Origin of the sequence: Solimonas marina (assembly GCF_012241385.1) — a bacterium.
Lineage (GTDB): Bacteria > Pseudomonadota > Gammaproteobacteria > Nevskiales > Nevskiaceae > Solimonas > Solimonas marina.
Genome location: NZ_JAAVXB010000014.1, coordinates 1 through 56,699, shown reverse-complemented (window position 1 = coordinate 56,699; position 56,699 = coordinate 1). Strand labels below are relative to the sequence as shown.

The following is a 56,699-nucleotide window of genomic DNA, read 5'->3' as shown; positions in this document are numbered from 1 at the left end:
TCACTCGTCGATGCCCGGCATGAGCCCGGAAGCGATGCAGGGGATGGACCACAGCGGCATGGCCGGTATGGATCACGGCGCGATGCCGAAGAAGGATCAAGGCGACATGACCGGCATGGGTGCGATGCCGGGCATGACGATGGGCCCGATGCAGGGCGGGAGTCCGCCAGCGAATGCGCGCAGCTCCGACTACTCCGACGGCGTCGGCTACGGCTCCATGAAAGGCATGGACATGGCCGACAACGCACCGCTGGGCAGGCTGTTGATCGACCAGTTGGAAGCCTTCCACGGCCGCGATGCCAACGGCCAGAGTTGGGAAGCCGAAGGCTGGTACGGCAACGACGAGAACAAGCTGTGGGTACGCACTGAAGGCGAGCGCAGCCGCGGCAAGCTGGAAGACGGCGACCTCGAAGCGTTTTGGAACCACAACATCGCCACGTTCTGGAGCACTCAGCTGGGTGGCCGCCAAGACTTGGGCGAAGGCCCCAAGCGCACGTGGGCGGCCTTTGGCGTGCAGGGCCTGGCACCGTACTGGTTCGAGGTGGAAGCGACGGGTTACGTCGGGGCTTCCGGTCGTACAGCCGCGCGTCTGCGCGCCGAATACGAAATGCTCTTCACCCAGCGCCTGATCCTGCAGCCGGAAGCGGAGATCAACCTGTACGGCAAGAACGATCCGCAACGCCGGATCGGTAGCGGCGTGTCCGACATTCAGTTCGGCTTGCGTCTGCGCTACGAGATCCGTCGTCAGTTCGCGCCGTACATCGGCGTGAACTGGGTGCGTCGCATCGGCACCACCGCCGACTACGCGCGGCAGGATCATCAACCCGTTCTCGACCGGCAGATCGTGGCCGGCGTTCGCATCTGGTTTTAAGGGGAAACATCATGAAACAGCACATCAAGCATCACAGCATCACCGTCGCCGTTGTTCTTGGCGTCCTTGCCATCGGTGCAGGCGTGTTCGTGTACTCCGGCCTCTACAACATCGGGGCCGACGATCACCACACCAAGCCGGTCTTCGCGGTCATGCAGACCCTGCGCGAGCGCTCCATTCATGTCCGCTCGGAAGACCTCACGGTTCCGGATCTCAACGATCCCCAGCTGATCCTGAAAGGGGCCGGCCAGTACGCGGCTATGTGTACCCAGTGCCACCTCAAGCCGGGCATGAAGGACTCGGAGCTTCGCCCCGGACTGTACCCGCAGCCACCGAATCTGTCACAGACGCGGGTCGATCCGAAGGACGCGTTCTGGATCATCAAGCACGGCATCAAGATGAGCGCGATGCCGGCATGGGGTGGCAGTCACGACGATCCCACCATCTGGAGCATGGTCGCGTTCCTGCAGAAGCTGCCGGCCATGACGCCGGAGCAATACAAGGACATGGTGGCGAAGGCGCCGCCGGATGAAGACATGGACATGGGCGACGAAGGCGGCCATAGCCACGGTGGGGCTGCTGACGAGGACGCTCACGGTGCTGCCGACATGAAAGACATGGTCATGTCCGGCGAGGCCGGTCACAGCCATGGCGCCGCTCCAGAGGATAGCCATGATCATGCGTCGACCACCGCGCCTGCAGCCGAAACCCCGCTGTCGCTGGATGGAATGAAGCCAAAGGCGGCACCAGAGGCCGAAGCTGTGGCACAGGCGTTCCACACGGCCTTGCAGCATGGCGATCGAACGGCGGTGCTTGCCCTGCTGGCACCTGATGTCACCATCAGCGAAGGCGGGCATACCCAGACGCGTGACGACTACGCGAACGGCCATCTCGGCGAGGACATCGCGTTCCTGAAGAGCGCGAGGATCACACCCGTCTCGCTCGGTTCGATGCCGATGGGCGACACCGCGATGGTCGGCAGCGAGAGCGACATCCAAGCCATGGTCAAGGGCAAGCCGACCATGTTGCGCAGCCGCGAACTGCTCAATCTCAAGAAGGACGGCAAAGACTGGAAGATCGTCTCGATCCAGTGGCAATCCGCACCGGTATCGGGAGAATGACCGTGAAGCGAATGAGCATCTCAGCCATGAATGCAAGAAACGTTTTGTTCGCAGCCATCTCCGTTGTTTCCTTCAGCGCGCTTGGTGCCTGCACCTACCCCGTCGATGCGCAGTCCAGCCAGCCATCCTCCGCGACAATCCATGCCGCAACAGCAAGCTCACCGGCCGCATCGCTTCCAGTCATGCTGGTGCACAAAAGCGCTACGTGTGGATGTTGCGGCGCGTGGGTCGACCATATGCGTGCCGCGGGCTTCAACGTCGACGTGCGCGATGTCGACGACCTCGATTCGGTGAAGAGTCAGGTCGGCATTCCGTTCGGCAAAGGGTCATGCCATACCGCCGAAGTGGGCGGCTATTTTGTCGAAGGCCATGTGCCGGCGCCGGACATCAAGCGGCTCCTGGCTGAAAAGCCCGATGCCAAGGGCCTCGTCGTGCCGGGCATGCCGGCCGGTTCGCCGGGCATGGAGATGCCCGATGGCCGCGTCCAGCCTTACGTGGTTGAGCTGGTCGGCCGCGACGGCACGACGTCCGACTTCGCCCGCCACGGACAGTGACACGTCGATCAACGTCAAGCCATTGCCATCGTCATGGGAGGATGCATGAACACCCATCATCACCACACGGGCGCCGACAACCACGGACGTCACACCCAACCCGGCGCAGTGACAACCGCGATCGATCCGGTTTGTGGCATGCAGGTCGATCCACACCAGACCGCCCATCACGCCGAACATGATGGAGTAACGCATCATTTTTGTTCGGCGCGCTGCCTGGAAAGTTTCACGAGGGATCCGGCCAAATATCTGACCCGGCGACCCGATGGTGCCCCCGTGCAGGCACCGACGGGAACGATGTATGTCTGTCCGATGCATCCGCAAGTGCGCCAGGACGGTCCCGGCATCTGCCCGATCTGCGGCATGGCACTGGAGCCGGAAATGCCAGGACTGAACGATGAGGACCATCCCGAACTGCGTGATTTCAGCCACCGCTTCTGGTGGACCTTGCCGGCAACGCTGGTGGTGCTCGTACTGGCGATGTTCGGCCACCACTTCCCCCGATTGCCGGTGGACGCCCGGACCTGGATCGAGCTGGTACTGACCACGCCGGTGGTGTTGTGGGCAGGCTGGCCCTTCTTCGTTCGATGCGTGCAGTCGGTCCGCAACCTCAGTCCCAACATGTGGACCCTGATCGGCATCGGCGTCGGCGCGGCGTTCGGCTACAGCATCGTCGCCACCCTTGTACCGGACCTGTTCCCGGAGTCATTCCACGAACACGGCCGCGTGGGCGTCTACTTCGAAGCCGCCGCGGTGATCGTCTCGCTGACCTTGCTCGGCCAGCTACTCGAACTGCGTGCCCGCTCGAAGACCTCGACTGCCCTGAAAGCCCTGCTAGGGCTGGCCCCCAAGACCGCACGCCGCCTGCGCGACGATGGCGGCGAGGAGGATGTCGAACTCAGCCGCGTTCACGTCGGTGATCGCCTGCGCGTACGCCCCGGCGAAAAGGTGCCGGTGGACGGCGAAGTCATCGAGGGACACTCCCATGTCGACGAGTCGATGCTGACCGGGGAGCCCGTCCCGGTCGAAAAGGCCATCGGCTCCAGCGTGATCGGCGCGACCCTCAACGGCACCGGCAGCCTGGTGATCCGGGCGGAGAAAGTCGGCTCGGCGACCGTGCTGTCGCAGATCGTGCAACTGGTCGCACAGGCGCAACGCTCGCGCGCACCGATGCAGCGCATGGCCGACAAGGTAGCTTTCTGGTTCGTGCTCGCGGTCCTCGCGATCGCCGTCGCGACCTTCTTCGTGTGGGGACTGTTCGGCCCGGACCCGTCGTGGACGTTCGCAGTGCTCAACGCGATCTCGGTCTTGATCATCGCCTGCCCCTGCGCGCTGGGCTTGGCCACGCCGATGTCGATCATGGTGGCGACCGGCCGTGCTGCCGGGGAAGGCGTGTTGTTCCGCGATGCCGAAGCAATCGAGAACCTGCGCAAGATCGATACCCTGATCGTGGACAAGACGGGAACCTTGACCGAGGGACGTCCGGCGTTCCACACCGCGCTCGCGGCCGAAGGGTTCACCGAGCCGGAGGTGCTGCGCCTGGCGGCCAGCCTCGATCAGGGCAGCGAGCACCCACTGGCCGACGCTATCGTCGCGGAAGCCCGCCGTCGTGGCCTGACGCTGGAAACACCGGCGAGCTTCGAGTCGTCCACCGGTATTGGGGTACGCGGCCAGGTGGGAGGCGCCGCCCTGGCGATCGGCAATACCGCGCTAATGCACGAGGTCGGGGTCGATGCCTCGGTTCTTTCCATCCCGGCCGAGGAGCTGCGCCGGGCCGGCGCCAGCGTGATGTACCTGGCGGTCGATGGCGCCCTGGCCGGCCTGCTCGCGGTGGCCGACCCGATCAAGACCACCACCGCAGGAGCCATCGCATCGCTGCACGATGCGGGCCTGAAAATCGTGATGGCCACCGGCGACGGCGTCACCACGGCCCATGCGGTCGCCCGCACCCTAGACATCGACGAAGTCCATGGCGAGGTCCGTCCAAAGGACAAGATCGACCTCGTGCGACAGCTGCAAGCCAAGGGGCACCGGGTGGCGATGGCTGGCGACGGGATCAACGACGCCCCCGCGCTTGCCGGCGCCGATGTCGGCATCGCCATGGGTACCGGTACTGACGTGGCGATGTCGAGCGCGCAGGTGACGCTGGTGAAAGGCGACTTGCGCGGCATCGTGCGGGCACGCTCGATCTCCAACGACACCGTTGCCAACATGAAGCAGAACCTGGGCTTTGCGTTCCTCTACAACGCGCTGGGCGTACCGATCGCGGCCGGCGTGCTGTACCCCCTGACGGGCCTGTTGCTCAGCCCCATGATCGCCGCTTTGGCGATGAGTTTGAGCTCCGTGTCGGTGGTTGCCAACGCATTGCGGCTGGGCCAAAAGCGGCATGGCTAAGATGACCAACGTTGGCGACGCGAGTGAAGACCGCGGTGATCAAGATACCGCCGCGGAACGCGCTCGTTGCAGGGTCATGCCGAGAAATTGCCGCGGCTGTCGTGACCGGAAATGGCGGCGTGTACCCCACGTTCATTTGACCGGAATCAATTGAACCCGACGGGGGCCTCTGCTAAGATGCCCATGTGAAGCGATTCATGCGACCAACTCGACGTATCCGCTTGCGGCTCGTGCTGCTGGCGGTGCTGTCGCTGCTGTTCCAGCAGGTTGCCTTGGCGTCGTATGCCTGTTCGGCCGTGGATATGCCGGTCTCGAACGTGGGCATGGCGATGCATTGCGACGGCATGCCGATGGCGCATGGCCAGCAGAATCAGGCGCTATGTCCGGCACACTGCGCGCAGCAGGCGGTGGCAACCCAGGACGCGCACGCGCCTACGGTGCCGCCCTTGGTGATGCCCGCGCTGCTCCCGGCCCCGATCGTGCTTGCGACATCGCCGGCCATCTATGCAGCGCGTGAGCACACCGCAGCGTGGCGACTATCGGGCATCCCGCCCGCGCTGCGTTTCCGCGTCCTGCTGATTTAGACCTCCCGACGTTCCACCGCGGCGGCATGGGCCACCGCGGACGATCGTTTGCGGAGGTTTTATGCGTTTTCTTCCCGCTTGGCGGCGCCTGCGCGCGTCGCGGCTTCTGGTTGTCATTTCGTTCGCGCTGATCGCGCTGCCGCTGCACGCGGCAAGCGACGACACACCTTTGAGTCTCGCTGCGGCAACGCAAATCGCAGCCGTACGCGCGCCACAAGTGCAAGCGCAGTTGCTGCGCGAACAGGCCGCACGACATGACGCTGCGCGCGCCGGGCGTTTGCCCGATCCGCAACTGACAGCGGGTATCAGCAACCTCACCGCGACCGGCCCGCAGGCTTTCAGTGCCTCGGCCGACAGCATGACCATGCGCACCATCGGTCTGATGCAGGAAATTCCCTCGCATCCCAAGCGCGAAGCCGAGAAGGCAGTCGCGAATGCCGGTGTGCAGCTTTCGGCTGCCGATGTCCTCACGGTGCGGCTCGCCGTCAAGCAGGCGACCGCCGGTGCGTGGGTACGTCTGTGGGCGGCGCAAACCGAGTGGAAACAGCTCCAGGATTTGCATGAGCAGTTCGCTCTTGCAGTCCAGCTCGCCAAAGCGAGGCTCCGTGGCGGCCCCGGCAACGCGACCGATGTGCTGGCGGCACGTGCCGCCGTCGTCGAACTCGACAACCGGATCACCGCGGTGGATGCGGAGATCGCCGCTGCGCGCGCCGCGTTGCAGCGATGGCTCGGCGACGACGCCGGTGGCGCACTGGCGGAGGCGCCTGATTTCTCGACGCTGCCTGCCCCTCCGGCGCAACTACTGCACGACCTGGATCGACAAGGCCCGCTGCTGGGCTGGGGCGCACGCGAGGACCAAGCACAAGCGCAGCTCGACTTGGCCAAGGCCGGCAAACGCCCGAACTGGAGCGTTGGCGTGGTGTACGGCAGTCGTATCCACCTTCCCGACATGATCGGCATCGAGGTCGGCGTCAGCCTACCGCTGTTCCCCGGCAACCGGCAGGACCAGGACATCAGCGCGCGCTACGCAGAGCGCGACGCGGTGAAAGACGAGCACGAGGATGCACGCCGCGCGCAGCGCGAGGCGGTTGCAGCGGGCCTTGCCGCGTGGCAAGGCTATGACAAGCAGGTCAACACCTATCGCGACCAGCTGCTGCCGTTGGCCACGGACCGTTCACGCACTGCGCTCGCGGCGTATCGCGGCGGCGGCTCGCTGCAGCCGTGGCTGGAAGCGCGTCGCGATGAAATCGACACGCGCGTGGCCTATGCGCAGGCGCTCGCCGCCTGGGGCACGGCCTGGGCGCAACTGGCTTATCTGCTCCCGGAGCAGAACCTGCCAAGCGTCATCAATTTGCCGGAGCAACTGCCATGAACCGAACCATTACCAACCGTGTTGTGGCGGCGGTTGCCGCGTTGATCCTGCTGGTCGTAGCCGGCGGCATTGGCTACTTGATTGCGCGACAGTCCACGCCCACTGCGCCGAGCAGTACCGCCGCGACGTCGCCATCGTCGGGCAAGAAAGTCTTGTACTGGTACGACACGATGGTGCCGCAGCAGCATTTCGACAAGCCGGGCCTGTCGCCGATGGGCATGCAGATGGTGCCCAAGTATGCCGATGATGGTGGACCCAAGGATGTCATCCAAATCGATCCCACCACCGTGCAAAACCTCGGCGTGCGCACGGCACTAGTCGAGCGGCGGGTGCTGGCTTCGGCCATCAGGGTGCCCGGTACGATCACCTGGGACTTGCGCCAGGCCAGCACGATCAGCGCGCGGGTTGATGCGGTAATCAGCAAGCTTGATGTGCGCGCGCCGTATACCGTGGTCGCTGCCGGCGCACCGCTGGCGCAGTTGCTGGCGCCGCAATGGAACAGTGCGTTGGCGGAATATCGCGCGCTGGAGCAGGCGCGGTCCGCCGACGCGCGCGAGCTGCGCTCCGCAGCGCGGCAACGGCTGCAGGTGTTGGGGCTGACAGCGGCGGATATTCAGTCGTCGCGTCATGGCGCGGATGCGGCGATCACACTGCACGCCCCGCAAGCGGGCGTCGTCACGACACTGGATGTGCGTGAAGGCCAGCGCGTCACTGCAGGCCAGACCCTGATGACCTTGAACGGTCTGTCCACCGTGTGGGTCGAGGCGGCACTCCCGCAGGCGGTGGCCGGCACGGTGCGCAGCGGCACGCCGGTGGGGGTCACGGTCGATGCCCTGCCGGGTCGGTCGTTCCACGGCACCGTGGAAACCTTGCTGTCGGACGTGGATGCGGTGACGCGCACCCAGCGCGCCCGCATCGTGCTCGACAATCCCGACGGTGCCTTGAGTCCGGGCATGTTCGCTACCGTGCAACTCAACCCGACTCCGGACGTGGCCGTACCGGTGGTACCGGACGACGCGCTGATCGCGACGGGCACCCACACGCGAGTCATTCTCGCCGAGGGAGATGGCCACTTTCGTGCCGTATCGGTGCGCATCGGGCGGGCGGCCGGCGGCTATACGGAAATTCTCGATGGCCTCGCGGGTGGTGAGAAAGTCGTGGTCTCCGGCCAGTTTCTGATCGATTCCGAAGCGAGCCTGTCCGGTGCGCTGGAGCGTCTGAATGACGCCCCCACCAAACCGGCGCCGGCCACGAGCGTGCCCATGCCGGGCATGCCGATGGGAGACCGACCATGATCGCCGCCCTGATTCGCGCGGCGATTGCGCATCGCGTGTTCGTGCTGTTGGCTGCACTGGCCTTGGCCCTGATGGGCATGTTCTCGGTGACGCGCACGCCGGTCGACGCGCTGCCCGACCTGTCTGACACCCAGGTGATCATCCGCACCAGTTACCCGGGCCAATCGCCGCAGGTGGTCGAGGATCAGGTCACCTATCCATTGGCCACCACCATGCTCTCGGTACCTGGCGCGACGACGGTGCGCGCCTTTTCGTTCTTCGGCGACTCCTACGTCGATGTGTTGTTCGATGACAGCACTGACTTGTACTGGGCACGTTCGCGTGTGCTGGAGTACCTGAGCCAGGCGCGGGATCGCCTGCCGGCCGGAGTCACGCCTGCCCTCGGCCCTGATGCCACGGGACTCGGCTGGATCTACGAATACGCGCTGGTGGATCGTACCGGTCAGCACGATCTTGGCCAGTTGCGTGCGCTACAGGACTGGTTCCTGCGCTATCAGCTCAAAACCGTGCCGAATGTCGCCGAGGTCGCCACTTTGGGCGGCATGGAGCGCGCCTGGCAGATCGTGCCCGATCCGCAGGCGCTGGCGGCGCGCGGCGTCACCGTGGCGCAGCTGGTCGATGCGGTACGCAGCGCGAACGGCGCCAACGGTGGCTCGGTGATCGAACAGGGCGAAGCGGAACTGATGGTACGCAGCGAAGGCTATCTGAAGAGCCGCGCGGACTTCGAGAACGTGCCGATCACCACCAACGCCGGCGGTGTGCCGGTGCTGCTGCGCGATGTGGCGACGGTGCGGCGGGGCCCGACGTTTCGCCGTGGCATTGCCGAGCTGGACGGGCAAGGTGAAGTGGTCGGCGGCATTATCGTGATGCGCACGGGCAAGAACGCGAAGGCCACCATTGCCGCCGTGAAAGCACGGCTAGCGGAACTGCAGCGCAGCCTGCCGGCCGGCGTCGAGATCGTGCCTACCTACGACCGCTCGCAGCTGATCGACGCCGCGGTGGAGAACCTGTGGAGCAAGTTGTTCGAAGAATTCCTGGTGGTGACGCTGGTCTGCGTGTTGTTTCTGGGGCACCTGCGCTCGGCGCTGGTGGCCGTGATCACGCTGCCGCTGGGCGTGTTGGTCGCCTTCATTGCACTGCATCTGCAAGGCGTCACGGCGAACCTGATGTCGCTCAGCGGTATCGCCATTGCGATCGGCGCGATGGTGGATGCGGCGATCGTGATGATCGAGAACGCGCACAAACATCTGGAACATTGGCGTGACGCGAACGACGGACGTGAACCGCAAGGTGCGCAGCGGTGGTCGCTGATTGCCGAGGCCGCCGCCGAGGTGGGGCCCGCGTTGTTCGTCAGCCTGTTGATCATCGCGCTGTCGTTCGTGCCGGTCTTCGCGCTGCAGGGGCAAGAAGGCAAGCTGTTCAAGCCGCTGGCCTTCACCAAGACCTACGCGATGGCGGCAGCGGCTGGGCTGGCGGTGACGCTGGTGCCGGTGCTGATGGGTTATTTGATCCGCGGGCGCATCCGTGCCGAGCGCGACAATCCGCTCAACCGGGGTTTGATCCATGGCTATCGGCCTCTCCTCGAAGCCGTGCTGCGCTATCCGAAAGCAACCCTGGTGCTGGCCGGTGTGCTGCTGCTCACCGCGGTCATTCCGATGACCAAGCTCGGCAGCGAGTTCATGCCCGCGATGGACGAAGGCACATTGCTGTACATGCCCACTGCACTGCCGGGGCTGTCCGCCGGCAAGGCCTCGCAGTTGCTGCAGTTGACCGATCGCATGATCAAGACCGTGCCCGAGGTTGATCATGTGTTTGGCAAGGCCGGGCGCGCCGAAACGGCCACCGATCCGGCGCCGCTGGAAATGTTCGAGACCGCGATCACCTTCAAGCCGAAGGACCAGTGGCGGCCCGGCATGACGATGGACAAGATCAAGGCGGAACTGGACAAGGCGGTGCACGTGCCGGGGCTGACCAACCTGTTCGTGCCGCCGATCCGCAACCGCATCGACATGCTCTCCACCGGCATCAAGAGCCCAATCGGCATCAAGGTGCTGGGTACCGACCTGGCTACGCTGCAGACTGTGGCCGATCGGATCGAGACGGTGGCGAAGACCGTGCCCGGTGTCAGCTCAGCGATTGCCGAGCGCCCGACCAGCGGCCGCTACGTCGACGTGCACATCCGCCGTGATGTCGCCGCGCGCTACGGGTTGACCCAGGAGCGCGTGCAGCAACTGATCGCAACCGTGGTCGGTGGCGATCCAATCGGTCAGACCGTCGAAGGGCGCGAACGTTATCCCATCGTGGTGCGCTACCCGCGTGCCGAGCGCGATTCCATTGGAGCGCTGCGGCAGTTGCCGATCGTCGCAGCCAACGGTGCGCAGATTACACTTGGCCAGATCGCTGACATTGCCGTTGAAGCAGGACCGTCCATGCTGAAAAGCGAGGGCGGGCAGCTGGCCACGTATGTCTACGTCGATACGGCCGGCAGCGATTTGGGCACGGTGGTGGCCAACCTGCAACGCGCGGTGGCGCAGCAAGTCAAATTGCCGCCGGGTACGACCGTGGCGTGGTCCGGTCAGTTCGAATACCTGGCCAGTGCCATGGAAAGACTCAAGGTGGTGGTGCCGATTGCGCTGGTGATCATTTTTCTATTGATCTATGCCGTTTTCCGACGCGTGAGCGAAGCGGCGCTGATCATGGCCAGCGTGCCGCTGGCACTGGTCGGCGGTCTGTGGTTGATCTGGTTGCTTGGTCATGCGGTGTCGGTGGCCACGATCATCGGCTTCATCGCGCTGGCCGGAGTCGCCGCTGAATTCGGCGTGGTGATGCTGCTGTATCTGCACCATGCCTGGGAGCACCAACTTGCGCTCGATCCCCACGCCGGCCCAGAAGCGCTGGACGAAGCGATTCGCGAGGGTGCCGTGCAGCGCGTGCGCCCGAAGGCAATGACTGTCGCGGTCATTCTCGCCGGTCTGTTTCCCATCCTGCTCGGCCATGGCGCCGGCTCGGAAGTGATGCAGCGCATAGCCGCCCCGATGATCGGCGGCATGGTCACGGCACCCTTGCTATCCATGCTCGTTATACCCGCGGCGTACCGCCTGCTGGTTCGTTATCGGCTGCGTAAAGCCAGCAAGACAAACGCCACACTTCACTCCAACCCACAAGGAAACTGACCCATGAAAAAGCCATGCATTACCCTCGCGATCACCGCTGCGCTGTTCACGGCTCCGGTGTTTGCCAACCCTCAGCAGATGGATCCCAACATGCCGGGCATGGCTGGGATGCATGAAGCCACACCCGCCGATGTGCAGGGCGTGGGCGTGGTCAAGGCGGTCGACACCACCAAGGGCACCCTCACGCTGCAGCATGAGGCGATTGCCGCCATCGGCTGGCCGGCCATGACGATGCCGTTCAAGGTGGCTTCGCCGGAGCTGCTGACGCACGTGAAGGTGGGCGATAAGGTGCAATTCACTTTCCATCAGGCCAGCACGGGTAGCACGGTGACGGCGATCCGTCCGGCACGTTGACAGACCACGTCGCCGGCTGGCCCCAACTGTCGAGGGTCAGCCGGCGGTCGTGAAAGCAGTACCGCCACGCACGTTATGCGTGCGCCTGGCGGTGTTTGTTGTGGTTGTCATTTTTGGAGAACGACCATGAAATCGTTTACTGCTTGTCTCAGCCTCCCGCTGCTGCTCGCGGGCCTTACCATTGGCCGCATCGCGTACGCGACCGATTCCTACACTGATGGCTGGGTTGGCCATGTGGATGGCCCGCGTTTGGATGTCTGTTATCGAGTCACGCCACTGCCAGCGGTTGGTGCGCGACTGGAGGTCCTGCGGACATCCTTCGTGGTTCCAAACAAAGGGCAGCCCCGCCAACAGTTCGCGGTGGCGGGGTATGCCACGGTAACGTCGATCATCGACGCGCATTGCGTACGTGCCGAGCTGACCCAGGGCACGGCGAAGCGGACCGATCACGCGCGGCGCGCGGACTGAGCGGACGCGACGACAAGGCCGCCAAGGCATGCTCCGCGACGGCCCAAAGCGGAGCGGCCAGGGCGTGGATACAACATCCAGCCGATGCGCTTCACCGGCGCGTCATGCCTGTCCGTCCTGCCTGCCGCCATTTCAGCAGGCATGCAACGAGGCGATCAACGGGCAGGACACGCTCACTAAGGGAAAACCCTATTACAGCGAAAGGAGAAGCGGATCCGTTCGGATCGATGAAATTCTCTCCGCGCATAAGGCACGGGCCACGCTTGAAGACAGTTTAGCTTCGATGGGCGAGTTGGTGGAATTTCGCCAGGAGCCGTAGGCCCTATCGCGCATCGTTCGGAGAGTGCCTTCCGCCATCGATGCGTGGAGCCCGCCTATCACTCAGAAGAACGTTTAGGTGTGTCTGTGGGCGCGTTGTAGTGGGTCCAGAGAAGTGATGGTACCTACGGCAGGAGCATCCAATAAAACCTCTTGACTCTGGGGTTAACTTGAAGGTTTAGCCTGTGACTATCGCGATATGGCCCGACAGCGGTTCGCCCCGCTGCCGCGCCGAGAGAGTCGAGGGCGATAGCCATTCAAGGAGCAAACCATGAACACGAAGCGCAAAGTGGAAGTATTCAGTGCCGGCTGCGCAGTCTGCGATGAGGCAGTTGCGCTGGTCGAGCGTGTGGCCTGTTCGTCCTGCGAGGTCACCGTGCACGACATGAAGGACATCAACGCCGCCAAACGGGCAAAGACCCTTGGCATTCGATCGGTGCCAGCCGTGGTCATCGATGGCAAGCTCGCGGCCTGCTGTGAAGGACGCGGGATCGACGAAGCGATCCTGCGCGTTGCGGGTCTGGGTCGGTCCTTATAACCGGTGGGTGACCAGCCGGAGCGTCGCCGAAAGGCTCCTCGGCCGGTCACCCCTTATTTCTTTGAATTGCCCATCACTATCGAGATCATCATGTTCACGATCGGCAAACTGGCCGGCCTCGCCACCATCAGCACCGAGGCCTTGCGCTACTACGAGCAGGAAGGGTTGATCGTGCCGGATGCGAAGAGCGACGCCGGCTACCGGCTCTACCGCCCGGAGTCCTTGCAACGCGTCGGCTTCATTCGTCAGGCGCAGCAATGTGGTTTCACGCTGGCCGAAATTCGCGAGCTGCTGGCATTTGCGAACCGCCATGTTGTTGCGCACTGAACACCAACGAAATTGCGCAGCAACGCCGTAGGAGTTGAGCAGGTGGTGCCACGACGTTGAGCGTTGCGCAGTGGGCTGGCGTCGGCCATCAAGCCGGGTCTAGTGCCGAAGGAACCTTCGGTGGATAGCACAATAGCCCGAGTAAAGGTGTCTCCACTAGCGCAATTTGTGCCATCTCCGGTCGTCTGCGAGCGGCCGCTTCGGGAAGCCTTCTCGACCTGTTGGTCGGTCGCATACTTCTCGAAGACTGCACACCGTCGCCGCTGAAGAGCGACCTGCCCGCCATAGAAGACCTCCCGCTTCACGAACTCGTGGCGCTGCGGCAGTTCCTGTACGGCTGGTACTACTCCTCCAGAACTACGAACGTGGACTGCAGCACCTCGTCGCGCAGCGGCACCAGCGCTTGGTATTCGGGCGAGTCGTACCACTCCTTGGCCTTCGCTGCCGTTTCGAACTTCACGATCAGCGCCGTGTCGGCGTCGAAGCTGCCGGCCAAAGTCATCTTCAATGCAGTTCGGGCGATCGGTTGGCCGCCGTACTTTGCGAACGTCTGTGCCGCGGGCCCGCTGTACTCGGCGATGCGCGTCTTGTCCTTGAACTTCGCGAAGCCGATGAAATAGGCGGCCATGATTTCTCCTCGTCCGTGGTCATTTGTTCGGGCACGGATGATGGCGGGTGTGCAGGTAGCGACGCGATTCTGGTTCGCCCTTCTTGCGGAGGCGATCGCGCAGGTCAGCTCGAACTGGCTGACTCGACTTTCGCTTGCGTGCGAAAGCCGAGTGCTCGGTAACGCCGGCTTGCGGAAACCTATCGCCCCGCATCGACGTTCGGCCGACGGCCCTCAGCCCGTAGTGGCGTCGCCAGGGCTCGCTCGATCTTCGAGATACCGCCGAAGGTAGACCGCCGTGCGGCTGTGGTCCGACCGTGCAAGCGCCTCGGGCGTGCCCGTCGCGACGATGGTGCCGCCCGCCTCGCCCGCCCCCGGCCCCACGTCGATGACCCAGTCGGCGCGCGCGATCACGCGCAGGTCGTGCTCGACGACGACGACGGTATTGCCCCTCTCGACCAGCGCGTCGAGCTGGGCGAAGAGCCGGTCGGCATCGACCGGGTGCAGGCCGGTGGTGGGTTCGTCGAGCACGTAGAGCGCGTCGCCGCGCTGCGCGCGCTGCAGCTCGCTCGCAAGCTTGATGCGCTGCGCCTCGCCGCCGGAGAACTCGGTCGCCGGCTGGCCGAGGCGCAGGTAGCCCAGGCCCAGGTCGTGCAGCAGCGCCAACGGCCGGTGCACCGCCGGCTCTTCGGCGAACACCGGCATCGCCTCGTCCACGCTCAGGCGCAGCACGTCCGCGATGGAGCGATCCCGCCAGCGCACCGACAGCGTGGCCTCGTTGTAGCGCGCGCCCTTGCAGGTCGGACAGGGCGCGAAGACGGACGGCATGAACATCATCTCCACACTGACGAAGCCCTCGCCCTCGCAGGTCGCGCAGCGTCCCTTGCCGACGTTGAACGAGAAGCGCCCGGCGTCGAAGCGCTTGGCGCGCGCCGCCGGCGTGGCCGCGAACAGGCGCCGCACCGGGTCGAGCAGGCCGGTATACGTCGCCAGGTTCGAGCGCGGCGTGCGGCCGATCGGCTTCTGGTCGACCACGACGAGGCGGCGGATGCGGTCGACGTCGCCGTCCAGGCGGCCGCGCGTGCGCTGCGCCGCCAGCGCAGGGCCCTCGTCGGGGTCCGTCTCTTCCGGCACATCCTCGTGGCCGAGGTGATCGCGCACCAGGTCCACCAGCGCGCGGCTGACCAGGCTCGACTTGCCGGAGCCGGACAGGCCGGTGACCACCGTGAAGACACCGAGCGGCACGTCGACGTCCACTTCGTGCAGGTTGTGGCGGGACACGCCGCGCAGTCCGAGGTGACGGGTCGCGCGACGCCGCCGGCCCGCCAGGGCCGGTTGCGTATCGAACAGCACGCGCGCGGTCTGCGAGTCGGCCACGGCGCGCAGTCCCTCCGGCGGCCCGCTGTACAGCACGCGACCGCCGGTGTCGCCGGCGCCGGGCCCGACGTCGACGATCCAGTCGGCGCGCCGCATCGTCTCGAGGTCGTGCTCGACCACGAAGACCGAGTTGCCGCGCCCGCGCAACTGCTGCAGCGCTTCGATCAGTGCCTCGCCGTCGGCGGGGTGCAGTCCGGCGGACGGCTCGTCGAGCACGTAGACGACACCGAAGAGCTGCGACTGGATTTGCGTGGCCAGGCGCAGGCGCTGCAGTTCTCCGCTCGAGAGGCTGGGCGTGCTGCGGTCCATCGACAGGTAACCAAGCCCCAGGCGTTCGAGCACCGCGATGCGGTCCACGACGTTGCGCGCCAGGCGCTGCGCCGCGACGCGCTTTTCCTCGGACAAGGCCGGCGTGCGGTTCGAATCGAAGGCCTTCGCATGCGCTGCATGCCCGCCGGCGGCGCGACGCTCGCGATCCCGGCGGGTGGCGGCGCGATCAACCTGCGAGCCACGCCCGCTCGCAGCATCCGCGAAGCGGCCCTCGGCCGCCGGCGTCAGCAGCCTCCCGATCTCGTGCAGCGAGCGCTCGCTCAGCTCGCCGATATCGAGGCCCGCGAATCGCACCGACAGCGCCTCGGGCTTGAGACGCTTGCCCTCGCAGGTCGCGCAGCGCGTGCCGCGTAGGAAGCGCGCGACGCGCCGCTTCATCAGCGCGCTCTGCGTGGTGGCGAAGGTGTGCAGCACGTAAGCGCGCGCGCCAGTGAACGTACCCTGGTAGCTGGGCTCGGTCTTGTGGCGGCGCGCGGCTTGCACCTTGGCGAGCGTGAACCCCGCCCACACCGGCACGGTGGGCTGCTCGTCGGTATACAAAATCCAGTCTCGGGTCTTTTGCGGCAGTTGCTGCCAGGGAACCTCGATGTCGATGCCCAGCGAGGTCAGGATGTCGCGCAGGTTGCCGCCGTGCCAGCCGGGCGGCCAGGCGGCGACCGCGCCTTCCCCGATCGAGCGCGAGGGGTCCGGCACCAGCAGGTCCTCGGTGGTTTCGTACACGTGGCCCAGGCCGTGGCAGGCCGGGCACGCGCCCTGCGGCGTGTTGGGCGAGAAGTCTTCCGCATAGAGCATCGGCTGCTGAGGCGGATAGGTTCCGGCACGCGAGTACAGCATGCGGATCAGGCTCGACAGCGTCGTCACGCTGCCCACCGACGAGCGCACGCTCGGCGCGCCGCGCTGCTGCTGCAGCGCGACGGCGGGCGGCAGGCCCGTGATCGCGTCGACGTCGGGGACACCGACCTGGTGGATCAGGCGGCGCGCGTACGGCGACACCGAGTCGAAGTAGCGGCGCTGCGCCTCGGCGTAGATCGTCGAGAAGGCCAGCGAGGATTTTCCCGAGCCCGAGACCCCGGAGAATACGACCAGCGCATCGCGCGGGATGTCGACGTCGACATCGCGCAGGTTGTGCTCGCGCGCACCGCGAACCCGGACGAAGCGGTCGTTGCCGTGGGTGGAGTCCGACCGTGATTCCTCGCTGGCCATTTCCTCAGAACGCCGCAGCGCCCGCCTGGGCGACCGTCTGATCCTGCTCGCCCGAACCGCCGCTGACACCGACGGCCCCGACCACGTGGCCGTTCTTCTTCAGCGGAATGCCGCCGGCGAAGATCATGATGCGGCCGTGATTCGAGCCGTGGATGCCGAAGAACTGCTGGCCCGGCTGCGAGTTCTCCGCCAGGTCCTTGGTCGCGATATTGAAGGCGCGCGCAGTGAAGGCCTTGTTGATCGAGATGTCGACGCTGCCGATCCACGCGCCGTCCATGCGCTCGTGCGCGACGAGGTTGCCGCCGGCATCGACGACCGCGATGTTCATCGGCTGGCCGATTTCCGCCGCGCGCTTTTCCGCGGCGGCCAGGATGTTCCGGGCGTCCTTCAGGGTGACCAGAGAGATTTCCATGGGATGAGACTCCGTGTTGGGGTCGTGGGATTCAAGCGGGCAGCTTGGACGCGAGCACGTCGAGCTTCTCGATGCTCGGCGGCTGCGAGAACAGCTCGGGCGCCTTGGCCATCAGCGCCGCAGCGACTTTTCCGGACAGGTGCGCCTGGCGGCCCGCGTCGTTGGGAAAGACGTCGAAGATGGCGTAGCTCGACGGCCCGAGCTTCACGCCGAACCAGGCGATGGTCGCCGGCTCTTCCATCACGAGGGGACGGCCTGCGAGCAGAAACGCCTCGACGTCCTTTTCCTTGCCGGGCTTGGCTTCCATGCGAACCCACAGTGCGGTAGTGACCATGATTGAACTCCTGTTGCGAGAGAGGGGATGAAACGTTTTTGAATCGCGCCGCGAGCGCGTCGTCGGCAGTCGAGTGATTGCAGCGGGTGGCAGTGACTGCGGGGCGGAGTATTGGCCCGACCGACCCCGCCGCAGCGGTGGCAATCTGGACAATGAACCGGCAAAATCGGCCAAACAGCCCGCAGGTCCGAAAACCCATGCACATCGTGCTGCTCGCCTTGGACGGCAACCTGCCTTCAGGCCTGGTGGGTCTCGCCGATGTGTTCTGGCTGGCCGGCAAGGCCAGCGCACTCCAACCCGATGCCCCGAGCTGGCCGTGCGAGGTGATCCTCGCCAGCCTCGACGGCCGCGCCGTGACCGATGGCCGGGGCCGCCCCTTGCGGGTGGATGCAGCGCTCAAGGACATCCCTCACGCCGACGCCGTGCTCGTTCCCGGCCTGATGCCCGCCGGCGATGGACTACCGCCGCGGAACGCCCAGACCGCCGAGGCCGCGACCTGGCTGCGTCAACAGCACGCACACGGCGCCTGGGTCCTGGGCAGCTGCTCCGGCGTGTTCGTGCTGGGCGAGGCGGGCCTGCTCAACGGCCGCCGCTGCACCACTACTTGGTGGCTGAACGACGAGCTCAAGCATCGCTTCCCCCGCTGCGATGCGGCCTGGGGCAGCGCGCTGATCGAGGACGGCCGCGTGGTCACGGCGGGCGGGCCTCTGTCCTGGATTGACCTCGCGCTGCACACCATCCGCGTGCTGGTGGGGCCACAGGCGGCACGCACCGCCGCCGACTTCGCCGTGATCGATACCGCGCCGCTGGCGCAGAGCGTGTATGTGCCGCCGGGCCATGTGCAGGCGCGCGATCCTTTTCTGGTTGCGGCAGAAATTGCCGTGCGTAGCCACCGAGCGGCCGTGCCGCTCACCCCCTGCGCGCTGGCCGCACAGCTCGCCACCAGCGAGCGCACCTTGCATCGGCGGCTGAAGCGTCTTGGGCAGGCGGCGCCCAAGGGTTTCATCGCCCGTGTGCAATTGGAGACCGCCCGCACCCTGCTGGAAACCAGCCGCACCGCAGTCAAAGCCGTCGCGCAGAATTGCGGTTGGCGTGACGAGGGCAGTTTCCGCCGCGCCTTTGTGCGACACACGGGGATGACGCCCACGGCTTATCGTGCATGGATAGGGAAACGAGCGGGTATTGACAGGTAGAGACGTACGCTCGACGTCTGCTTTGGGCTGAAACCGGTCGAGGGTGGAGCGATCTGAGGGGCGGCCAAGGTAGCTTATGTACCGGGCCGGGCTTGCTACTCATCGCCGCCTCGCTCGCGCTCCTTACGCCGCCGAAGCAACCACGGCTTCACGTAGAACCAGTAAAGCGTGTAGCAAAAGCAGAGCAAGGCAATGAGTGCCAGCACCGGCTTGAGCGCCGTCGTTGATCCCGACCTCACCGCCGGCAATGCCGCGCCCAGCAGCACCACGAACAAGAGGCAGAACACCGCGAGCTGCGCGCCACCCCACAGCGCGACCCAGGGACTCGTGTTGAGGCGAACTCCGAATACCGAGCGATGCAGATTCCCGGTGTAGTGGAACAGCTTGATCTCGGGATCAGTCAGGTCGTACCGCTTCTTGAGCGCGATCAGGCCGATCCGGTCGCGTCGATTCCAGCGAAAGCCGGGTCCGAATCGCTTGCGGAACTTCCCCTCGTCGGCGATCACCTCCGCGTCGGAGTAAGTCCCGTCGAGTGGCTCGGACTGCGCAAGGATGCGTCGCATCTCCTCCAGGCGCGGATCGAGACGCTCCGGCGGCTCTGACTTCTCGGGATGCAGCGGAACGATCTTGGCGCGAAAGTCGGCCGGCGCTTCCTGCAGAGCGCGGCGCTGCCGATCGTGGCGGCCTTTCATCGGATCAGGCCGCAACTGACAGCATTTCGCGCAGGTGCGTCGCGTCGATCTTACCCTTGGCCATGCAGTGCTCGTACCCGAGGCGGATGACACGCGCCTTCTTGTCGGGTTTCAAGGTGCGGCGGTGCTTGGTCAGCCAGTCCTCGATGAGGCGAATCACGCCTTCCAACAGGTCCATGTCGAGTACGCGCTTGCCCAGCAGCACCGGCTCGTCGCCGGGGCCGGTGAGCTGCCATAGCGGGTCGATCCGAAAGGTTTCGCACAGCGACCGGAACAGGGCGGTGGGCATCTCCCGCTCGCCGCGCTCGTAATTGGCGTAGGCGCGCAGTGACAGGCCCAGCTTGTCGGCGAAGTCTGCTTGGGTCAGTCCGCTGGCAACCCGGATCGCCATTAGGCGGCGACCCATGACGAGATTGTCGTCTTCGTTTGACAACTTACTCATAACTGCCTATTGTGAGTCTCAGGACTTCCCCTGACGATACCACGCATGAGGCCCGAACTGGAATTGCATGAGCGGATCAAGATGCGCCTGCGGCTGGCTGGCAGCTCGCTGGCGGACGTGGCGCGCGAACTGGGTGTGGCGGGAACGACGGTGACGAGCGTGAGCCAAGGCTATCGGCGCTCGCGCCGCATCGAGGCGGCCATCGCGGCGAAGCTCGACGTGCGACCCCGCGATCTGTGGCCTGAACGCTACCCGGACGGTGGAGGTGGTGATGACCGATCCACCCTGCCAGGGGCTTTGGATTGCATCGGAGGTGGCCCGCCCAGTCCGATTTTCTGCTGACGACGTAGCGGTACGTTTCGGGCAGCGGAAATGAGAAACCCACGCCTGCCAGGGCGTGGGTCTTGTGCAGCTTTCAACAGAACCTTGAGCCTGCATTCTCGTTTCTGCCTTCCGGGGTGTCAAGACCGGCAGCCGGAATTCCGGCTTCCCGTGGGGCTTTTCGGCCCGACGCCGGGGTGGGATTTCCCACGCCCTTGTTTGTTTTCCGAGGGATTGATCGAGAACGCAGGATGAACCTCAGAGAGGTGTGTCGCCTGTTGCTCACCACCGACTTCTCCAACCGGGAAGTCGCACGAGCGGCGGAAATTGCCCCCAACACGGCGGGGCGCTATCGAACCCGTCTGGCCGAGGAAGGGCTGGACTGGAACGGCGTGGCGGCGCTGACCGACCGCGCGATCGAGGAACGGCTGAACAACGGCCGGCAGCTCGCCCGCAAGGCCTTCGTCGAGCCCGACTTCGCGCATGTCCATGCCGAACTGCGCCGGCCCGGCGTGACGGTGCTGCTCCTGCATGAGGAGTACGCCGGAGTTTCGGGTGAAGGCGCGATGTCGGAAACGGAATTCCGGCGCCGCTATGACCGCTACCAGCGCTCGCTGGGCATCGTCATGCGCCAGCCGCATGCGCCGGGCTACCGGCTGTTTCTGGACTACTCTGGCAAGCGCCCGAGCATCCTTGATCCGAGGACGGGAGAGCGGACGCCGGTCGAGCTGTTTGTGTCGGTGATGGGCGCCAGCCGCAAGACCTTCGCCTACGCGAGCCGGACCCAGCGTCTGCCCGATTGGTGCGAAGCGAACGTCCGCGCGCTGGAGTTCTACCGGGGCGTGCCCAATCTGCTGGTGCCGGACAATCTCAAGTCCGCGGTGGACCGGGTGACGGTGGCCGAGGGCCACATCATCAACTACACCTACGCCAAGCTCGCGCAGCACTACGACTGCATCGTGATGCCGACGCGCGCACGCAAGCCCAAGGACAAGGCCGCGGTGGAGGTGGGCGTACGCTTCGCCCAGCGCTGGATTCTGGCGCGGCTGCGCAACCGGGTCTTCACGTCGATCGAGGAACTCAATGCCGCGATTGCCGAGCTGCTGGTGCGCATGAACGACAAGCCGATGCGCGGCCATGGCGGCAAGAGCCGCAACCAGCTCTTCGACGAGCTGGACCGGCCGGCGCTGAAGGCGCTGCCCGAATTGCCCTTCGAATACGCCGACTGGAAGCTCAATGTCACCGTGGCGCAGGACTACCACGTCCTGTGGGACGGCCATCACTACTCGGTGCCTTACACCTACATCGGGTCGAAGGTCCGTATTCGCGCCACCGCGCGGCAGATCGAGGTCTACGCCAAGGACGATCACTTTCCGATTGCCACGCACCTGTGCAGCCCACACAAGGGCGGCTGTACAACGCTGCCGGAACATCAGCCTGCGTCTCATCGGGCCTACGCGCAGGATCAGGGCGCTGAGCTGATCGCATGGGCCGAACGCTCTGGGCCGTGGATCACCGCCTTCGTGAAGAAGCACATCGACACCCACCGCCGGCCGGCGCTGTCGATGCAGGCGATGCGTGGCCTGCGGGGCATGGCCAAGGAGTACGGCACGGAACGCCTCGATGCCGCCTGCCATCGCGCCATGCGGATTTCCACCACGTCGGTGTCGTCCGTGCGCTCGATGCTGGAACGCCGGATGGAAAGCGCTCCGCTGCGTGGAGCCAATGACGATGCCCCCATGCCCGGCCACGACAACGTGCGCGGCGCCCAGAACTACGACTCCTGAGGAATCCCGAAATGACCATCATGAATCTCGCCCATCAGCTCCGTGAACTCCGCCTTCTGGGTATGGCCGAAGGCCTCGATCAGCAGATGTCGCATTCTGCTTTCCTCGGCGTGGCCTTCGAGCAGCGCTTGCAGATGCTCGTGAACGCGGAGGTGAGTCATCGCGACACCCTGCGTTTCAAGCGCATCCTCCGTTACGCGAAACTGAAATTCCTGGCGGCGCCGGAAGACGTCGACTACCGGCCCGGACGCGGCATCGACAAACCGACCTTCGCCGATCTGCTCACCTGCGCCTGGATCTACAAGCAGATGAACCTGCTGATGACGGGCCCGACCGGCACCGGCAAGACGTGGCTGGCCTGCGCGCTGGCCGTCCAGGCAGCGCGCAAGGGAATCACCGTGGCATATCGGCGTCTCGGGAGGCTGCTGGAGGAGATGGCGATCGGGCACGAGGACGGATCGATCGTCAAGCTGCGCAAGGATGTGGCAAAGGTGCAGCTCCTGATCCTCGATGACTTCGGGCTGACGGGACTCACCAATCGCGGTCGCGCCGATCTGCTGGAACTGCTGGACGATCGGGTCGGTACGCACTCGACCATCGTGCTCGGCCAGATGCCGGTGAAGGAATGGCACGGCTTCATCAACGACCCGGCACTCGCCGACGCTCTGCTGGATCGTCTCGTGCATTCCAGCCTGAAGATCGCGCTTAAGGGCGAGTCGATGCGCAAGCTGAAATCCGGAGAGGCGCAGTAGCGTGGTACCGGTGCGCAGTGACGTGGCGCCAGTGCGCAGTAAGCTGGCGCAGCTGCGCAGCGACTTGGTGGCGGTGTGCAGATCGCCGGTGCCAGTGAGCAGGCCCGTGGTGCTATTGCGCAGCTTCTACGGCGCGGCCGTGCAAGTCGGCTGGCGTCAGTCGATCAACATCTGTGGTGTTGCCGCGCAGGTGCGCGCCGTTTTGTACATTGCGATCTGAGCAGGCCGCATGCTGCGGGGACGTGCGCCGACTTGCCGTCGAAAAAAAGTTGCAGATCGAAGGCAAGATACGGCTCATGAAATCAATGTCGAAAGCACTCGACAAACTGATCAACGATTGCAGCGAGGAAAGTCATCCCGTCGTCGAGTGCCCGATCCTCGCTGGGCTGGAAAAAGCCAACATTGCAACGACGGCCGGCCGATGACTGCATGAAGCTCGAACTTTTCTACTCGCCTGGCTGCGCCCGCTGTGCCGAGGCGCGCGCTGGCCTCAAGGTCGCTGCATTTGAGATCGTCGCGGACTTGGACTGGCGGGAACTCAATGTGCTCGATGAGCTGGACTACGCTGTGGAATTGGGCGTTCTGACGCTGCCGGCGGTCGCCATCGACGGCGAGCTTGTCTTCACATCGTTGCCCACCCGACGGCAGCTCTGTGCAGCGCTTTCCGAACGCTGCAAGGAAGTGAATTGACGTGGACGTCGACTCGCTTCGCCTCGCTCTTGAACATGCGGGTATAGCTGCCGTCGTGACCAGTTTTCTTGCGGGCCTAGTTTTCAGTTTCAACCCGGTGGCGATGGCTGCCATCCCGGTCTCGCTGGCCTATGTGACCAAAGCCCGCACGAGCCGGCAGGCGTTCGTCTTCGCCGCCATGTTCATTCTCGGGATGATCGTGATCCATGTCGTGCTCGGCCTCGTCGCCGGGTTCGGCGGCTTGGGCGTGCAGAAGCTGCTGGATCGCAAGTGGGGCGTGCTGATCGGTCCGGTGCTGATCGTACTCGGACTGATGTGGCCGGGATGGCTACGCATTCCGCTGCCTGCATTCACCTTCAAAGTGAAGCGCCCGAACAGTTCCTTCGGCGCGTTCCTTCTGGGCATCCCTTTTTCAATCGCGATCTGCCCGATATGCACGCCGGCGTTGGCCGTGCTGTTGGGGGTGGTAGCAAGTCTCGGATCGCCCTGGTTTGGCGCACTGCTGTTGCTGGCCTTTGCATTGGGGCGTGCCGTACCGCTGGCCGTGGGTGCGTGGTCGCTGGGCTGGCTGGAGAACCTCCGGTTCGTCTCGGCCTACCGTCGTGTCTTCGAAATTGCCGGTGCGGCGACCCTCATCGCTACGGGGCTGTACATGCTCAATGCGTACTTCTTCTGGTTACCGGCTTTGGCGAGCTGAATTGACGTCAAGGACACGAGCTTCCCGTAGAGCGAACCAGACAGCCCATCTCGAATGATTTGATTGCGCACATAGGCGAAACCTGATGCTGACCACAAGCGACGAACGCGAACGCCTGCTCAGGGCGCTTGCGCTGGCAACCTTTATCATCTTTTTTCAGGCTTACATGGTGGCGCCGATCATTCCGGTGCTGTCGACGAGCTTTGGAACGTCCATCCAAGCGATTGGCGTGATTGTTCCCGCTTACCTCATCCCTTACGGCGTGGCGACGCTGGTCTTTGGTCTCCTTGCGGATCGAATCGGCATTCAGCGTCTCATCTTTGCGTCGCTGGCTATGTTCGCGGTGCTTACGGCACTCACCGCAGGCGCGCAATCGATCGCGCAGCTGACCCTGTGGCGTACCCTGACCGGCCTGGGTGCCAGTGGCGTCGTGCCGCTCGCCGTGGTGCTCATCGGCAGCCTGTATCCGTACGAACAACGTGGACGGCCCCTCGGCTGGCTGTTCGGAGCAATGGCCGGTGGCATGGCTTTCGGCTCGACTTTCGGTGCCGTGCTGGAGCCTCTGCTTGGTTGGCGCGGCCTCTTTGTTTTGGTCGCCTTGGCCGCCGTGGGTGTGTTCGTGGTGCTGCTGCTCCGCCGTTCACTTATTTCGTCGAGGAGGAAGGCTGTTCCCGAGACGATGGGAGAGCTATTCCTCGGATATCGCGATCTCATCGGCACTCCGCGGGGGCAGCGCACTTATGGCTATGTTTTCGTCAATTCGATTTTTCACTCTGGCGTCTTCACGTGGCTCGGTGTCTATTTCGAGCAGCGTTACGGTCTTGGCCCGGTAGGGATTGGTGTAGCCCTGCTCGGCTACGGGATTCCTGGTTTCTTGTTCGGCCCGCTGATCGGCCGGGCCGCCGACCGCTGGGGGCGCGCCAGGTTGTTGCCCATCGGGCTTGGGTTGGGTGCCCTAGGTGCAGCTACCCTGATTTTCAACGGTCCCCTGATACTCGCGATTGTGGCCGTGACCGTCCTTTCTCTCGGCTACGACATGACGCAGCCCCTCTTCGGGGGCATCGTCACCGCGCTTGGAGGAAAGCGCCCGGGACAGGCGATGGGCTTGAACGTCTTCGCACTATTCGCTGGATTCGGCGTGGGTAGCCTCCTGTTCGGCGAGGCGCTTCGGCTTGGGTTCGGGATGGCGCTTGGCATCTTCGTCATGGTTCAAGCGCTGGCGACCGCGCTGTCCATCGGATGGTTCAGCGCGGAGGTTCCAGTCAACAGAGTCAACAGCTAGCCCGCCAGCGCAAAACCCACGGATATGGATCGAATACATATCCTTGATCACTGGTCTGTTGGCGGGGCCGCGTCGCTTAAACGGCTGCTCCAGCGGGGGAGTAGAGATTGGGAAGCCACGGTTCGGTGCCATCTGGCTCGTAACAGAGTGCCAAGATACTTTCTTCTTCGCTTTTCTATTCCTCATCGGCCCACTGGCACGTGTCCGAAGTTTCATTTCAGAGGTTCGCACCACGCCGTACGCAGACGTCACAGGCCGATAAGCGCTACGTCTGATGCAAAAAATTCGGGTATCCGGAATACAGTGTGGGTTCGATGACAACTCCGCGTGTGACATGTAATCTGTAAAATAGAATGGTATGTGGGCAATCCCTGTGTGAGTGTCGGGTCGTAAACTGGAACACAGCGTGACGTTCAATTCTCCGTCACGGACACTTAAGAAACAGACCACAGTGTCTGAAAAGGACACCCATATCCCTAGCGAACAAGATACAGTCCCGACTTTATGCAAGAAGTCGTTGAGTTGTCCCGTCACGCAGATAGTAATGTGGCCCAGGCCGGATGGGATATCGGCATGCACCTCGATTTACTCAGCCGATGCCGTCGAGAGAGCGATGCACAGGACAAGCTCCGCCTTGAATAGAAGGTAATACCCGACTCTCCGCTGCCATGCCGCGGGAGGGCTCCAGGTTCACGGACGGCAGTCTCGGCATGCGTCAGACCAAAGACTTCAATTCGATATCGGGATCACTCAATGCCTCGGCATCGACGTCTCTGTGCTGGTAGACGAGCTTCTTCCCCACCATAAAAGCGATGGGCAGGTTTACCGCATCCACAGCGACAAGATGGCCTTCGCGCATATAGAACACCGCAAACGCCCCGTCCCTGGGGTTGCCCCGCACCACCCGCTCATCATGATCTTTGGACAGACCCACCATCTGCAGGCGTACGTCGTACTGGTTTGACCAGAACCATGGGACGGCATCGTAGGGCTTGTCGTCCCCCATCAGGGTGGCCGCCGCGGTACGGGCTTGATCGACCGCGTTGGCGACTGACTCCATCCGCTGGGGCTGCTCGAAGAAAACATTCCTGTGGCGGGTGCAGTCGCCAATCGCCAGGATGGCGGGATCGCCGCTGCGCACATACTCGTCGACGAGAATGCCGTCATCACAGGGCAGACCGGCGGATTCAGCCAGGGCGGTTTCCGGCGTGATGCCGACCGCGACGAGCACCACGTCGACCGGCACGGTGCTGCCGTCCGCCACCGCCACGCCGGCCACATGGCCGTCGTCGTCGGCTTCGAAGCCGATTACCGAGGTGTCCAGGCGCACTTCCTCGCCGGCATCACGGTGCTTGGCGAGAAAGAATGCCGAGATTTCAGGGCCTGTGACACGTTGCATGACGCGCCCGGCGGCTTCCAGCACCGTGACCTTGAGGCCACCCTTGACGGCGATGGCGGCCACCTCCAGGCCGATGTAGCCGCCGCCTACGATGACCAAGCGTTGCCCCGGGCTCAATTGACTACGCAGGGCATCCGTGTCTGCTATGTCGCGCAGATAATGAATGCCCTCCAAGTCGGCGCCGGGTGCGTTTAGGCGTCGAACGCGTGCGCCAGTGGCCAAGACAAGTCGATCGTACCCCAGGGTGCTCTGGTCCGACAGCTCAACGGTCTTGTTGACCCGGTCTATGCGCTCGACGCGCTCGCCGAGCCGCAGTCGGTGGCCTGCGTTCTCGTACATCGAGTGCGGCCTCAGGTACAGTGACTCACGTGCCGTTTTGCCCGCCAGGTAGTCCTTGGACAGGGGCGGACGCTGGTACGGCGGAAGGGGCTCGTCGCTTATGAGGACCGCCTCATGCGGCCATTGCTTCTGAATGAGGGTCGTCAGAAGCGTGCCTGCCGCCAACGATGACCGTCGCATCCTTCCCTTTGTTCGCCATGGCCTCTCTCTATTAACCGTGCCTGCGGTTGGCGGACGATCGCGCAGACACTTTCGCCGTGCTGGCGACGACCTCGCATTTACCCCGAAGGGTCATGCAGTAGCCACAATGGCCGCGAAACCCCGTTCGGATGGATCGATCAAGCAACTCTGCAAAACTACTGCGCTCGGCGATGTGCCGGCGGTTTGACGCTTACCCGGCCTACTGCGGATTCGCCGTTAGTTTCACCATCAACCTCGAATAGCCCCGCACGAAGTTGGACTGCACCCGCTCGGGCTCGTCGACGACCTCGATGTTCTCGAAGCGCTTGAGCAGCTCCTCCCAGAGGATGCGCAGTTGCAATTCGGCCAGGCGGTTGCCCATGCAGCGGTGGATGCCGTAGCCGAAGGAGAGATGGTTGCGTGCCCCCTTGCGATCGATGATCAATCGATCGGGATCCTCGAACTTGCGTTCGTCGCGATTGCCGGATGCGAACCACATCGCGACCTTGTCGCCCTTCCTGATGGTCTGGCCGCCCAGTTCCACATCCTGCGTGGCGACCCGTCGCATGTGTGCCAGCGGGGTCTGCCAGCGAATGATTTCCGAGACCATGCTCGGAATCAGCGCCGGGTTCGCCTTCAGCTTGGCGAATTCCTCCGGGAACTCGTTCAGGGCCAGCACTCCGCCACTCATGGAGTTGCGCGTGGTGTCATTGCCACCGACGATGAGCAGCGCCAGATTGCCGATGAATTCCATCGGACGATTGATCATGTCCTTCGTGTCGTCGCTGCTCTGCAGCAGGCTGATCAGATCGAAGCTGGCCGGCTCCCCCGCCGCGCGACGGGCCTCCTTGTCGCGCCACAGCCGGGAGAAAGCCCAGGCCATCTCGGCGGCGGCTTCGAACATGTTCTCTTCATCATCGAATTCACCGCCGGTCGCCGCTGTCGTGCCGGCCATTCGATCGGACCAGTCGATCAGCTTGTGCCGTTCCTCATACGGGAAATCCAGCAGTGTTGCCAGCATGCGGCCCGTCAGCTCCTTCGATACCACCGGCACCCAGTTGAAGGGCTCATCCAGGGGCAGGTTGTCGAGCACATCCCCGGTGCGCCTGCGGATCAGCCCTTCCATTTCCTTGAGGTTCTGCGGCGCCACCACGCCCTGGACCGAGCGGCGCTGCACGTCATGCTTGGGCGGATCCATCGCGATGAACATCTCCACGGGCATCCCTTCCGGGAAGTCCCCCAGCACGATGATCGGCTCGGAGGAAAACAGCTCGTGATGCTTGTCCACGAACAGGATGTCCTCATAGCGCGTCACCGACCAGAACGGCCCGAAGGGGCTGTTCTTCTGGTAGTGCACAGGCGCCTCGTCACGCAGCCGCTTGAAATAGGCGCGCCACTGGTCTTGTCGGTACAGGAAGGGGTTGCTGAGGTCGATGTCCTCGAGCGCCAGCGTGCCGACATCGGGAACGGGCGCTTCAACGAAGTGGACCGGGGGCCTGCGCGGGCCGAAGATCCTCTTCTTCGCCCTCACCAGCAACTTCAGTGCCTGGATCTGCAAATGCATCGGCACCACTCTGGATGTGGCGTTGACCAGCCGGGTCTGGGCTACATCGATTGCTTGCAATTGTGTTGACATGGCGTTCTCCACGCTTACATCTGGAACTCGGGCAGCCGAACGGTCATGCCGTCCATCGCCTCGGTGGTTTGAACCTGGCAGCCCAGCCGCGAGCTTTCTGCACGCTCCGGTGTCATGGACAGCATCTGCTCTTCGTCCGGACCGGGCGTGCCGGTCTTTGCGAACCACTCCTGCGCGAGGATGACGTGGCAGGTGCCACAGGCACACTCGCCCCCACAGTCCGCGTCGATGCCGGGAACGGCGTTATTCACGGCGACTTGCATCAGCGAGGCGCCCGCCTCGAATTCAACAACGTGTTCGGTGCCGTCGTGCTCGATAAAGGTGATCTTGCCCAATGCCCTTCTCCTGCAGTCCTGTCTACTTTGGATGATGGTTGCGTCACGGCATCCCGGCGAGGTCATTTTTTGACAATGCAGGGTCATTTGAAGACACTTGCCGCCAACGTGGAGGAACGCCCATGGCAACGACGCAGCCCGCGGCGGATTCGCAAACCGCCGAACCCGATATTCCGTCGAATTACTCTCGGCTGATCGCTCGTGAACTTGGCCTGTCGGCGCGCCAACTCCCCGAACTGTTGCGCGGCACCGGACTCGACGTTGCACAGTTGCTGAGCCAAGACAGCCTACTAACCGCGACCCAGCAGATCCGGATTCTGCGCAACGCGCTGGAACTGTCGGGCGAGCCGGAGTTCGGATTACGGCTGGGCGCGCGCCTGACGCCGGCAACCCATGGTGCGATGGGCTTTGTCGCCTATAGCAGCCCCGACCTGCTTACCGCGCTACAAGCGTTTCACGAATTCATGCCCACGCGCGCCAGCTTCATCCAGTTGCACCTGCAACAGGTTGAGGATCGCCTGGAATGCCTGGCGAATTTCCAGGTCCCGCTCGATGAGGCTATTGCGCGTTGCCTGGCGGATACAGTGGTGAAGGCATTTCTTGAAATTGGCGAATTCATCGTCGGTCGGCCGATGCATGAGGCCGAGGTCTGTTTCCCTCATTCGGCCCCTATCTACGAGGCTATCTACCCGGATTATTTACCGGGGCCATTTTACTTCTCCTGCGAGCAGTTGAAGGTCACATTCCCGGTGGCGTTGTGTCGGAAACCAAACGCCTCCGCCAACCACGAAAACTATCGCCTGGCCATGCAGCAATGCGAAGCCATGCTCGCGCGCCTCCGGACCAGTAACCCGGACTACCGAACCCGGCTCAAGCAGATGATGCTGTCCCACCCGCCCGGAACGCTCAGTGAAGACGAAGCAGCCGCCGCTTTGTTCATCAGCAAACGTAGCCTGGCTCGCAAGCTCAAACAGGAGTGCAGCGGCTATCGCCAGATCCGCGACGAGATCCTGTCCCAGCAGGCTACCCACTATTTGAGTGACAGCCGATTGTCCGTTGAGGCCATCGCAGCGCTGTTGAATTATCACGACACCGCGAATTTCAGGCGCGCGTTCAAGCGCTGGTTCGGGCAGCCGCCCGAGCAGTACAGGCAAGATGCCGGATTTCGAGGGATGCATTCACCGGGCTCGTCACCCTAGCCAGACATACTGCCGACTCCCGTTGTCTTCAAATGACCCTTCGTTGTCAAAAAATGACCTTGCGGGTAATCCGCAATCTACCCGAGGCTCCATCGTCGACACGAATCACGCTGCGGTGATCCTGGACTCGGCCGCAGGCGCCACAGCCCTAGAGTGAATCACTGTTTTCATGAATGCAGACACCCACGATTATCTTGCGCCCGGCGAATTTATCGATAGCGATCACGACGACATCCAGGCCTTTGCCCGCAATCGCGCCGGGGATGGCAATGACAGACAGCGCGCCGTCCGGCTCTACTACGCGGTGCGCGATGAAATCCGCTACGACCCCTACAGATTCTCGCTCGACCCCGTCCACCTGCGCGCCAGCACCACCCTGGCCGCCGGCAGCGGCTATTGCGTGCCCAAGGCCGCGCTCCTGGCGGCCTGCGCCCGGGCCGCCGGCATTCCCGCGCGCATCGGTCTGGCGGATGTGAAAAACCACCTGGCCAGCCAACGCCTGCTGGCGCTGATGCAAACCGACATCTTCTATTACCACGGCTATACCGAGTTGTGGTTCGACGGGCGCTGGGTCAAGGCCACTCCGGCGTTCAACATCGAGCTATGCGAACGTTTCGGCGTCAAGGCGCTGGACTTCGACGGTCGCGAGAATGCGCTGATGCACGAGTTCGACACCGTGGGGCGGCGCCACATGGAGTATCTGGTCGATCACGGCCCCCGCGCCGACCTGCCTTTAGCCGAGCTGGAAGCCGTTTATCGCAAGCATTATCCGCGTCTGCTGGCGGCGCACGATGAGCTGAGCGGCGACATGGGGGCGGAGATGGAACAGGAACGGACGCGCAACTGATGGCCGGGGCAAGCGGCTCGCCAGACAATGCCCCCGTCGCTGTGGCGCGCCAATTCGGTGAGCAAGTCCCTCACAGCCGGGACCTGGGCATGCGGGTGGTTGCGGTGGAAGCCGACCAGGTCCGCATGCGTCTGGCCCCGCAGCTATGGCTGCTCGCCGATGACGATGCGGAGGAAATCTGCACCAGCGTGCTGTATTCGCTGGCGGATTCGGCCGCCGGGCTTGCGGTATTCGCCGCGTCTGGGGAGCTGACGCCCATCGCCACCCTGGATCTGCGCATGGATTATCTGCGGCCGGCCGCCAGCGACCGAGCCTTGCTGGCGCAGGCCCGCTGTCTGCATCTCACCGACGATGTCGCCTTCGTCCACTGTGACGTCCTCTCCGAAGGCCGGGAGCAGCCGGTGGCCACGGGCAAGGCCACCTTCATGCGCAATACCCGGGGCAAACGCTTCCAGGCGGCCGGAGAAGGGGACAACAGCGCATGAGCGGCACCACCCCAGGGCAATCGATGCCACTCGAATATGGCACTGACACCAACACACGGGCCGCCTGGAGGACCCTGCTGGCGCGCATCCCCTATGCCCGCCATCTCGGGCTCGAAATCGGACAGCACCGCACCGGTATCGAACTGCATTTACCGTATCGCGAGGCCCTGATCGGCAATATCATGCTGCCCGCCCTGCACGGCGGCGTGCTGGGGGCGCTGATCGAGATCACCGCGCGTGTTGCCGCGCAAAGCCAGGACGCGGCAGGTCGTCGCCCGCGCATCCTGGACTGCGACATCGACTACCTGCGCTCCGCACGGGCGCAGTCCACCTTTGCCAGCGCCGAGATCGTTCGCCAGGGCCGCCGTACCAGTCTGGTGCAGGTGACCTGCCGGCAGGTCGGTACCCGCGCGCCGATCGCCCGCGGCCGAGTGCAGTTACTGTTCGGTGCGCCGGTCGACAATCAAGAGATCGATAATGACGCATGAGCAGACAACCCCGGTGCTGGTCGGCGCCGGCCAGATCACCGCGCGCGAGCCGGATGCCGAACGCACGCCGATCAGCCTGATCGCCGAGGCTGCCCGGGCGGCGGCCGCGGACTGTGGCGTGCCCGGCGTGCTGGAGCGAATCCAGTCATTGACCTGTCTCAACATACTGGCACCGGCCTATCCCGACGCCCCGGCCAGCCTGGCGCGGCGCCTGGGCATCGATGCCGGCGAGCGCTTCTACACCCCCATCGGCGGCAACATGGGCCAGTGGCTGGTGGGGTATTACGCCGACCGCATCGCCGCCGGCGAGCTCGATTGTGCCTTGATCGCGGGGGGTGAGGCCCTTGCCACGCAGATGCGCGGCAAGGGCGCCGGCCTGTCCGGGGTGATCGACACCAATACCGGTGAGGGCCCGCGGCTGCTCGGTGACGACCGCGAGCCGACCAATGCGACGGAACAACGCCACTGGCTGGATCTGCCCATCCAGATCTATCCATTGTTCGAGCAGGCCCTGCGCGGCCGCTACGGCCATGGCCCGATCGAGCACCGGCAGATGCTGGGCGAATTGTATGCCCGGCTCAATGCCGTCGCGGTGCGCAATCCGCAGGCCTGGCGCCGCGAGCCGCTATCGGCGGCCGATATCGCCGAGCGCACACCGAAAAACCGCATGGTCGGTGCGCCCTACACCAAGCAGATGAACGCCATCATCGCCGTGGATCAGGCCGCCGCGCTGGTGATGATGTCGGCGGCCAAGGCCCGGCAGCTGGGCATCGACCCCGAGCGCTGGGTGTACCCCCTGGCCGCGGCTAACGCCCACGAGCGCTGGTTCGTGTCCGAGCGGGCGGATCTGTCCCGCTCGCCGGCGATCGCCGCTTGCGGCGAGCGGTTGACCGCGGCCAGCGGGCTCGCCATCGACGAGATCGATCACCTCGACCTGTACAGCTGCTTCCCCAGCGCGGTGCAGATGGCGCGCGACGCGCTGGGCATCGCCGCGCATGACCCCCGGCCGCTGACCGTCACGGGCGGACTGGCTTACCACGGCGGGCCCGGCAACAACTATTGCACCCACGCCATCGCCGAGATCATGAACCGCATCCGCGCCGACCGAAGCGCCACCGGACTGGTCAGCGGCGTGGGCTGGTACATGAGCAAGCACTCGCTGGGGCTCTACGGCGGACAGCCGCCCACCGGCGGTTGGCGGCCGATCGATGCAGCCGGTCTGCAAGCGGAGATCGACGCCGGCCCCGTGGTGGATACGGTGGAGCAGGCCGACGACCAGGGCCGCATCGAGACCTACACCGTCATGCACGACCGCGCCGACCGGCCGGTTCACGGCATCGTCCTCGGCCGCCTGAGCGATGGCCGGCGCTTTGTGGCCAACACGCCAGACGATGCCGGTCTGCTCGATGCCATGACGAACGAGGAATTTCTCGACCGGAGGGGCCGTGTGCACAACGACGGCAAACGCAACCTGTTCGCCCCGGACGGGTGACCGCGAGGAGAAGATCATGATGAGCACTGCAACCGAAATCGGGTTCGACCAGGCCAGCGTCGCCGAGCGCATGCGCGATGTCCGCGAGGCCGCCCGCATCGTGAGCGAAGGCTTTTCCCGGGAATACATGCGCGAATGCATCGATAACCACCGCTTCCCGCAGGAGGCCTGGGAGGCGCTGGGCGAATACGGACTGCTTGGCATTACCATCCCCGAAGATCTGGGCGGCACGGGCGGCGGCCAGGTGGAACTGGTGGCGCTCATGGAAGCGCTGGCCGAGGCCGGATTGGTGCTGCCCATGCTGCTGCTCACCGGCTTTGCGCGGGTGCCGATCATCCGCCACGGCACGCCTGAGCAGTTCGAGCGTTTCGTCGAACCGACGATCAGCGGGGCCGAGAAATTGTGCTTCGCCATCACCGAGCCGGATGCCGGCACCAACAGCTTCGCGATGGCCTCACTGGCGACACGGGATGGCGACGGCTACCGACTGACCGGGCGCAAGGTATTCATTTCCGGCGCAGCGGACGCCGACCGTATGCTGGTCGTGGCCCGCACCCAGAAGGCCGGCGAGGTCGAGCGCCGCACCGAGGGTATGTCACTGTTCGTGGTGGATACCGATGCGCCCGGCGTGGAACTGCAGCCCCTGAATATCGACGTCGGTTGGCCGGAGCGGCAGTACCTGGTTTTCTTCGACGAGGTCGAGCTCGCCGCGGACCGCTTGATCGGCAAGCCGGGAGAGGGCCTGGCCGCCATGTTCGAGGCGCTGAACTCGGAACGCCTGCTCGTGACCGCCATGTCCGTGGGCCTGGGCAACTATGCGCTGAAAAAGGCCGTCGCCTACGCCAACGAACGCAAACCCTTCGGCGTCCCCATCGGCAGCTACCAAGCCCTGCAGCACCGGCTGGCCGAGGCCAAGGCCGAACTGGAGGCCGCACGGCTGATGATGATCCAGGCTGCCGCGACCTTCGACGCCGGCGGCAACGCCGGCGCCCACGCCAACATGGCGAAATTGCTGGGCTCGCGTGCCGCGGTCAAAGCCGTCGAGGCCGCGCTGCAGACCCACGGCGGCTACGGCTTCGACAGGGACTACGACATCATCACGCTATGGCCCTCGGCCCGGCTGATGGAGGTCGCACCCATCAACAACGAAATGCTGCTCAACTACATCGGTGAACATGTCCTCGGCCTGCCCAAGTCCTACTGAGACGCGCGACGTGATCGAGCGCGACGGCTTCACCGCCCCGGACGGCCGGGACATCGTGCAGTGGCGGTGGCCGCAATCGGACGGACGCCCTACTCTGCACTGGGCGCACGCGACAGGTTTCCATGGTCGACTGTACCGGCCGCTGCTCGACGAGCTGGCGGGCGATTGCAACGTGCTGGCCTGGGACATGCGCGGCCACGGGGCCAGCGCCGAGGCCGCGGATATCGCGAAGTTCCGTGGCTGGGAAACCTACTACCAGGATCTTACCGCCTGGTTGGAGGGCCTGGATGCGCCGGTCTGGCTGGCCGGCCATTCCATCGGTGCCACCACCAGCATCATGGCCGCGGCCCGACAGCCGGACAAGGTCCACGGGCTGCTACTGGCGGAGCCCGCGATCATGGATCGCTGGCAGGGCTGGCAGTTGTGGCTGGCCAAGCTGCTTCGCCGGTCGCACCGGTTCTCACTGGCCGCCGGCGCGGCACGCCGGCGCAGGGTATTCGACTCGCATGCCGCGGCGCTTGCCAACTTTCGTGGCCGCGGTGGCTTCAAGACCTGGCCCGAGGCATGGCTTGAAGCCTATGTCCAGCACGGCCTCGTGCAGCGTGGCGATCACGTTCGCTTGGCCTGTGCGCCCGAGTGGGAGAGCACCACCTTCGCCCATACCGAACACAACCCCTGGCCCGGCATCCGTCGGTTGCAGTGTCCGGTGATCGCGTTGGCCGCGGAACGCGCTTCAACGTTCTCGCCAAGGGCACGCCAGCGCCTGCACGCCTTACTGCCCTGCGCCGAAGTGAACGCCCTCCCCGGAACCACCCATTTCCTGCCTATGGAGCGACCCGACACGGTCCGCGAGGCCCTACGTCAGGCTATGGTACCCACGTACCACCCGAAGTGATGACCACCTGGGGGCTATGCACGCCGCGAGCTCGGTTGGAGAACCCAAGTTGGCGGCCACATAAGCCGCCACACCTGGGTCAGGTGTCTCGATAGCGCATTGCAATCAGGCAGCCGAGCGGCAAGAGAGGCGGAATGATGCTCCGAATTAGCGCCCCCATATCGGCTTAGCCTGCAGTTTCAGGTTGTCACCCGTCGCCCCTTGATACGTTCTGGTGGCAGTGAGCCAAGCACTATGCCGGTGAGCGTAGTCTGATCGACGTTATAGATGTGTGCGAACGAGCTGAGATACGGTCCTAAGGAGCCAGAATGATTCAGGACTTCTTGAACCTGCGGCCGCTCCGGGCCTTGGAAATCGATGACTTGGGCGATCATTACCGAGTGCTAGCAGATGGGCAGGCCGAGCCGCCCTGCTGCCCACAATGTCAACATGACGGCATGCAAGGGCACGGGCGCCAAACACAAAAATTCATCGACACACCGATGCATGGCAAGCGTGTCCTGATCGAGATCCAGCGGCGCCGCTATCGGTGCAAGCGCTGCGGGAAAACCACATTCAGTGGATTGCTCAATGTGGATTCGAAGCGTCAAGCGACCTCCCGCCTGATCGCTTACATCGAGCAACATTGCTTGCGCCGCACCTTCGCTGAGATTGCCCGCGATGTCGGCGTGGACGAGCGCACGATCCGGCACATCTTCGACGATTATGTCGAACGGCTCTCACGGGAAGTGAAATTCGAAACGCCCGATGTGCTTGGAATAGACGAACTAAAGATCATCGGCCAGTACCGGGCGATGATCACTAACGTCACCGAACTCGCCCTGTTCGATATGCTGCCGACGCGCAAGAAGGCGGATCTGCTCGCGTATTTTCAGCAGCTCCCGGATAAACATCGGGTGCGGGTCGTCACGATGGATCTGTGGAATGTATATAGACAGGTGATTGATGCGCAGCTACCGGGTCGATTGATCGTTGCTGATCGCTGGCATGTCGTTCGGATGGCAAACGATGCCGTGGAGAAGGTTCGCAAGCTCATCCGCAAGGGCTTGGATACGCGGACTCGCCTCAAGCTAAAGGATGACCGTTTTCTGCTGTTGGCGCGTAAGCGGGATCTTGACGAAGCTCAATGTGAGCTTCTCGATCGCTGGTTTGCACAGTTCCCAGCATTGGGGGCGGCCTATGAGGCGAAAGAGACGTTCCATCGCCTATACGAGCATGATTGTCGCCGGGAAGCTGAAAGAGCGGCCCAGGCGTGGTTAAACGGCATACCTGAGTTGGTGGCGCCTCAGTTCAAAGAGACTGCTACCGCCCTTCGCAATTGGTGGGAACCGGTATTCAATTACTACGAGCATCCCATCTCGAATGGCTATACTGAGTCCATCAACCGCCTCGCGAAGGACATGAATCGAATGGGCCGAGGTTATAGCTTCGATGTGATCCGTGCCCGGTTGGTATACGACGAGAAGGCCCGCCGCCCGAACCGCAAGCCCCTACGACAACGCGCCCGGTCGACCCCTGCGCTACCGGATACCTCCGCGACCGATTACCTGACATTCACTCGTGCTGCTGCTTCCACGACGACAGAGAGCCGGACAATCGAGTACGGCCCCCATATTCCTACCCTCTGTGGGCTTCTGGAAGCAGGTTACTTCGAATAGACGTTCCGAGAACCCACATCCTCGGGACCTGCCGTGACTTGGCACAAACCACGGAAATCCACAAACGTGAGAACGAACGAGTTACAGCGCGGCTTACCCCAGTCCACAGTAGATTCCGGATACCCAAAAATTCAAGGTCGGGCAATGCTCCCCACGCGGCGCATGCGCGCAGTCGTCGGCGAGCTGCATAAGTTCCGTTTCCAGCCGCTTCAGATCCTCCAGCTTGCGGCGCACATCGAGGAGTTTGTGTTCGGTCATTCGACGCGTCTGCTCGCAGGCTCGTTTGCCCTTGAGGTGGAGAAGTCCGGCAATCTCGTCCAGCGTGAAACCCATGGTCTTGGCGCGTCGAATGAACTGAAGACGCGCCAGATCCTGGTGTTCATAGCGACGCACACCGCCCAACGGGCGCTCGGGCTCACGCAGCAGGCCCACCCGCTGGTAGTAGCGCACGGTCTCGATGTGGACGTCGGCGGCCAGGGCCAGCCGGCCGATGGTGAGGGCGGAAGTCATGCTTGACTCCGTAGTTGGGTACGGAAGTTAGTATGCGCTCATGAATACGTTACCAGCCAAATCGTCGCTACCCGCCGTGATCGTCGCGCTGCTCGCGGCGATCGGGGCATCCGTGTGTTGCGTGGTACCGCTGGTGCTGGTGTTGCTGGGCATCAGCGGGGCGTGGATCGCCTATCTCACGGCGCTCGATCCCTGGCGTCCATGGTTCATCGCGGCCACTTTGCTTAGCCTTGGTCTCGCGTTCTGGACGCTGTATGGGCCATGGTCGCGTTGCCGCACCGAGGGCACCTGCGTCGAGCCGACGGTCTTGCGGCGGCGGCGGTTTTGGCTGTGGACAGCCACCGTGCTGACCGTGCCGTTGTTGCTGTTTCCCTATTTCATTGGCTGGTTTTTGTAGGAGACGAACGATGCGTCAGTGGCTATTCGTAATGGTCGCCATCTTGGGGCTGGGCATGGCTCATGCGGCAACACCCACCACGGCCGTGCTGCATGCGGCGAACATGACGTGCCCGAGCTGCAGTGTGACGATCAAGAAAGCCTTGAGCCGCATAGCGGGTGTCACGAGCTCGAAGGTCGATCTCAAGGCCGAGACTGTCACTGTGACGTTCGATGCCGATCGCACGACGGAGTCGACACTGGCGCGCACGGTTACCGAGGCGGGTTTTCCGGCTACGGCGCAAAACCATGGCGGTTGAGCCCATCCTGCAGAGCACGCTGACGTGCCCGCATTGCGACCATCAGGCCACCGAGACCATGCCGACCGACGCCTGCCAGTTCTTCTACGACTGTGAGGGCTGCGGCGAATTGCTCCGGCCCAAGGCGGGCGACTGCTGCGTGTTCTGCTCGTACGGCAGCGTGCCGTGTCCGCCGATCCAGCAACAGAAGTCGTGCTGCGGGTAGACCATCCTTCATAGGGGTCAAACGGTGCCGGTAGGGGGTTGTCTGAATTCATCACGACCGGCGCCCAAGTGAAATTGTCTAACAGCGTGGCTGTCGTATAGAATCATGGGATGTATCGGTCTGCGCCATCACTGCTGACTCGCCTGCGCCGCCACCGCGGATTGTGGGTGTTGGCCGTGGCCGTGTTGCTGATCAAACTGGTCAGCGGATCGATCTGCGTGGCCGATGGACCGGGAGCGCGATTCGCGTCGGCGACCGCTGCTGCCCCGACCACCCTGTTGGCGGACACCGCCGTCAGTTCGGTATCGGCTGACGATGCGAACTCCTGTCTTCTGGGTGAAGGGCGCAGTTGCCACTGTGCCTGTGCCCATTCGGTGACGTTCCCCGTCAGCGCATCGCTTCCCATCGCCATGATGGAAGCACGCTTCGCACCGCTCACCCTCCATTCGGGATTCACGCCGGCCACGACCGGCCCGCTGCTGCGCCCTCCGATCGCCTGAAACCGCTCCGTTACGCGACGCCACCGCCGGTGCAGTTCGTCGCTTCGTGACCGTTTTCAGGAGATCGCTTCATGTCTGTTTTTCGTTCGGTGCCGATCGGCGCCGTGTGTCTGTTGTACGCGGCCATGCTCAGTGCCGCCCCCGTAACTCATCCGTCCTCACCGGTAGCTCCCCTGCCGACAGCATTGGCGTCATCACCGTTGCAGGCGGCGGTGCGTCGTATCTGGCAAACCAGCCCCGAGGTGCAGGCCGCGCGGGCCGATCTTGACGCGGCCCAAGCCCGTGCACGTGCCGCCGCGCAGCCGCTGTACAACCCCTCTCTGTCACTCGATGCGGAGAACGCCGACGTCAATCGGCGTACGGCTGGCATCAGTCTGCCGCTGGATCTGTCCGGTAAGCGTCGTGCCCGGGCCAGTCAGGGCGAGGCCGACCTGCGCGCCGCCGAGGCGGCCTATAACCTAGTGCGGCGTGACGTCGCCGCCCGCTGGCTGAAGGCGTGGTCGACGGCCGCACTCGCCGTCCGACAGAGTGAGCTGGGCCAGCGTCGTCTGGCGTTGATGCAGCGCTTCGATGACCTGGCCGCGCAGCGACTGAAGGTCGGCGACATCAGCAGCCCCGAGCGCGATTTGGCCGGCCTGGCCTTGGGCGAGTCGCAGGTGCAACAAGCCACGCTCGCGAGCAACGAAGCGGCGGCCCGTGCCGAGTTGCTGGCCATCAGTGGCGATCAGCTGACCGCGCTGCCACCGTTGCCAGCCGGCATGCCACCAGTGGTGGGCAGCGTCACGCCGTTGCCTGTCGATGAGCTGCCCGAACTGCGACAGTCCCGTGCCCAGCAAGCCAGCGCCGAGGCAGGCGTGCAAGTCGCCCGTCGCGCCCGCATCCCCGATCCCACGCTGAGCCTGACCGGTGGACAGGTGCGCAGCGGACCGCGCACCGATCAGGTGATTGGCCTGAGCGTATCCATTCCCTTGCCGGTGCTCAACACCGGTCGTGCGGAAGTGGAGGCCGCCCGTGCGGAAGCCGATGCGGCCGCCGCCGGCGTGCGCTCGCGCCAGTTTGTCCTGCGTGCGGGGTTGCAGGAAGTGCAAGCGCGCTATGCCGCCTTGCGCAACGCCGCCGAGGCGTTCCGCGGCGGTCGCGCCGCCGCGTTCGAGGATCGCACGGCATTGCTGGAGAAGCTCTGGCGCGCTGGCGAAATCAGCACCTCCGATTACCTCGTACAGCTCAAGCAGAGCCTGGACACTGCGTTGTCCGGCCAGGAACTGGAAAGCCAGACCTGGCAGACCTGGTTCGACTACCTCACCGCTGCGGGCCGTCTCACTGACTGGCTCGATGGCCGCACTCAGGGCGGCCCTACTCAGGACAGCCTTAATCAGGATATCCCCCGATGAATCTCTCTCTTCTGAAACGCAGCCTGCTGGGCGTGGTGCTGCTGGCGGCACTGGCCGGCCCCGTCATGGCGCAGGAACCGGCACCCGCTAATCCGCTCGCGCTGGATGCCAAGGCGATCAAGGACGCTGGCATTGTCCTCGACAAGGCCGCCCCGCGTGCCTTGACCGATGAACTGAAAGCCCCCGGCGAAGTGAAAGCCGATGCGTATTCCACCGTACTGGTGTCGCCGCGCGTGGAATCGCAGGTGCTGGCTCGCAAGGCCAAGCTTGGCGACGTGGTGAATGCCGGCGCGCCGCTGGTGGTGCTTTCCAGCGTGCAGGTGGCCGAGACACAGGGTGCGTTGATCGTGGCCGAACAGGACTGGCAACGGATCGCCTCGCTCGGGCCACAGGCGGTTTCGGCACGGCGCTACAACGAAGCGAAAGTGCAGCGCGATCAGGCGCGCGCTAAGCTGCGCGCCTACGGGCTGTCCGACGACCAGATCGGCGGCTTGCTGCGCAAGGGGTCGGCCGGTGCGGATGGCAGCTTCGAGTTGCTCGCGCCGGCCGCCGGTCGCGTCACCACCGACGAGTTTCTGGTCGGTGAGCGGGTGGAGCCCGGCCGCACCTTGTTCACCTTGGTCAAGGAAGATTCGGTCTGGGTCGTGGCGCAAATGACACCGGCCGACGCCGAACGGGTCAAGCCCGATGCCCAGGCCCGCATCCTCGTGCACGACACCGCGATCCCCGGCAAGGTCGTGCAGCGCTCGCATCAGACCGATGAGCGCACGCGCACGGTGCCGGTGCGCATCGAGGTCGACAATCGCAAGGATCTGTTGCATCCGGGTGAATTGGTCGAGGCGCGCATCGCCGCCGGCAGCGTGGTGCAAAAGCTGGCGGTGCCCGCCGAAGCGATCGTGCTGCTGCAGAACCAGCCGACCGTGTTTATCGCCAAGGGCAAGGGCGAGTTCGAGCCGGCCCCCGTGATGGTCGGCGACACGCGTGATGGCTGGACCGTAGTCACCCTGGGCCTCAAGGCCGGCGACACCTATGTGCGGAGGGGAGCCTTCGCCCTGAAGGCACGCTTGTTGCGCTCGCAGCTGGGAGAAGAATGATGCTGGAACGTCTGGTTGAATTCTCCCTGCGTTACAAGGTGCTGGTGCTGATCCTTTTCGTGGTGATCGGCTTTCTCGGCTTCCAGGCGGTGCGTCAGCTGCCCATCGACGCGTTTCCCGACGTCACGCCGGTGCAGGTCAACGTCTACACCGAAGCCTCGGGGCTGGCGGCGGAGGATGTCGAGCAACTGCTCACCACCCCGGTGGAGTCGGCACTCGCCGGTTTGCCCAAGGTGGAACAGATTCGCTCGGTGAGCCTGTTCGGTTTGTCGTATGTGTCGGTCTATTTCGACGACAGCATGGACATCTACTTCGCCCGTCAGCTGGTCAATGAACGGTTGCAACAGGTCGGCGATCGCCTGCCGGCGGGTTATGGCAAGCCCGAAATGGGACCGAACACCTCCGGTCTCGGCCAGGTGTTCTGGTACACCGTCGAACGCGCCGACGACCAGCTCAAGGGTGCCACCGCCGGTACGGCGCCGAACGACATGGACCTGCGCACGCTGCAGGACTGGACCATCCGTCTGATCCTGCGCACCGCTCCCGGCGTCGATGACGTCACCTCCTGGGGTGGGCAGGAGAAGCAGTTCCAGGTGCGCATCGATCCGATGAAGCTGATCGCGCACAAGCTCGGGTTCAAGCAGGTGATCGAGGCGCTGCAGGCGAACAACGCGCAGGTCGGCGGCAACTTCGTCGACGTCGGGCGCGAACAGTATCTGGTGCGTGGACTGGGGCTGATCCAGAACGCGAAGGATCTGGGCAACATCGTGCTCAAGACCGAAGACGGCACGCCGGTCTACGTGCGTGACGTCGCCACGATCACCGAAGCAGGTGCGCCCCGCACCGGTGCCGTGACCCGCGATGGCAAGGAAGTGGTGATGGGCCAAGCGCTGGCGCGCATTGGCGAGAACGCCAAGAGCGTGGTCGATGCGGTCAAGGCCAAGCTCGACACGGTCAAGCAGGCGCTGCCACCCGGCGTCGTGGTCAAGCCGGTGTACGAGCGTACCGAGCTGGTCAACGCCGCCGTGGAGACCGCGGTGCGGGCGTTGATCGAGGGCTCGATCCTGGTGGCACTGGTACTGTTCCTGTTCCTGGGCGAGTTTCGCAGCGCGCTGGTGGTGGTGGTGGCGTTGCCGTTGGCGATGCTGATTGCCTTCATCTGCATGAATCAGGTGGGGCTGTCGGCCAATCTGATGTCGCTGGCGGGCCTGGCGATCGGTATCGGCATGATGGTGGATGGCGCCGTGGTGATGGTGGAAAACGCCTACCGCATCATGGCCGAGCGCAAGGCGCATGGCGGCCCGGTCGATCGCACGTCCGCGGTGCTGGCCGCGGCGCGCGAGGTGGCCAATCCAATGGCGTTCGCGATCCTGATCATCATCGTGGTGTTCCTGCCGCTGTTCAGCCTGCAAGGGCTGGAAGGCAAGATGTTCAAGCCGATGGCGTTCAATATCAGCTTCGCGATGGCCGGCTCGCTGATTCTCGCCTTGACGTTGATACCGGTGCTCGCCGCGCTGGTGTTGAAGCCGAAGGAAGAGAAGGACACCTGGCTGGTGGCATTCCTGAAACGCCACTACGCCACGGTGCTCGCCTGGGCGCTGGCGCGCCGCAAGCTAGTGCTGGGCATCGCCGCCGGAGCCTTGGTCGGCAGCCTCGCGCTGTTCCCGTTCCTCGGCAAGGAGTTCATGCCTAACCTGAAGGAAGGCGCCATCATGTGGCGCATTACCTCGATTCCCTCGGCGTCGCTGGATGAGTCGATCAATATCTCCAAACAGGTGTCGGCGCTGATCAAGCAGAAATTCCCGGAGGTGGACACCACTCTGGCGATGATCGGGCGCGCTGAAAAGGGCGAGACCGCCGACGTGAACTACATGGAGGTATACACGCCGCTGAAGCCGAAGGATCAATGGCGCAAAGGCGAAACGCTGGACAGCATCGAGGAGGCGATGCAGAAGGAATTGTCGGCGGCCTTGCCCACTGCCGTGGTGAGCTATACCCAACCCATCCAGATGCGCATCGAGGAATTGATCTCCGGCGTGCGTGCCACCCTGGCCCTGAAGATCTACGGCGAGGACCTGGGCGAGCTGGACCGGCTCAGCAGCCGCATTAAGGACGCGCTGGCCGGGGTGCCTGGTGTAGCAGACCTGGCGTTGGAGGCAAACATCGGCAAGCCACAAATTCGCATCAAGGTGGATCGCGACGCGCTGGCCCGCTACGGCCTCAACGCCGACGACGTGCTGACCGTGGTGAAGAACGGCATCGGCGGCGAGCCCGTGACCACGCAGCTCGATGGCGTGAAACGCTTCGACATCACAGTCCGGCTGGACGATGCCGACAAGGCATCCTTGCCGGCGATCCAGCGCATCCCGATCCGCACCGCCAGTGGCGCACTGGTACAGCTGTCGCAGGTGGCCGAGGTCAGTGACGCCGAGGGTTACTCGTTCATCCGTCGTGAGCAGTTGCAACGCTACGCCGTGATCCAGATGGACGTGCGTGGTCGCGACATCGACGGCTTCGTCAAGGAGGCGAATGCCGCGATCTTCAAAAAGGTGCATCTGCCCACCGGCTACTACAGCGAATGGGGTGGCGCATTCGAGAACCAGCAGCGGGCCTTGAAACGGTTGTCGCTAATCGTGCCGGCGACAATCTTCTTCATCTTCGTGCTGCTCTACACCGCGTTCAACTCGGTGAAGTACGCCGCGCTGATCCTGGCCAACGTACCGTTCGCCACCATCGGCGGCATCGTCGGACTGGCCATCACCGGGCAATACCTGTCGGTGCCCTCGGCGATCGGCTTTATCGCGGTGTTCGGCGTGGCGATGTTGAACGGCATCGTGCTGGTGAGCTTCCTGAACGAGCAACGCGAGAAAGGGCTTTCGGTTCGGGAGGCGGTGGTTCGCGGCACGGCGTTGCGCATGCGACCGGTGATGATGACCGCCAGCGTCGCGATCCTGGGCCTGGTTCCGATGCTGCTCTCCAGCGGTGTGGGTGCGGAGACCCAGCGACCGCTCGCCACCGTGGTAGTGGGCGGCCTGATTACCTCGACCCTGCTGACGCTGGTACTGCTGCCGGTGCTCTATGACTGGATCGAAGAACGCGCCGCGCGGCGCCTGGCCAAGGAGACCACCCCATGAAAGAAGTAAAGGCATTCATCCACCGCGGCCGCGTCGTCGACGTCATTCACGCCCTGGAGGACGCTGGGTTCGGCTACCTGTCCGTCAGTGACGTCAAGGGCTTGTTGACGGCGCTCAGTGCGCAAGAACAGGTCTATTCGATGGAACTGGGCGAACGCGTAACCCGACAGATCAAGCTGGAGGTGTTCTGCGAAGACGACCAGGTGGATCGAGCCGTACAACTGATTCGCCTGCACGGACGCACCGGCCAGAGTGTTGCGGGCTGGGTCTACCAGAGCACGGTGGATCGGGCGTGGCCGATCGACGGGCGTGTGGATAACGACTAATCGGGGCAGCGGGAGTACTCACGTCGCTGCATCGGTGTCATTTCATAACACGGCGGCGGCCGCGTAGAGTGGTCGCCGCCATGAGGGATTCCAATACCTGAAGCATGCATCCAATCCATCGGGTTACCGGCTCATGTCTGATACGTGTTGTGCCACCACCATCGATATTGCCGCGTTGCAGGCGCGGCAGCGTCGGGTGTTGATGATCGTTCTGGCGATCAACCTCGCTACTTTCACGATGATGCTGGCCGCGGCGATCTACAGCGGTTCGTCGTCGCTGCTGTCCGGCGGGTTGGACAATCTTGGGGATGCGCTCACCTACCTCTTGAGCCTTGCGGTTGTTGGTGCCAGTGACCGCGCGAAGGCCCGGGTGGCGCTGTTCAAGGGCGCACTGATTCTTGGTGCGGCGCTTGCAGTCGCCATCCAGATTGGCTGGCGTCTCCTGCATCCTGGCGTGCCGATCTTCGAGGCGATCGGTATCGCCGCCTTGCTGAACCTGGTCGCCAATGCCGCATGCCTGCGCCTGCTGCTGCCTTACCGCAAAGGCGACGTCAACATGGCCTCGGCCTGGGAATGCTCGCGCAATGACGTGTTCGAAGGTGTCGCCGTGCTGGCAGCGGCCGCCGGCGTCGGCTTCTTCGGCGCCGGCTGGCCCGATCTGCTGGTTGCGTCGGCGTTGTTGTTGATGTTTCTGCGCTCGGCATGGCGGGTGTTCCGCATGGCGTGGCGAAGCTACGTGAGTGGAGACAACTGATGAATGCCGGGCACGATCATGTGGGTACGGAGATCAGGCACGAGACGCCGCTGTGGTGGGCACTCGGCCTGACCAGTATGTTTCTTGTCGCCGAGATCATCGGCGGTCTGCTTACCAACAGCTTGGCCTTGTTGTCGGACGCGGCACACATGGCGACCGATGTGATCGCGCTGACGATCTCGCTGACCGCCGTGCGCCTGGCACGACGTCCCCCCGATGCGAAACGCACCTATGGTTACGCGCGCATGGAAGCCATCGGCGCACTCGTCAATGGTGGCTTGCTGTTCCTCGTCGCCGGCTACATCTTGTGGGAGGCGGTGCGGCGTTTCAGCGAACCGCCGTCGGTGGCCTCCACCGGCATGCTGGTGATCGCGGTGCTCGGGCTGGTGATCAACCTCATCTCGATGCGATTGCTCAAGGCCGGCAGCGGTGAAAACCTCAACGTGAAAGGCGCCTATCTGGAAGTTTGGGCCGACATGATCGGTTCGGTCGGCGTAATCATCGGCGCGTTGATCATCAAGTTCACCGGCTTTTACATTGCCGATCCAATCATCGCCGTGTTGATTGGTCTGTGGGTGCTGCCGCGGACATGGACATTGCTGCGAGAGGCCGGGAATGTCCTGATGGAGGGGACGCCTCGTGGCGTCGATACTGAACGGGTCCGCGCCGAAATGCTGGCCACTCCGGGCGTGGCTGCGCTGCACGATGTGCACGTATGGGCGCTCAGCAGCACGCGTTCGGCGATGGCGGCGCATGTGATCATGGATGGCGACGCATCAGACGCAGAAGCGCTGCGGCTCCGGCTGGCGCAGATGCTGGAGGCGCGCTTTGACATCCATCACGTGACGCTGCAGGTCGAAACAACGTCGTGCGGGCTGGGGTGCGAGGAGCCGCAAAAGGTTTGACCTCACACAGTCGCTTTGCCAAACCGCGAGCCCGGTGCCGCTTCCACGCGATGACTCCCCGTCGGCGTGGCGTGGCTGCGGCGGGAACCGTCGTCCTGTCTCAAGCCTGCGCACGTCATTGTGCGTGCGATGCCGATGAACCTGGGCGATCGCGTGCGCCGCTGGCGACGCTGGCCACGGTGGAAGGCCGACAGTATGCGCGGCTACGTGGTCACCGCCGTTGGACGGCGTGGGGCTGGCTCGCAACCCCAGCCCAGCCACTCAGCATGGCCAGCCCACCTATCGCGAGGGCTCCCAGCATATCGCCGGGATAATGCACGCCCAGGTAGATGCGTGCCCATGCCATGAGCAGACCAAGCAGTGCGATCCCGATGCCCCAAACTCGGCTGCGTTGATTCAGCAACAGTATGCCGGCGACGACCCACTGCACGGTCAGGTGGTCGCTGGGAAAGCTGCCGGTCGCCGCATGGGAGACCCATGCTTGGCCGACACCGGCCACGAAGGGGCGCGCTCGATCCCAGACAGCGCCGATGACCAGATTCAGGAGTAGTGCCACGGCAGCGACACCCACCGCTTTCAGGGCGATCGAGCGCATCGACCACCGAGGAAACATCAGCATCGTCCCAAGGAGAGCAGCGGTCAGGATCAACGGCCCATCGGCCAGACCGCGCGCCAGATGCAGCATCGCGGGCGACGGCGGTGTAGACGGATGGATGGCGTGGAACAGTCGAAGGTCAACGGCATACACCACCGGGCCAAGCCCCAATGCCGGAGCGGTCATGGTTTGACGATCGATTCGCTGGCGGCAACCCGCGCTTCCTTCGCTTCGCGCAGAATGCCCAGCGCCTCCTTCAGTACATAGCAGGCGATGGCCGTACCGATCACCAGATCAGGCACCGCGCTGTGCCATAGAAGCACCAGCACACCGGAGACGATGACCGCCAAGTTCGCGAGGACATCGACCCGGGTAAATAGCCAAGTCGCTCGCAAATGCACCTCACCATGACGAAAGCGTTCCAGCAAGCGCAGCACCGTGGTGTTGACGACGAGAGCCACCAAGGCGATGCCCGTCATCCATAAGCCCTCGGGGTGGCTTCCCATCACAAGGCGCCACACGACACCGAGCAAGACGCCTAGCCCCAGCACCAAAAGCAGTGTTCCGCTCAGTTGTGCCGCCGAGGCCTTGAAGCTCGCGCTGCGCGCCCACGCCAGCAGGGCGATGCCGTAGGCACTCGCATCGGCCAGCATATCCAGCGAGTCGGCGATCAATCCCATCGACTGGGCGATCAGCCCCGCGACGATGCCGACCACGAACATCGTGGCATTGAGCCCCAAGGCGACGCGCAGAATTCGGCGTTCCGCTTCATTGGTCGCTTGCACGTGGCAGCCGCAGTCGCTCATGTCTTGTCGCCTTCAGTCTGCATCGGGGAGCACTTCCCGAGTCGTTGGAGGTGACGGGAGTCGTTGACGGCCACGACGGATATTGAACACGAATCCGACAGCCAGCAGCACCAAAATCGCCAACTGGGCCAACAAGGATTGCCAGGTCGGATAGATGCCCAGCAATTCGATATGCGGCACTGGCGCCACGCTCACCGCGACCCAGCCGGCCTCCTGCAGGGCGGCGATACCTTTGCCAGTCAGCACGATGGCGAGCACGGCGATCAGCGCCGAACTGGCGGAGAAGAATGTGCCGATCGGCAGCCGCCGGCTGGTGCGCAGCAGCACCCAGGCGATTAGCCCCAGCACCGCGGCACCGGCGGCGATGCCGCTGAGCAGCCACACTTCCTGGCCGTCGTTCCACAACGCAGCGTAGAACAGGATGCTCTCGAACACCTCGCGGTACACCGAGATGAAGGCCAGTCCGAACAGGAACCACGCCGAACGTCGGTTGAGCGCGGCCGCCATCTTTTCCTTTAGATACGCCTGCCAGCGACCACCGATGCTCTTCTGGTGCATCCACAGACCGACCCCGAGCAACACGAACGCCGCAAACAGCGACGACAGTCCCTCGGTCAATTCACGACCGGCACCGCTGATGGAGATCGCATAGCTGGCGATCGCCCAGGTGATGCCACCGGCCACGAGCGCAAGGATCCAGCCCGCATGCACGTAGCGCAGCGCTTCGGGTCGCGCGGCCTTGCGTAGAAAAGCGAGCAGTGCGACCACGACCAGCAGGGCTTCCAGACCCTCGCGAACCAGGATGGTGAAGGCACCCAAGAAGATGGCGGCCGCATCGCTCGCCGCATCGGCGGTGACTTCCTGTGCGCGTACCAACAGACCATCAATGGCATCGGCCTGTTTCACCACCGACTCCACGGGAGTGTTACCCGACAATGCGCTGCGATAGGCACCCATCGACGTTTCGAGCTGGGCGCGCAGCGCGCTGTCACGTGCATTGAGTTGCGGTTCGACCGGTTCCACGCCATCGAGGTAGGCGGATAGCGCCAGCTGGGTGGCTTGCGTCTTCGCACCAGCACGGTAAGCCGTCAGGCTCGCCGCCAGTCGCGCCCGTGCCAGGGGGATGCCGGCCAAGGCCTGCTGCTGGATGACGTCAGGGTGAGCTCGCAAGTAACCCACGATCGTCCGAGCACGCTCTGCACCAAGAGTAGGTGTCAGCTGCGCAACACGCGCACGCGACAGCTCCTTCAGATCCGCGATCTGCGCTCGCGCGGCAGTGTCGTGTTGCCAGGTATCGGCACCGGCGACCGCTTCCTTGGCGTAAGCCAGCGAACCCACGTAGTACGCCAGCGCCCAGCGGTCATCGGAAGAGAGTTGCTGCGCGTAGCTCGCCATCGGCGTGCCTGCCACGCCCTGGCTGATCACCTCATACAACGACAGCGCGCTGCGTTGATCGGCCCGCGTCTGATCGGTGAAGTTCACCGGTCGGGGCGATAGCAGCAGGCCAGCGGGCCCGTCACCGTGTCCGGTGGCGCCATGACAAGCGGCGCACTGGTTTTGATAGAGCGTTGCCCCGCGCGCCAGATCGGGAGCGCGTTCCGGTGCGGTCGGCACCGGGTACGCCTGCAGCAACGCATCGGCCAGTGCATGCGCCTGCGTCGCCACCTGCGCGGGTGTCGCCTTGGCCTCGACCGAGGCCACCAACGTATCGGCTTGTTGCAATAGTGCCGGTGTGGCGACGGTCGGTGGCAACGCGGCGATACGCGATCGCGCTGTCGCCGTGAACTCCCGCATCTCGGCGTACTCGGACGTGCTGATCACAGCGCCATCCTTCACCGCGCCCGCGTAATCGGTCGCCAGGTAGTCGAGCATCTGCCAGGTCTGCGGGACGGCGGAAGGGATGTCCTCGGCCTGTGCCGGCAGCGCGCCTATGCCCCACACCAGAAGGGCGGCCACGGCGACGTGGTGCAAGATATTGCGAATGCGTGTCGTTATCATTGTTGAAGTATAGCCAGAGAGGGATTCGGTGGCAGCATGGCGTTCACTGGACGTGCGAGGGGTGCAAACGAAACTGCGGCCACGCGGATCTCAGGACCTCGACACCGGTTCGCGCGAAAAGCAACGCCAGCAAGGCGCCAAAAGCCAGATCGAGCCATGTCCAGCCGCTCCAGGCCATGAGTGCCGTGGTCAGCAAAACGCCGGCATTGCCGATGACGTCATTGCGCGAGCACAGCCAGACCGAGCGCATGTTGATGTCGTGCGAACGAAATCGGGTCAGCAACGCGAGGCAGGTGAGATTGGCGATGAGCGCGACACCGGCGGCGATCGCCATCACACCTGTCAAGGGCTCGGCACCCGTCACCAGCTTGCGGCCGACTTCGGCGATCACGATCCCCGCGAACAGCAGCTGGATGCCGCCTTTCACCAGAGCGGACCCCGCCCGCCACCGCAGGGCCTGTCCCACGGCCCAGAGACTGAGCGCATACACCAACGCATCGCCGAGACTGTCCAGGGAGTCTCCCTGCAGCGCGGTCGAATCAGCCCAAAGCCCCGCGCCGAATTCGCCCACGAAGATCGCCACGTTGATGAATAAGACCGTCCATAACACGCGACGCTGGGCCGCAGAGCGAGCCAACGCTTGACCGGTTGATTCACAGTCGCAACATGCCATCACTTGAACTCTTATGCGGTGTGCGGCGTAGACTAAAGTCCGTAGCTACTACGGAGTCAACCACCGTGCGCATTAGCGATCTGGCGAAAGCCACCGGCTGTCATCTGGAAACCGTACGCTACTACGAGCGCATCGGGTTGCTGCCGCCGCCGGAGCGGTCGACTGCGGGATACCGCAACTATCGCGATAGCGACGTCGAGCGTTTGCAGTTCATTGTGCGCAGCCGCGCGCTGGGTTTTAGCCTCGAAGAAATCCGTAGCCTACTCACGCTTGCCTCACGCACGGAACTGTCGTGCAAGCAGGTCGATGGCGTGGCACGAACGCATCTGGCACAGGTGGAAGCCAAGCAGCGCGAATTGGCGGCGCTGGCCGCCGAGCTGCGGGGCATGATCGAAACGTGCCATCACGACACGCGAGCAACCTGCACCATCTTGCAATCGCTGGCAGGGTAGATGGTCTGCATTCCTCCATTAGCCATCGTCAGGGGTCAGCGTCAGAAGTGGCCGTATCCGTTGTCGGATGGTCAGGAGCAAGGCGCTCATGCTCTCCAGCTCGGCCTCAATGTCTGCCGCCAACTCGGTGATGGTTTCATCGACGCTCGTCGCGGATAAGGCTCCCCCGTTGATCAGGGTGTGCGCCATCCCATGCAACCGGAGAAGATCGGCGCGTAATTCGTCCGGATCGACCAGGACCGCGCGAACGGTGTCGAGATCATCGACCGCACGCAACAGGTGAGTCGTATCAAAGGTCGCGCGCAATTTTTGAAGTCCTATGACGTCGACACCCCCGCGGGGCGACGCGGCGTCGATCCGCCCCGTGCTATTCGATCGCTGGGTCATTCGCTTGCTCCGTTGCTAGGGTCGTCGCCCGCGCGGCTTTGGCGGCATCCTTGAACAGGCGGTCACGAATCCACGGTTCGGGCGGTCGCTTCAAGTCAAGGCGATAGTCACCAAACCGTTTGACGCCGCCGGTCAGATAGGGTGAGAAAAAGGCCACGTCGTGTCCCGACACCGCGAGACCTTCATCAGCAAGCTTTTGAAGGGCGCGCATCATGTCCACGGTGTTCTGCAAGATCACGGCCGAGGCGATCAGATCGTTATACCGAAGACGCTTCTGTTGCTCGTCTGGATCGTTCTCGGCGATCACGTCGCCGCCGAACGAAAAGAACTTCGCGAAGCCGTTGTACGACTCGATCTTATTGGTCTCGGCCGTGACCTCTTGGCGCAAGGGCAAACTACCGATCCAGTTCAACAAAAAAGACGGTGCGGTGGGCGCGCCCGAGCTCCTGCGCCGCCAGAAAAAGGCGGTTGCGTTGGCTGCTCGCACCGAGCCGGCGCAGAAGCATCGGGGAGGCGATCCTGCCCGCCTGGATCGAGATAGCAATCTGCAGGAGATCCTTCCAGTGGGTCTCGATCAACGTCCAGTCGATTGCGCCATGAAAGAGCGAGTCGATGTGCTTGTAGTGGGTCTGCTTGTCGGCACGGAAGAAATCGAGATCCTTCCAGTTGCGTATCCGCGGCAACAGATTGATACCGAGCAGGTACGTGAACGCAAACACGGTGGCCGACTGGCCCTGCGTGTCCGAGTACACGGTGTCGGGTTCGACCGACAGCTTGGCTTGCATCAGGCCTTCGATGACGTAGACGGCCTCCCAGATACCCGGCGGGATAAAGTGCCGAAAGGTCGCGATGTAGTTATTCGCGACATGACGATAGGCCACCGCACCCATCTTGCGGTACCGAAAGTGATAGCCCGCCAACAAGTTCTGATCGTAGAAGTCATATTGCGTGCCATCGGCCGCGACGCTCTTGCCGTCACCCCAGAGCCGCGGAAGATCGAGGCGCAGATAGAGCTCAGCCAGTTCGCGAGTGGCGGCTTCGAGCTTTTCGACGGTGACGTGCCGGCGGTTGACCCGCGAAATCATATGCGGGCTGACCTCGCCGACGAAATGGCGCGCGGCTTGGTTGGGCCCCAGGTTGCACCCCATAGCGAAGACCGTTTGCAGATAACGCTCGGTGGCCTGTTTGATCTTCGGCTCGTGCCCCGATATCGGGCCAAAATGCCGCGTGAAGTGCGTCCAGTGCTCGATGTTGGCCAGAATATCCAGGAGGTTCCGCGTGGGGAGTTCACGGCCGAGTGCACTCTGCAGGGCAATCACCGACGCCGGGATATCCCGCGCCTGGACGCGACGCAGCACCGGCTCGCCATCGGCACCGATCGCCACATCTCCCTTGAGTTCGGGAAACGCGGCGTCGATGCGTGCCGCCGTGTCGGTCAACCGTTGTTTCAGCTCGCTGACGCATGCCGCCGCTGAGGGTGGAATATCGACCTTGGCGCAAAAATCGGCGAGGCGCGCTTCGCACTCCGCCCATGGCAGCAAGTGCTCTCGGACGTCGGCGAAGGCCTCCGATCCCACCACACAGGTATCACCGGATTTGAGCTCGCTGGCCAGGTGCGAGAAAACACACATTTCGAGGTAGCGACGATTGACGGACGGGCCATCGTCAGAGCGCATGATGAGCTTGCGCCACCGTTCCGAGCAAAATTGCAGATTCACCGCGTCGGAAACCCATTCGGCTTTGCGACCTTCGTTGGCCAGCACGATGGCCAACGCTTCCATGAGCGATTGGTTCTGCGTCGACGAGACGAAATCAAGCGTGCGCGCAAGCCGCATCAACACTGCACGATGACTGCTGAAGAAACGCCAGAGCAATGGCAGGTGATTGCTACCGCCCGATAGACGAATCGCCGCACAGTCTTCGCGTAACCCCTCCAAATTGCCGTCCGGCGTCAGCAGTGCGCGGATGCGACGTCCGGCAGCAGGGTCTTCCTTTTCCTCCGCGAGGATCGCCAGGACATCGTCCAGTTTCGCGACGAGCTGTTCGGCCATCGCACGTTGGTGCATCTGAATCGCGGTGAGTTCTTCCTTGGCGCGTTTGTGCAGCGTACTCACGCGGCGAATGAACATTTCCGCGAGATCGTCGCGTGCGCGAACCCGCATGCGGTGAATCAGTGCGAGCATCAGGGCGTATCGCCGGCTAGGTACTGTGCGTTTGAGGTCATCCGCATCGAGCAAAGCGGCTTGGTGGGCGAGGTGCCGGATCTTGTTCACGGGGGCATCGCGGAGTGAATCATCCACGTCGCCCAGTGTCTTCAGCCACGCCAACTGATCGAGAACGGCTTCGAGGTGCTTTTTGGTCGCCCGCTTGGGGATGGCCTTGATCGCCTGGAAAGCCGACTGCCGCTGGGCGAAGTCGGTGGCCAACAGACTGTCCAAAAAATCCCGACGTTCGGTCGTCAGACCCGCGCTGACGCTGTCATACAGGCGCTCTTGCGCAGTCACGGCCGCGGCTTCGGCGATCCTGTCCAGCGTGGAGAACGCCGGCAGCTCGTACCGGCGATAGATCAGCTCTTCGATCGTTGCATTGATGACGTCAACACGCTGGTCCATGACTTCGGACGCTTCATACGCTGCACGCACGGCAATGCGTTGTGCTTCCTTGCCGTAGTAGCGTTGGATGTCGAGATAGGTACGGACGGCCGCGAAATGCCGATAGAGGGTCTTGGAGCCCCGATAGTCAGCCGCCGTGGCTGGCTTCAGGTTCAACACCGTCCGAATGTGGCCGATGATCTCAGCCGGCACGCTCTCCAAGGCAGGAAAGTAATGCAACTGCTGAAACGTCTTGAGCAGCACGATCAAGCCCAAGCGGCCCGCATCGCTACGAGCAAAGCCCGAAGCCCATTCCACTTCGTCCGCATCGGGGGTGTAATACCGGAGCAGGTCGCGTGTCGTGATCACACGAGGAAACCGCGGGTACGCGGTGCGCTCAAGATTCGCCATGGCCACCATCCGAGAGAGAGGGCGGCTTTGAGCTTAACGAACGATGGTGACCAAGACCAACCGCGAACACGATTTTGTTGCAGTGTCACACAGTTGCAGCACGCTATGACCCAATTTTACCCGTATCCGGGCACGACCCCTATGGCACGCCGTCGAGGTGTACCAAGCTCGAATCATGATCGAAGAAGCAACCGCCCAGTTCAGCGAAACGCTGAAGGCAGCGACACCAATACCTAGGCACACACCTGCACAACCAGTGAAGCCGCACGCAGCGACGCCGCGCATGCGAACGATCACGACGAACGTAGGGCCAAAGTCGATCAACGAGTGCAAAGCAATAACAGGCGGCGTGATCAATGAAGAATTCGTCCGATGCAGGAGCGCGCACACCGAGACCCGCACGGTCTACGAATAGCAGCAGGCACAACGAAAAAGCCCCGGACTTCCGGGGCTTTCTTTTGTGAGGGACGATCAGCTGCCCGGCATGACACTCGGCACGGTGGGCTGCGCGGCTGCGACCGTGGATCCACTGTCGTCGGTCAAAGTGGGATCGAACCACCCGTTTTTGATGTAGAACCGGCATTGCTTGTACGTGATGCCAGTAATGATCGTGCCTTGCTGCGTGTTGCAAAGTGGACCGGCCAGAGTTTCGTAGCCACTCAAGAGCCGTGTAGCGCGTAGCGCCGCTCAAACTCTACCGGTGAAAGATCGCCAGCGGAACCATGCCGCCGGACCGGGTTGTAAAACATCTCGATGTAATCGAACACGTCCGACGCGGCGGCTTGCCGGGTTGGATAGATTCGCCGCTTGATCCGCTCCTTCTTCAGCGCACTGAAGAAGCTCTCTGCGACGGCGTTGTCGTGGCAGTTTCCGCGGCGGCTCATGCTCGGCACCATCCGGTGTTCCTTCAGGAACGACTGCCAGTCGTCGCTGGTGAACTGACACCCTTGATCGGAGTGCACGAGCACGCCCGGGCCTGGCTTTCGCTTCCAGACTGCGGCCAGCAGCGCCTGCAAAACCAAATCGCGCGTCATCGTCGCTTGCGTTGCCCAGCCGACGATCTGGCGCGAGTACAGATCCATGATCGCCGCCAGGAACAGCCAGCCCTCGTAGGTGCGGATGTACGTGATGTCCGTGACCCAGAACTTGTTCGGCGCTTCCGGTGCAAAGTCGCGATTCAGCACATTCTCCACGACGCCAACAGGCCCGCCGCGATGGCGCGGCTTGCTGCCGTAGCCGATCTGCGCGCGCAGGCCTTCGAGTTTCATCAGGCGTCGCACGCGATGACGGCTGCAGCGCTCGCCGGCTTCGCGCAGATCCAGCGTGATCTTGCGATAGCCGTATACCGCGCCGCTGGCCAGCCAGTGATGCTTGATCAGGCCGAGCAGGCGTTGATCGTCACGATCGCGCTCGCTCGGCCCACAGCGCAGCCAGGTGTAGTAGCCGCTGCGCTGCACGCCCAGCACGCGGCACATGGCGCTCAAGCGAAATTCCCCAATATGCACGCGCATGAACGCGTACTTCGCCCTTACCCCTTGGCAAAGTACGCGGCGGTGGGTTCAACCGGTCGTTGCAACACATTGGTTGAAATGCTCTGCGGGTGAAAGATAGCGCAGTGTCTTCCTCG

56 protein-coding genes and 2 pseudogenes (1 of these 58 running past the window's edge) are annotated in these 56,699 nt (G+C 63.7%); 41 read left to right on the top strand and 17 right to left on the bottom strand.

Translation table 11 applies throughout. The features are described 5' to 3' along the window. From G7Y82_RS21235 to G7Y82_RS18790, 13 genes are all read left to right on the top strand, one after another. Window positions 1–871 carry the 3' portion of a copper resistance protein B gene (locus tag G7Y82_RS21235; RefSeq protein ID WP_349256234.1) on the top strand. 413 nt of this gene lie to the left of the window's left edge, so only the last 871 of its 1,284 coding nucleotides appear in the window; its start codon lies beyond the left edge, outside the window; its stop codon occupies window positions 869–871. Window positions 872–882: 11 nt separating this feature from the next. Further along, complete coding sequence (locus tag G7Y82_RS18845) at window positions 883–1,992, top strand: c-type cytochrome (RefSeq protein ID WP_056763428.1); 1,110 nt, start codon at window positions 883–885, stop codon at window positions 1,990–1,992. Between the two features lie 26 nt (window positions 1,993–2,018). Then, window positions 2,019–2,546, top strand: a complete 528-nt coding sequence (locus G7Y82_RS21565) for a DUF411 domain-containing protein (RefSeq protein ID WP_436286683.1) — start codon at window positions 2,019–2,021, stop codon at window positions 2,544–2,546. Window positions 2,547–2,591: 45 nt separating this feature from the next. Next, complete coding sequence (locus tag G7Y82_RS18835; protein ID WP_168149680.1) at window positions 2,592–4,940, top strand: heavy metal translocating P-type ATPase; 2,349 nt, start codon at window positions 2,592–2,594, stop codon at window positions 4,938–4,940. Between the two features lie 221 nt (window positions 4,941–5,161). After that, complete coding sequence (locus G7Y82_RS18830; RefSeq protein ID WP_168149679.1) at window positions 5,162–5,524, top strand: hypothetical protein; 363 nt, start codon at window positions 5,162–5,164, stop codon at window positions 5,522–5,524. 61 nt (window positions 5,525–5,585) lie between these two features. Then, window positions 5,586–6,896, top strand: a complete 1,311-nt coding sequence (locus G7Y82_RS18825) for a TolC family protein (RefSeq protein ID WP_168149678.1) — start codon at window positions 5,586–5,588, stop codon at window positions 6,894–6,896. Then, window positions 6,893–8,191: an efflux RND transporter periplasmic adaptor subunit gene (locus tag G7Y82_RS18820; protein WP_168149677.1), complete on the top strand. Its 1,299-nt coding sequence runs from the start codon at window positions 6,893–6,895 to the stop codon at window positions 8,189–8,191. Before G7Y82_RS18825 ends, G7Y82_RS18820 begins: the two co-directional genes overlap by 4 nt. After that, window positions 8,188–11,364 carry an efflux RND transporter permease subunit gene (locus G7Y82_RS18815; protein WP_027485196.1) on the top strand — a complete coding sequence of 1,059 codons (3,177 nt, stop codon included), beginning with the start codon at window positions 8,188–8,190 and terminating at the stop codon, window positions 11,362–11,364. Before G7Y82_RS18820 ends, G7Y82_RS18815 begins: the two co-directional genes overlap by 4 nt. Before the next feature lie 3 nt (window positions 11,365–11,367). Continuing rightward, on the top strand, window positions 11,368–11,718 hold the full coding sequence (locus G7Y82_RS18810) for a copper-binding protein (RefSeq protein ID WP_027485197.1): 351 nt from the start codon (window positions 11,368–11,370) through the stop codon (window positions 11,716–11,718). A 126-nt stretch (window positions 11,719–11,844) separates the two neighbouring features. After that, window positions 11,845–12,186: a hypothetical protein gene (locus G7Y82_RS18805; protein ID WP_168149676.1), complete on the top strand. Its 342-nt coding sequence runs from the start codon at window positions 11,845–11,847 to the stop codon at window positions 12,184–12,186. Window positions 12,187–12,250: 64 nt separating this feature from the next. Then, window positions 12,251–12,505 (top strand): hypothetical protein, encoded by a 255-nt coding sequence (locus G7Y82_RS18800; protein WP_168149675.1) that lies wholly within the window; start codon window positions 12,251–12,253, stop codon window positions 12,503–12,505. A 270-nt stretch (window positions 12,506–12,775) separates the two neighbouring features. Continuing rightward, window positions 12,776–13,042: a thioredoxin family protein gene (locus tag G7Y82_RS18795; protein WP_168149674.1), complete on the top strand. Its 267-nt coding sequence runs from the start codon at window positions 12,776–12,778 to the stop codon at window positions 13,040–13,042. Between the two features lie 90 nt (window positions 13,043–13,132). After that, a complete protein-coding gene (locus tag G7Y82_RS18790; RefSeq protein WP_168149673.1) occupies window positions 13,133–13,369 on the top strand; it encodes a MerR family transcriptional regulator in 237 nt (78 codons plus the stop codon). Between the two features lie 343 nt (window positions 13,370–13,712). Here G7Y82_RS18790 and G7Y82_RS18785 read toward each other — a convergent pair whose 3' ends face one another. From G7Y82_RS18785 to G7Y82_RS18770, 4 genes are all read right to left on the bottom strand, one after another. Next, complete coding sequence (locus tag G7Y82_RS18785; protein WP_168149672.1) at window positions 13,713–13,997, bottom strand: DUF1330 domain-containing protein; 285 nt, start codon at window positions 13,995–13,997, stop codon at window positions 13,713–13,715. Between the two features lie 213 nt (window positions 13,998–14,210). After that, complete coding sequence (locus G7Y82_RS18780) at window positions 14,211–16,886, bottom strand: excinuclease ABC subunit UvrA (protein ID WP_168149671.1); 2,676 nt, start codon at window positions 16,884–16,886, stop codon at window positions 14,211–14,213. A 4-nt stretch (window positions 16,887–16,890) separates the two neighbouring features. Then, the gene (locus tag G7Y82_RS18775) at window positions 16,891–17,298 is read right to left on the bottom strand and encodes a GlcG/HbpS family heme-binding protein (protein ID WP_206370869.1); all 408 of its coding nucleotides are present in this window, start codon (window positions 17,296–17,298) and stop codon (window positions 16,891–16,893) included. Between the two features lie 31 nt (window positions 17,299–17,329). Then, window positions 17,330–17,632, bottom strand: coding sequence for a putative quinol monooxygenase (locus tag G7Y82_RS18770; protein WP_168149670.1), 303 nt, complete (start codon window positions 17,630–17,632; stop codon window positions 17,330–17,332). A 197-nt stretch (window positions 17,633–17,829) separates the two neighbouring features. Here G7Y82_RS18770 and G7Y82_RS18765 point away from each other — a divergent pair, with 197 nt between their 5' ends. After that, window positions 17,830–18,825: a GlxA family transcriptional regulator gene (locus G7Y82_RS18765; protein ID WP_168149669.1), complete on the top strand. Its 996-nt coding sequence runs from the start codon at window positions 17,830–17,832 to the stop codon at window positions 18,823–18,825. Window positions 18,826–18,920: 95 nt separating this feature from the next. Here G7Y82_RS18765 and G7Y82_RS18760 read toward each other — a convergent pair whose 3' ends face one another. Continuing rightward, window positions 18,921–19,517 (bottom strand): hypothetical protein, encoded by a 597-nt coding sequence (locus G7Y82_RS18760; RefSeq protein ID WP_168149668.1) that lies wholly within the window; start codon window positions 19,515–19,517, stop codon window positions 18,921–18,923. A gap of 4 nt (window positions 19,518–19,521) precedes the next feature. Further along, window positions 19,522–19,950 (bottom strand): helix-turn-helix domain-containing protein, encoded by a 429-nt coding sequence (locus tag G7Y82_RS18755; RefSeq protein ID WP_206370868.1) that lies wholly within the window; start codon window positions 19,948–19,950, stop codon window positions 19,522–19,524. Between the two features lie 54 nt (window positions 19,951–20,004). Between G7Y82_RS18755 and G7Y82_RS18750 the strand changes: the two genes are divergently transcribed. The 8 genes from G7Y82_RS18750 to G7Y82_RS18715 all read left to right on the top strand — a co-directional run bounded on the left by G7Y82_RS18750 (window position 20,005) and on the right by G7Y82_RS18715 (window position 25,488). Next, entirely contained in the window at window positions 20,005–20,301 is a 297-nt protein-coding gene (locus G7Y82_RS18750; RefSeq protein WP_206370867.1) for a helix-turn-helix domain-containing protein, read from the top strand. Window positions 20,302–20,531: 230 nt separating this feature from the next. Next, window positions 20,532–22,067, top strand: a complete 1,536-nt coding sequence (istA, locus tag G7Y82_RS18745) for an IS21 family transposase (RefSeq protein WP_168149667.1) — start codon at window positions 20,532–20,534, stop codon at window positions 22,065–22,067. An 11-nt stretch (window positions 22,068–22,078) separates the two neighbouring features. Beyond that, window positions 22,079–22,819 carry an IS21-like element helper ATPase IstB gene (istB, locus tag G7Y82_RS18740; RefSeq protein WP_168149666.1) on the top strand — a complete coding sequence of 247 codons (741 nt, stop codon included), beginning with the start codon at window positions 22,079–22,081 and terminating at the stop codon, window positions 22,817–22,819. 31 nt (window positions 22,820–22,850) lie between these two features. After that, on the top strand, window positions 22,851–23,039 hold the full coding sequence (locus G7Y82_RS18735) for a hypothetical protein (RefSeq protein WP_168149665.1): 189 nt from the start codon (window positions 22,851–22,853) through the stop codon (window positions 23,037–23,039). Between the two features lie 76 nt (window positions 23,040–23,115). Then, window positions 23,116–23,244 (top strand): hypothetical protein, encoded by a 129-nt coding sequence (locus tag G7Y82_RS21780; protein ID WP_277346360.1) that lies wholly within the window; start codon window positions 23,116–23,118, stop codon window positions 23,242–23,244. A gap of 4 nt (window positions 23,245–23,248) precedes the next feature. Then, entirely contained in the window at window positions 23,249–23,509 is a 261-nt protein-coding gene (locus G7Y82_RS18725) for a thioredoxin family protein (RefSeq protein ID WP_168149664.1), read from the top strand. 1 nt (window position 23,510) lies between these two features. Beyond that, window positions 23,511–24,206, top strand: coding sequence for a cytochrome c biogenesis CcdA family protein (locus tag G7Y82_RS18720; protein ID WP_168149663.1), 696 nt, complete (start codon window positions 23,511–23,513; stop codon window positions 24,204–24,206). Between the two features lie 85 nt (window positions 24,207–24,291). Beyond that, on the top strand, window positions 24,292–25,488 hold the full coding sequence (locus G7Y82_RS18715) for an MFS transporter (protein WP_168149662.1): 1,197 nt from the start codon (window positions 24,292–24,294) through the stop codon (window positions 25,486–25,488). A 715-nt stretch (window positions 25,489–26,203) separates the two neighbouring features. On the opposite strand, the gene G7Y82_RS18710 is transcribed toward G7Y82_RS18715, so the two are convergent. From G7Y82_RS18710 to G7Y82_RS18700, 3 genes are all read right to left on the bottom strand, one after another. Next, window positions 26,204–27,406, bottom strand: a complete 1,203-nt coding sequence (locus G7Y82_RS18710; protein WP_240954416.1) for an NAD(P)/FAD-dependent oxidoreductase — start codon at window positions 27,404–27,406, stop codon at window positions 26,204–26,206. 220 nt (window positions 27,407–27,626) lie between these two features. Further along, complete coding sequence (locus G7Y82_RS18705; RefSeq protein WP_168149661.1) at window positions 27,627–29,042, bottom strand: cytochrome P450; 1,416 nt, start codon at window positions 29,040–29,042, stop codon at window positions 27,627–27,629. Between the two features lie 14 nt (window positions 29,043–29,056). Next, a complete protein-coding gene (locus G7Y82_RS18700) occupies window positions 29,057–29,377 on the bottom strand; it encodes a 2Fe-2S iron-sulfur cluster-binding protein (protein ID WP_168149660.1) in 321 nt (106 codons plus the stop codon). A gap of 122 nt (window positions 29,378–29,499) precedes the next feature. Between G7Y82_RS18700 and cypR the strand changes: the two genes are divergently transcribed. The 8 genes from cypR to G7Y82_RS18660 all read left to right on the top strand — a co-directional run bounded on the left by cypR (window position 29,500) and on the right by G7Y82_RS18660 (window position 37,645). Next, window positions 29,500–30,576, top strand: coding sequence for a transcriptional regulator CypR (cypR, locus tag G7Y82_RS18695; RefSeq protein WP_168149659.1), 1,077 nt, complete (start codon window positions 29,500–29,502; stop codon window positions 30,574–30,576). 169 nt (window positions 30,577–30,745) lie between these two features. Beyond that, window positions 30,746–31,423, top strand: a complete 678-nt coding sequence (locus G7Y82_RS18690) for a transglutaminase-like domain-containing protein (RefSeq protein WP_168149658.1) — start codon at window positions 30,746–30,748, stop codon at window positions 31,421–31,423. Window positions 31,424–31,512: 89 nt separating this feature from the next. Further along, on the top strand, window positions 31,513–31,908 hold the full coding sequence (locus G7Y82_RS18685; protein WP_240954415.1) for a PaaI family thioesterase: 396 nt from the start codon (window positions 31,513–31,515) through the stop codon (window positions 31,906–31,908). Between the two features lie 23 nt (window positions 31,909–31,931). Next, entirely contained in the window at window positions 31,932–32,396 is a 465-nt protein-coding gene (locus tag G7Y82_RS18680) for a PaaI family thioesterase (RefSeq protein ID WP_168149717.1), read from the top strand. Then, entirely contained in the window at window positions 32,386–33,888 is a 1,503-nt protein-coding gene (locus G7Y82_RS18675; RefSeq protein WP_168149656.1) for an acetyl-CoA acetyltransferase, read from the top strand. Before G7Y82_RS18680 ends, G7Y82_RS18675 begins: the two co-directional genes overlap by 11 nt. A 16-nt stretch (window positions 33,889–33,904) precedes the next feature. Then, entirely contained in the window at window positions 33,905–35,092 is a 1,188-nt protein-coding gene (locus G7Y82_RS18670; protein ID WP_206370864.1) for an acyl-CoA dehydrogenase family protein, read from the top strand. Then, window positions 35,064–35,987, top strand: a complete 924-nt coding sequence (locus G7Y82_RS18665; protein WP_168149715.1) for an alpha/beta fold hydrolase — start codon at window positions 35,064–35,066, stop codon at window positions 35,985–35,987. Before G7Y82_RS18670 ends, G7Y82_RS18665 begins: the two co-directional genes overlap by 29 nt. A 311-nt stretch (window positions 35,988–36,298) precedes the next feature. Further along, window positions 36,299–37,645: an ISL3 family transposase gene (locus tag G7Y82_RS18660; RefSeq protein WP_168149714.1), complete on the top strand. Its 1,347-nt coding sequence runs from the start codon at window positions 36,299–36,301 to the stop codon at window positions 37,643–37,645. Between the two features lie 93 nt (window positions 37,646–37,738). Here the strand turns inward: G7Y82_RS18660 and G7Y82_RS18655 are convergent, their stop codons facing one another. Next, window positions 37,739–38,155: a MerR family DNA-binding protein gene (locus tag G7Y82_RS18655; RefSeq protein ID WP_168149655.1), complete on the bottom strand. Its 417-nt coding sequence runs from the start codon at window positions 38,153–38,155 to the stop codon at window positions 37,739–37,741. 40 nt (window positions 38,156–38,195) lie between these two features. Between G7Y82_RS18655 and G7Y82_RS18650 the strand changes: the two genes are divergently transcribed. The 10 genes from G7Y82_RS18650 to G7Y82_RS18605 all read left to right on the top strand — a co-directional run bounded on the left by G7Y82_RS18650 (window position 38,196) and on the right by G7Y82_RS18605 (window position 47,159). Then, window positions 38,196–38,552, top strand: a complete 357-nt coding sequence (locus G7Y82_RS18650; protein WP_027485199.1) for a mercuric transporter MerT family protein — start codon at window positions 38,196–38,198, stop codon at window positions 38,550–38,552. A 10-nt stretch (window positions 38,553–38,562) separates the two neighbouring features. Then, window positions 38,563–38,850 (top strand): heavy-metal-associated domain-containing protein, encoded by a 288-nt coding sequence (locus G7Y82_RS18645; protein WP_027485200.1) that lies wholly within the window; start codon window positions 38,563–38,565, stop codon window positions 38,848–38,850. Then, window positions 38,840–39,055 carry a GDCCVxC domain-containing (seleno)protein gene (locus G7Y82_RS18640; RefSeq protein ID WP_027485201.1) on the top strand — a complete coding sequence of 72 codons (216 nt, stop codon included), beginning with the start codon at window positions 38,840–38,842 and terminating at the stop codon, window positions 39,053–39,055. Before G7Y82_RS18645 ends, G7Y82_RS18640 begins: the two co-directional genes overlap by 11 nt. Window positions 39,056–39,231: 176 nt before the next feature. Next, complete coding sequence (locus G7Y82_RS18635) at window positions 39,232–39,555, top strand: hypothetical protein (RefSeq protein ID WP_206370858.1); 324 nt, start codon at window positions 39,232–39,234, stop codon at window positions 39,553–39,555. Window positions 39,556–39,767: 212 nt separating this feature from the next. After that, window positions 39,768–40,946 (top strand): TolC family protein, encoded by a 1,179-nt coding sequence (locus G7Y82_RS18630; RefSeq protein ID WP_168149713.1) that lies wholly within the window; start codon window positions 39,768–39,770, stop codon window positions 40,944–40,946. Further along, on the top strand, window positions 40,943–42,040 hold the full coding sequence (locus G7Y82_RS18625) for an efflux RND transporter periplasmic adaptor subunit (RefSeq protein ID WP_168149653.1): 1,098 nt from the start codon (window positions 40,943–40,945) through the stop codon (window positions 42,038–42,040). The genes G7Y82_RS18630 and G7Y82_RS18625 overlap by 4 nt, the downstream gene beginning before the upstream one ends. After that, a complete protein-coding gene (locus G7Y82_RS18620; RefSeq protein ID WP_168149652.1) occupies window positions 42,040–45,174 on the top strand; it encodes an efflux RND transporter permease subunit in 3,135 nt (1,044 codons plus the stop codon). Before G7Y82_RS18625 ends, G7Y82_RS18620 begins: the two co-directional genes overlap by 1 nt. Next, on the top strand, window positions 45,171–45,500 hold the full coding sequence (locus tag G7Y82_RS18615) for a P-II family nitrogen regulator (RefSeq protein ID WP_168149651.1): 330 nt from the start codon (window positions 45,171–45,173) through the stop codon (window positions 45,498–45,500). Before G7Y82_RS18620 ends, G7Y82_RS18615 begins: the two co-directional genes overlap by 4 nt. A 133-nt stretch (window positions 45,501–45,633) precedes the next feature. Continuing rightward, window positions 45,634–46,254, top strand: a complete 621-nt coding sequence (locus tag G7Y82_RS18610; RefSeq protein WP_027485206.1) for a cation efflux transmembrane domain-containing protein — start codon at window positions 45,634–45,636, stop codon at window positions 46,252–46,254. Further along, a complete protein-coding gene (locus G7Y82_RS18605) occupies window positions 46,254–47,159 on the top strand; it encodes a cation diffusion facilitator family transporter (RefSeq protein WP_043795557.1) in 906 nt (301 codons plus the stop codon). Before G7Y82_RS18610 ends, G7Y82_RS18605 begins: the two co-directional genes overlap by 1 nt. Window positions 47,160–47,370: 211 nt before the next feature. Here the strand turns inward: G7Y82_RS18605 and G7Y82_RS18600 are convergent, their stop codons facing one another. The 4 genes from G7Y82_RS18600 to G7Y82_RS18585 are packed head-to-tail and all read right to left on the bottom strand — an operon-like array spanning window position 47,371 to window position 51,168. Then, window positions 47,371–47,940: a phosphatase PAP2 family protein gene (locus G7Y82_RS18600; protein ID WP_027485207.1), complete on the bottom strand. Its 570-nt coding sequence runs from the start codon at window positions 47,938–47,940 to the stop codon at window positions 47,371–47,373. Then, a complete protein-coding gene (locus G7Y82_RS18595; RefSeq protein ID WP_027485208.1) occupies window positions 47,937–48,560 on the bottom strand; it encodes a cation efflux transmembrane domain-containing protein in 624 nt (207 codons plus the stop codon). The genes G7Y82_RS18600 and G7Y82_RS18595 overlap by 4 nt, the downstream gene beginning before the upstream one ends. A gap of 12 nt (window positions 48,561–48,572) precedes the next feature. Further along, window positions 48,573–50,558 carry a cytochrome c/FTR1 family iron permease gene (locus G7Y82_RS18590; protein WP_051357955.1) on the bottom strand — a complete coding sequence of 662 codons (1,986 nt, stop codon included), beginning with the start codon at window positions 50,556–50,558 and terminating at the stop codon, window positions 48,573–48,575. A 43-nt stretch (window positions 50,559–50,601) separates the two neighbouring features. Then, complete coding sequence (locus G7Y82_RS18585) at window positions 50,602–51,168, bottom strand: cation efflux transmembrane domain-containing protein (protein ID WP_206370854.1); 567 nt, start codon at window positions 51,166–51,168, stop codon at window positions 50,602–50,604. A 128-nt stretch (window positions 51,169–51,296) separates the two neighbouring features. On the opposite strand from G7Y82_RS18585, the gene G7Y82_RS18580 reads away from it, so the two are divergent. After that, complete coding sequence (locus G7Y82_RS18580) at window positions 51,297–51,683, top strand: MerR family transcriptional regulator (protein WP_027485211.1); 387 nt, start codon at window positions 51,297–51,299, stop codon at window positions 51,681–51,683. Window positions 51,684–51,701: 18 nt separating this feature from the next. On the opposite strand, the gene tnpC is transcribed toward G7Y82_RS18580, so the two are convergent. The 3 genes and pseudogenes from tnpC to G7Y82_RS18565 all read right to left on the bottom strand — a co-directional run. Further along, complete coding sequence (gene tnpC, locus G7Y82_RS18575; protein ID WP_068205447.1) at window positions 51,702–52,070, bottom strand: Tn3 family transposase post-transcriptional regulator TnpC; 369 nt, start codon at window positions 52,068–52,070, stop codon at window positions 51,702–51,704. Further along, a pseudogene (locus G7Y82_RS18570) lies at window positions 52,051–55,072 on the bottom strand (Tn3 family transposase). The gene tnpC and the pseudogene G7Y82_RS18570 overlap by 20 nt, the downstream one beginning before the upstream one ends. A gap of 659 nt (window positions 55,073–55,731) precedes the next feature. Next, window positions 55,732–56,625, bottom strand: a pseudogene (locus G7Y82_RS18565) (IS3 family transposase); the annotation flags it as partial. Window positions 56,626–56,699: the final 74 nt, after the last annotated feature.

Coding starts and splice junctions, on each gene's coding strand:
- G7Y82_RS18845 (WP_056763428.1), top strand. CDS start 883: ATGAAACAGCACATCAAGCATCACAGCATCACCGTCGCCGTTGTTCTT.
- G7Y82_RS21565 (WP_436286683.1), top strand. CDS start 2,019: ATGAATGCAAGAAACGTTTTGTTCGCAGCCATCTCCGTTGTTTCCTTC.
- G7Y82_RS18835 (WP_168149680.1), top strand. CDS start 2,592: ATGAACACCCATCATCACCACACGGGCGCCGACAACCACGGACGTCAC.
- G7Y82_RS18825 (WP_168149678.1), top strand. CDS start 5,586: ATGCGTTTTCTTCCCGCTTGGCGGCGCCTGCGCGCGTCGCGGCTTCTG.
- G7Y82_RS18820 (WP_168149677.1), top strand. CDS start 6,893: ATGAACCGAACCATTACCAACCGTGTTGTGGCGGCGGTTGCCGCGTTG.
- G7Y82_RS18815 (WP_027485196.1), top strand. CDS start 8,188: ATGATCGCCGCCCTGATTCGCGCGGCGATTGCGCATCGCGTGTTCGTG.
- G7Y82_RS18810 (WP_027485197.1), top strand. CDS start 11,368: ATGAAAAAGCCATGCATTACCCTCGCGATCACCGCTGCGCTGTTCACG.
- G7Y82_RS18805 (WP_168149676.1), top strand. CDS start 11,845: ATGAAATCGTTTACTGCTTGTCTCAGCCTCCCGCTGCTGCTCGCGGGC.
- G7Y82_RS18795 (WP_168149674.1), top strand. CDS start 12,776: ATGAACACGAAGCGCAAAGTGGAAGTATTCAGTGCCGGCTGCGCAGTC.
- G7Y82_RS18790 (WP_168149673.1), top strand. CDS start 13,133: ATGTTCACGATCGGCAAACTGGCCGGCCTCGCCACCATCAGCACCGAG.
- G7Y82_RS18785 (WP_168149672.1), bottom strand. CDS start 13,997: ATGGCCGCCTATTTCATCGGCTTCGCGAAGTTCAAGGACAAGACGCGC.
- G7Y82_RS18780 (WP_168149671.1), bottom strand. CDS start 16,886: ATGGCCAGCGAGGAATCACGGTCGGACTCCACCCACGGCAACGACCGC.
- G7Y82_RS18775 (WP_206370869.1), bottom strand. CDS start 17,298: ATGGAAATCTCTCTGGTCACCCTGAAGGACGCCCGGAACATCCTGGCC.
- G7Y82_RS18770 (WP_168149670.1), bottom strand. CDS start 17,632: ATGGTCACTACCGCACTGTGGGTTCGCATGGAAGCCAAGCCCGGCAAG.
- G7Y82_RS18765 (WP_168149669.1), top strand. CDS start 17,830: ATGCACATCGTGCTGCTCGCCTTGGACGGCAACCTGCCTTCAGGCCTG.
- G7Y82_RS18760 (WP_168149668.1), bottom strand. CDS start 19,517: ATGAAAGGCCGCCACGATCGGCAGCGCCGCGCTCTGCAGGAAGCGCCG.
- G7Y82_RS18750 (WP_206370867.1), top strand. CDS start 20,005: ATGAGGCCCGAACTGGAATTGCATGAGCGGATCAAGATGCGCCTGCGG.
- istA (WP_168149667.1), top strand. CDS start 20,532: ATGAACCTCAGAGAGGTGTGTCGCCTGTTGCTCACCACCGACTTCTCC.
- istB (WP_168149666.1), top strand. CDS start 22,079: ATGACCATCATGAATCTCGCCCATCAGCTCCGTGAACTCCGCCTTCTG.
- G7Y82_RS21780 (WP_277346360.1), top strand. CDS start 23,116: ATGAAATCAATGTCGAAAGCACTCGACAAACTGATCAACGATTGCAGC.
- G7Y82_RS18725 (WP_168149664.1), top strand. CDS start 23,249: ATGAAGCTCGAACTTTTCTACTCGCCTGGCTGCGCCCGCTGTGCCGAG.
- G7Y82_RS18715 (WP_168149662.1), top strand. CDS start 24,292: ATGCTGACCACAAGCGACGAACGCGAACGCCTGCTCAGGGCGCTTGCG.
- G7Y82_RS18710 (WP_240954416.1), bottom strand. CDS start 27,406: ATGCGACGGTCATCGTTGGCGGCAGGCACGCTTCTGACGACCCTCATT.
- G7Y82_RS18705 (WP_168149661.1), bottom strand. CDS start 29,042: ATGTCAACACAATTGCAAGCAATCGATGTAGCCCAGACCCGGCTGGTC.
- cypR (WP_168149659.1), top strand. CDS start 29,500: ATGGCAACGACGCAGCCCGCGGCGGATTCGCAAACCGCCGAACCCGAT.
- G7Y82_RS18690 (WP_168149658.1), top strand. CDS start 30,746: ATGAATGCAGACACCCACGATTATCTTGCGCCCGGCGAATTTATCGAT.
- G7Y82_RS18685 (WP_240954415.1), top strand. CDS start 31,513: ATGCGGGTGGTTGCGGTGGAAGCCGACCAGGTCCGCATGCGTCTGGCC.
- G7Y82_RS18680 (WP_168149717.1), top strand. CDS start 31,932: ATGCCACTCGAATATGGCACTGACACCAACACACGGGCCGCCTGGAGG.
- G7Y82_RS18675 (WP_168149656.1), top strand. CDS start 32,386: ATGACGCATGAGCAGACAACCCCGGTGCTGGTCGGCGCCGGCCAGATC.
- G7Y82_RS18670 (WP_206370864.1), top strand. CDS start 33,905: ATGATGAGCACTGCAACCGAAATCGGGTTCGACCAGGCCAGCGTCGCC.
- G7Y82_RS18665 (WP_168149715.1), top strand. CDS start 35,064: ATGTCCTCGGCCTGCCCAAGTCCTACTGAGACGCGCGACGTGATCGAG.
- G7Y82_RS18655 (WP_168149655.1), bottom strand. CDS start 38,155: ATGACTTCCGCCCTCACCATCGGCCGGCTGGCCCTGGCCGCCGACGTC.
- G7Y82_RS18650 (WP_027485199.1), top strand. CDS start 38,196: ATGAATACGTTACCAGCCAAATCGTCGCTACCCGCCGTGATCGTCGCG.
- G7Y82_RS18645 (WP_027485200.1), top strand. CDS start 38,563: ATGCGTCAGTGGCTATTCGTAATGGTCGCCATCTTGGGGCTGGGCATG.
- G7Y82_RS18640 (WP_027485201.1), top strand. CDS start 38,840: ATGGCGGTTGAGCCCATCCTGCAGAGCACGCTGACGTGCCCGCATTGC.
- G7Y82_RS18625 (WP_168149653.1), top strand. CDS start 40,943: ATGAATCTCTCTCTTCTGAAACGCAGCCTGCTGGGCGTGGTGCTGCTG.
- G7Y82_RS18620 (WP_168149652.1), top strand. CDS start 42,040: ATGCTGGAACGTCTGGTTGAATTCTCCCTGCGTTACAAGGTGCTGGTG.
- G7Y82_RS18615 (WP_168149651.1), top strand. CDS start 45,171: ATGAAAGAAGTAAAGGCATTCATCCACCGCGGCCGCGTCGTCGACGTC.
- G7Y82_RS18610 (WP_027485206.1), top strand. CDS start 45,634: ATGTCTGATACGTGTTGTGCCACCACCATCGATATTGCCGCGTTGCAG.
- G7Y82_RS18605 (WP_043795557.1), top strand. CDS start 46,254: ATGAATGCCGGGCACGATCATGTGGGTACGGAGATCAGGCACGAGACG.
- G7Y82_RS18600 (WP_027485207.1), bottom strand. CDS start 47,940: ATGACCGCTCCGGCATTGGGGCTTGGCCCGGTGGTGTATGCCGTTGAC.
- G7Y82_RS18595 (WP_027485208.1), bottom strand. CDS start 48,560: ATGAGCGACTGCGGCTGCCACGTGCAAGCGACCAATGAAGCGGAACGC.
- G7Y82_RS18590 (WP_051357955.1), bottom strand. CDS start 50,558: ATGATAACGACACGCATTCGCAATATCTTGCACCACGTCGCCGTGGCC.
- tnpC (WP_068205447.1), bottom strand. CDS start 52,070: ATGACCCAGCGATCGAATAGCACGGGGCGGATCGACGCCGCGTCGCCC.